We start from the raw sequence: 57,671 nt of genomic DNA, 5'->3' as shown, positions 1-57,671 counted from the left end.
CGGTATCTGTAGTACCTGCCGGAGACCATCTCGCTTATCAGGGTTCGACGACTAGCGATACCGCAAGTACGACTGGTGATATTCCGCGGATCATACTCGCGGTACCGGGCACGCACGAACACAAATAGTGGAGATATTGTTCGCAGGGTACTACAGATAGGGGAAATACTCGCTCTTCGATACAACTGATATACGAGATACTGTCATCGCCCCGATATAGGCAACCTAGAATGACGGGAGCTCAGACTGACGGGGAGCTCAGAATGACAGCTACCGCCCTTGTGGCCCCTTACTCTGGCACAATCTGTATCGGGGATATCGCCCCGATAAGATTCTTCCGCGTTGGCACAAGCCTGCTTAGCGTCACTCCATGGGATATACCCGGTACTGGGGTGAATCTCCGCATCTTCTTCGGCGCCATGGAAGCAAAATCCCCGGCATGAAACAGTTGGATACGGGCAGCGTTCCCTGCCCGATGCGCTCGTATATAATCTGGAGACACCCGGCGTTAACTCCATGCAGGAGGGGTCTCGTTGCAACCGTTTGCAACTTTGCTCGCACGCTGCCGCGCTGTGACCTCGTTGTTCGCGGTGGATTCAAATATCGTCATGCAAGTCACAAACGCATGGTCGTTTGCGTTCGATGGCACGCCCACATACCGGATTGATACGAGCCAGGAGCATTCGGTTCAAGGTCAGTGGCCGCAGCGATTGACCAGTGCCCGTCCTCGATTGTCGTGTTTGAGGGAACACCGGACATGGTCAACGAGGCTTTGCTGTTTTCGCCGACAAGGCAAGACAGCAAGAAGACGCTTATCTTCCCGGTAGGCGCCTACGCGAATCTCTCATTGATTGCCCGGATGTGTGGGACAGCATGCTGCTTGTTCCCTCCGAGCAACTGGTCACGCTCCCGGCGGAGCATCGTGCTGTGCAGCATTGCGTGAAAATCCCTCCCTCCGAACCGCTTAACTCCCTGCAGGTTGTGGACGAACTGAACGATTTGGGGTTCACGTTTGCCGATGCCGTTCCCCTCAAATCACTTGCACATCTCGCCGCATTCCGTGCCACCGCCAAGGGACTCTGCGGTGCGAACGTCTGGCTGCAGTATCAGTTGGCTGTGCGGACCAATGCAGCGCAGGATGCGAAACATGCGCAGGCGCTGAGCGGAAGGCTTGGGTCTGTTGACGCGGTTCAGGATTTGCTTGCGGCGTTGGACGGGCATCATCATGTCCGTTGACCTGCTTCGGGCGATGGCCGATGACCTGGGGATTGTGCCACTCCCCCACGAGGCTGAGCAATCGCGTTGGACGAGAACGCTGCAACCCAGCCTTCGGTTCCAGATCCAGGCGACGTGCATTGACGATGGATACGGCGGAACATACGACGTGACGCCACGACATGCCCGGGAACGCACCGAACATTGGTTGACGGGCGTCGAACAGTATGCACGTGGAATATTCACCATGTTGTCTGGCACCTGTGTTGCGGATGCCATGAACGTATTGCTGTGGTCCGGGGATCTTGTGGAAGAGAACGGACTGTACCGTTGTACACGTGCCAGATGACGTGTATTCAATCCGCGACTGCGTGCGGTCACCGGTTTTGTTGATGCCACAGATTTGCCCATCGGCATGGTAGTCAGCGGCATGGGGATTCTTCCGAATCATGACGATTCCGGAGTGGATTATCCCGCTGACAAGATTGAGATGAACTATCGGACTGGCGCGATAAGCCTGGCAACTGGGATGAACTCGGCCGACGGTACCGCTGGATTGCCATGGAAAAACGCGCAGCTGCACGACAATGGCAAACATATTGTGGTGCCCAATGATGCAATCGCTAAACTGTCACAACGGGAACGAGCCGTCTTGGATTACTGCGGTTGGAAGGTTGATGCCGGAATGGTGGTGAGATGGTGGTGCGGTGGTGGTGCGGTGAGGGTGAGAGGTAAGACGTAATAAAGCCAGAGACGGGTGTGATGAAAGAGGTTGTAATGAATTCTGGTGATAGTACTCGCCTAGGACTGCATGTTTATCGGTATGATCTTCAATGAAGTGCCGGGAAACGAATCCCGGCAATGGGATCAGGTGATTCTCGATGTCCTTGCGCAGCCGCCCTCAATGAAGTGCCGGGAAATGAATCCCGGCAATGAGCGTGAAAACTGTGGCGCAGAATGTCATCCCGACGCCCTCAATGAAGTGCCAGGAGATGAATCCCGGCAATGCGTTGGCGTAAGCCTCAAAACCCAAGGTGGTGACGCCCTCAATGAAGTGCCGGGAGATGAATCCCGGCAATACCGGCAGTGTTGCGTAAGATGCGGCAAGCCACTCCCTCAATGAAGTGCCGGGAGATGAATCCCGGCAACGCGCGAATGATTTCGCTTGGCGTCACGCTGCTAAGCCCTCAATGAAGTGCCGGGAGATGAATCCCGGCAACAGGTGCCGTCACCAGTATGGCGGGCTTGGGTATTTGCCCTCAATGAAGTGCCGGGAAATGAATCCCGGCAATTCCCCACGCTTGTGGGGATGATCCGATGACCAGTTACCCTCAATGAAGTGCCGGGAAATGAATCCCGGCAATCTCCGACTGTCTCATGTGGTCTGACGCCGCTCACCCCTCAATGAAGTGCCGGGAAATGAATCCCGGCAATGAGGATTGTGCTGGCCAGATCCGCAATGGATTCCTCCCCTCAATGAAGTGCCGGGAAATGAATCCCGGCAATCATTGCGATGGCTGAGGATGCGGGGGTGCAGGAGAACCCTCAATGAAGTGCCGGGAAATGAATCCCGGCAATGCCGGGATCAAGGTGTCCAACCGTGAGCCGGACGACCCTCAATGAAGTGCCGGGAAATGAATCCCGGCAATGTCCTCCACGTCCGGCAAGTCGATAGCGCCCAACTCCCTCAATGAAGTGCCGGGAAATGAATCCCGGCAATGTGGAATAATCGGTCTGTGGCGCAACCTCGGGAATCCCTCAATGAAGTGCCGGGAAATGAATCCCGACAATCACCGCCGACACCACCCGCACGCGCAACATCAACCACCCTCAATGAAGTGCCGGGAAATGAATCCCGACAATTGGCGCTTCAAGTCGCCCAGGCCGTCGGGGTCGCCCCCTCAATGAAGTGCCGGGAAATGAATCCCGACAATTGGCGCTTCAAGTCGCCCAGGCCGTCGGGGTCGCCCCCTCAATGAAGTGCCGGGAAATGAATCCCGACAATGAAACCGTTGTTGCCGAAACCGAACTGGTTGTTGTCCCCTCAATGAAGTGCCGGGAAATGAATCCCGACAATGCCTGTGTGTTTTACTGGTTGATGGTGCCGACCGTCGACCCTCAATGAAGTGCCGGGAAATGAATCCCGACAATCTGCAAGCGGCGCTCAATGACACCGCGAGCACGGTCACCCTCAATGAAGTGCCGGGAAATGAATCCCGACAATGCAAGCCGGTCTGCCGAAGCCCATACTTGCGTTGGCCCTCAATGAAGTGCCGGGAAATGAATCCCGACAATCCAGACGTCGCCGGTTGGGTCGCCATCGCCAGCGTTCCCTCAATGAAGTGCCGGGAAATGAATCCCGACAATGTTCCGCATCAAGGAGCGCCTCGCCCTGCAGGTCAACCCTCAATGAAGTGCCGGGAAATGAATCCCGACAATGCGGGAAACCCATTATTCAGCGACCGATAGCACAACCCCTCAATGAAGTGCCGGGAAATGAATCCCGACAATCGAGCCAACATTCGTCCATTCCGAGCCGGACCACACCCCTCAATGAAGTGCCGGGAAATGAATCCCGACAATTGGACCGCATCCAGACAGAATCCAAGACTCCGGACGACCCTCAATGAAGTGCCGGGAAATGAATCCCGACAATCGTGCAGTCGGCGTTGGCGACGGCGTGATACACGCCCCCTCAATGAAGTGCCGGGAAATGAATCCCGACAATGACATGCCAAGCGAGCGTTTTTCCCATTTTGTGAGCCCTCAATGAAGTGCCGGGAAATGAATCCCGACAATATGACGCCGACCGCCGAATACTCGACGATCAGGTACCCTCAATGAAGTGCCGGGAAATGAATCCCGACAATAGCCACAGTGTAACACGAACTATTAGCAAGGCGAACGCCGAAAGTTGCGAGCGCTCCGGCGCATCCATTCTTTCTCGTGAACAACATGAATCACGAACGCAGAAAAGGACATCGAAAATGGAGCGCTCGCACCAAGAAACCTCACTGCGAGCGCTCCTCGAGAAAATACCAGGCGATTCAGCTCTCGCTAGGAATAAATTGCCATCACTCTTCAATTTTCAAACAACGCGAGCATCCTGCTCAAGGTCAAAACGTGCTTTAGCGAAGCAACATGGACCGTTACAGCAATCAGGCCGCCCCAGAGCCCTTCCTTTCAAGGCAAAAGCAATCTCAGATGATTCAAATAACAGTAGGTATTTCCACGTCGCGAAGCGAACGCCTTCCTACAAATTCCATTGCATCATCTGCCTGTTCTACCCTCCCCAGGTTCACCACGAGCACGGAATCCTCCCTGCAGTCCATTTCGCTCTCCACTCTCTTTCTGATTTGGAGAAGACGGGCGGGACGAATTTCAAAATAAAACAAGCTGTATTGGATCCTCTCACCATAGCTTTGCAAATACTTCGCAATATGAGCACGACGTTTGTCATTGCACACATCATAGGCAAGCAGATACGCACGCTTTTCGTCGCTCATCATGTCACCTGACTCTCATCCCGTGATATTCGGACTGTGTACCATCCAAATAGCCAAGGATCATTCGCGCTTGAATCTCGACGACGCGGCGCCAACTCGCTTTATACCCGAAGACGGGATGGACGATTTGTGTCTCCATTCGCCGTTCATATGCACCGATCAAAGATTTGCGCGTACAGTCATCCATTCGCACCGAACCAAGGATCTCCGTAAATCCGGATGGCTTGACCTCTCCGTTATTCACCACCGTCTGTACCACCGAATCGGCGATAGGCGCTCTGAACTCCTCCATCAAATCAAGTGCCAGCGCAGGCTTGTTGCGCTTACTGCTGTGAATGAAGCCCGCATGAGGATCCAAGCCACAGGCAATGATTGCCTTCACACAATCGGCAAGCAGCAGTGCATAAGTATAATCCAGCATCGAATTAAGCGCGTCTGGAGCCGGCCTCCTCGCTCTGCCCTGCCATTGCCATTGTTCTCGTTTATCAGGCTTGATGAGTTGGGAGAATTGCGAAAAATACAAGGACGCCGCTTCGCCTTCCAATCCCAGCACATCTTGCCACAGATTCACGTTCTTGACTGTTTTCTCCAGCTCTTTCAGCCTTGGCAGCACCTCGTTGGTGTTGTCCGAACGTCGCAGCAAAATTCGCTGGTTGTGAATTTTTGTTGCGATGAATTCCCTGGCCAGACCAAGACGGCCTGTTTCTGAAGCCACATGCTGCCGCACTCGGACCTGGCCATTAGGCCCGTAGGAGGATTGAGCCCAACCGTAGAACCTACCGGTACCGCTGCACCACAGTATTGGGACGTTTCTCCACAGCAGTTCACGTATCAAGGCACTTGACAAATCACAATTGCCATGCACCTCAAGTGCGGAGATTGTTTCGATGGGGATGGAGGCAATCTCCTCCCCCGCTTTGCTCGCGATCATCCGACCTGAGTGGATATACAGCTTTGCGCCGGGTGTAGCAATGTGCGTCACCTGACAATCGGGAGATTTGACAACGATCCGACGATTCACTGGTTCTGACTTGCGTTCATCGGGAAGGCAAATACCAACGTGAGAGCAATACATGCATCGTGGGCTGTCTTCGAATGGTTCCGGCGCCACGTCAGAATTGGCGAGCGCCCGCGTTCCCTTTATTGCACATTCTGCATCATGAAAATCATCGGACGTCAGTTCCACATCTACACGCCGATGGTGGGAAGTAAAGAAAATCTGCGTTCCCACGATTTTGTATCCCATCTCTTGCAAACACATCGCTTGCAAGGCGAGCTGGATGCGCATCGCGTCAGTCACTCGCATCTCTCGCTTGACAGGCGTAGCTTTGTATTCACGGATAATGGCGCCATCCTCCGTGAGCTGGACCGCGTCAAGACGACCGGATAGATTCCACTGATTCGCTCGAATATCGATCGCATGGAAAAGACCCGCATCATCAACCCCTGTGAAGCGATCAGCAACGGCATGATCATTGGTTCCCTGCTGGATCTGCGCGGATTCCACTCGTTCACCTTGCATTTCAAGCCATGCTCGTCTCGGGCAGAACACAAAATCCGCGATGAGACTGATAGGCAGCGGGTCATCATCCATGATTCTCTTCTCTCTCTTCTAGGCCTTTCATAGGTAGGTCATGCATAGGCATGACCCACCTTCTTCAGGCTCTTTGCAATGAGTTACCGGCTCGTCCCTCGAACCGGAGTGAACGTGCCGCGTTCCAGCCAACGTTCTGGAGCGCTTTTATTGTCTGAGACAAATTGTCGAAATATCGCACAGGCAATCACGTTGCGCTCAGCCAGCCAATCATCATGCACAGTGAACTCAGAATCACCCTCAGCCAGCACTACAGATGCGCCTGCCTGCAGCAGCGCAGCACTGCGAGCAACCGAGCGGAATCGCGAGAGGGTCCATTCTCCCGTGAAAACCGGAAGCACTGCGTAGGATCCCTTCCTCGAAATCTGGAACATCGCAGCAGTGGAGTCCCTCGAATCAGAAACGCTGGGGATAACCGGAAACGCAGACACTCCAATCAACGCACACCAAGCACGAACGTTATCAGTAAGGGAGGGAGCATGCAATCCGGTGGCGGTTCGACTGTCGGATTTGTTCTTGCCGCACTCGTCCGTTTCGACTTCACCGCTGATTCCAGCCCAGATCCTTTCCGAGGAAAAGTCGGAGGCGATTTGCGCCAGCTTCCGCAAGCGCCCTGATATAAACTCTTGCCCCCTGTTCCGCGCAACCATCTCCCATCGGGAGGCACCATAATCCGCTTGAAGTGCGTGGGATGATCCACTCACACGTCCAGACCAGTACGAAGGCTGACCCAAAGCGCCGAAATACCGGCATTCCCCCATTGAATCCAACGCGTCAATGGCGTTCTGGCGATCATGTTGCAATGCTCTCCAGCCAGAAGGCTCCACGATATTGCTCAGTCTTGGCGACATCGTTGCATGTGGAGTGCCTCCGTCGTATTCGCCGTCGGATGTCATGGCGAGAAGGTCATTATATTTCGCCACATGTGAGTGCACGCATGCAGTCACATCATCAAGCTCCATCGGAGAGGAGAACATCACGGTCGCACTCGTGCCCGACCCCTCCCACCGCAAAGCGCAATAGGTGCCGGGCATCTCTTCCTCAACAATCGAGGCGAGCCCGACGAGGAACAAATGCGAGAACGCATCATGCACATCTACCGGAACAGTGATACTCATCTTAACGTCCCTCCATGGAAACAGTGATGTCCGCAGCTCGAAGCAATGCTTCCAGATAGGCAGAGCCCCAGAAGCCGAAGGTCTCATTCGTGATCTGGATCAGGGTCTCCCATTCACCCTCATCGAACAACCGCTTCGACCAGGCAATTACCGCAGGGTCGGCATCGGCTGCATTGGGAATCAGGAATTTCTCAGTATGGGCGAAGCTCGACCTGCCGTGTCCATGAGATGTGCCGATAAGCCGCGCACTGAGCAAACGCTGAGAATTCTCAGGATTCAATTCCACGAAACCGTCATCGGGCTCGCCGAATTCGATTGCAAGGTACTCCGCAACTGAACGCTGTTCGTGCCTCCAGCCTCGCAACTGCGCTTCCGTGCGATAACGGATTTCAAACTGCCGACCGGAGAATCTGCTTTTTGCCCAATATTCCTCAGATTCGCCACGGGAACGACCATGTCGGAGCAGCGTCTGGAAGCGAGAATCCTTCTTGCCTTCATCGTGATACAGCCCCGCTTCTTGCTCGATGCCCGCGAAAACATCTGGCAAGCCAACCTGCAATGCCAGGCATTTTGCGCGAAGCGAGACGTGACCTTCATGACCTTCTGGACCTTGCAACCGCACAGTCTTATTTTGAACGGCGATTTCCTGGATCTGGAATGTCTGAGACAACACTTCGGAATCCGACAAGACGACCCATAGCATGGATCCTTCGTCGTCTGAGAAGACGCCATCAAGACGCAACCGCTTACCATCAGCCGACACATCGGAATCAAGATGCAAACTCGTCGCGTGAAGAATATCAGCGAGTACATCCTTCTCTTCCAATCCAGCGTCCGCAGTTTCGTTCTCCGTCTGCACCGCAGTCTCGAAATACTCCTGCACCTCTCTGGCGACACTGCTGTTTCCGTCCAGTTTCACAACGTATTCCGCTGAATCGGTGGAATTGAGCACATCGACTTCTGTGTCTTTGAACTCAGACGAGGGGTCGAACACATGGGCTTGCGAATCGAACAATGGCACATCATCATCGACGATAACGATTGTTCCAGGGGCAAAGGCGGCTCTGAAGGAATCGGAATCCTTTACGCAAACCGTCCTGCTCCCCTCATCGCGCTGTGCATTAAACAGGAACGCACGGCGTTGAGTCTGAGCAGAAGAGTCGTTGTCATCAAGATACGCCGCTATGCTGTCCTTCTTGGCAAACAGCTGGGACAAGGAACGAACCGGGAATTGTTCGAGCGTAGTCGGCGGAGCAGCTTCCAGAACCATGCAGGCGGCATCCGCATCCACAGGTAGATGACGGACTACGACACTCGCATTGGTCTCGGTGTCATCATCCAAATCATCACGGAGCCACAGGTTAATGTCAGACGGCTGTTGTTGCAGCCTTTCCATCGCCACATCAGCGCCAAGATCTTCATCGGTGTGAGACAGATTCTCAACATCAGTGATTTCCAGCCGCTGCAGCAGCAGACGCCTGCTTGATTCAGACGGCGGAGCCGTGGTGTCCGATAGAACCGCCCATGCGCTGATGTCATAAACCTCTGATGATGAATCATCAGATGATCCAATCAACGGCAACGTCCTCAGCCACTCACCGCACTTGGACAAATCCTCGGGAAGGTAGGGAGAGGCTTCCTTTGCCCGGGTTTTCTCATCAACACCAGGATCGAGGCCAAAGACATAGACATGACCTGATGGTCGCTTTCCCTGGCGATTAACTCGTCCGGCGCGCTGCACTAGTGCAGCAGCAGGAGCAAGTTCCGTCACAAGTGCATAGAAGTCTGCGTCCACACCGACTTCCAGCGTCTGGGTTCCGATGATGCAACACGGTGTCTGCGGATTGTCGAAGGCATCAGTATCGAAGCATTCCTTAAGTTTGGCGGAAACCCGTTGTTTCTCAAAACCGCGCATCGGACCAAGGTAGCTTTCAACCGGCCGGCCGATCCCCGCATGCTTCAGATGCTGCCGAAGCAGTTTGCCAACTGTCACTGCATCAGAAACACGGTTGACGACGCAGCCGATGATCCCCCTTTCCGCCTCATCGCTATGTTGTGCCTTCTGAATGAGCGAACAACATCTCTCGGCAATTTTCGTCAACATCTCGGCACGAGACGAAGAAGTATAATCCACAATCGTAGGCTTGGGGTTGGTCAGACGTCGTGCCAGCGCTCTATCAATTTCGAAATCCGAAGCTTCTACGCCGATGACAGTTGAGTCTTCTGCAACTTCTGCCTGAGTTGCCGTAGTGGAGACCACTTGCAACGCCGGCACGAATTGCGAAATCGGGCTTTTCGCGAAATGCTCAAGACGTGACACTTGACGTGCGGTTTCAACGAGCTGACGACTCAAGTGGGCTTCATCAGCAATAAGCACAGTGTCGTATGCGAACAATCCGGCTTCCAACGGACGCATCATCCTGCTGGTGCCGTATCCACGGAACAGCAAACGACTGCCGAACATGTCCGGCGTAGCACACACGATTGCGCAGGTTTGCGGGAAATACCTCCAGTTACGGTCAACTCCGCTTGATCCCATACCGCCACGGAGTTCCACAACATTCAGCATCGAATATTGCATTCCATGCTTTTCGAGACTGGAATCTTCAGCGAAAATCTGCGAGGAAGACCTAGCAAGCAAGCCTTTACGAGCGAGGAGCAAAATCTCTTTCGTCTCCTCGTCTTCGCATGAATCCGCTTCCTCGACGATTCGGCGGTGCAAGGCAAGCGCTTCTTCATACTGATCATCGACCAAAGACCGCCTGTTGACCGTCAGCACCAAACGCCTCGGGATGCGGGACAGGCCGGAATCAATCCATGAAAAATCATGATCCCCGCATTGCGCCAATCCTGCCAACGCATTGAGAAAAACGTGGATATCGATGACGCTCGTCTTGCCAGACGCCGTTGGCGCAGCAATCCGCTCCGGCCAACGATGAGTATCTTCGACATACAGCATCAGGCTAATCTGCCACTGGTAAGGCTGGCGCGACTGCCCTGTGGAATCATCACGATGGACAGCGGCAATGAATTTATGGAATGCACCTACGAACTTTTCTTTATCTGTCAGCTCAGCCATATCGGCTCCTCCTTTCCAGTCACCTGGTTACGAGCAATGAGATCGCGGGGAACATCCACGGGCACCAAAAGGCCTCCTCCTAGATGGCGCGTCTGCCCTATTGCCGCCGCGCAGCATTCATTCGAGAAATCCTCACTAAATTGGATGAGGGCATTGCAACCACGCAGTACATTCGATTCCTGCACGTGATGCGCATAATCCTCCATATGTGTGCGGAACGTGGGCCTCGCATCGATAATCTGCACAGGCGAAGAATCATCAAGAACAGCATCAGCTGCCGACCAATAACCCTGTTCCTTCGCCCAATGCCCGGTTCGTTCAGATTGAGTGCCGAACGAATCCCGCCACACATGGGCGATTGACAAAGCGACCGACTCCCGCACACGCCATTTGCGAGTACCTTGTGGATCGGTAAAGGCTCGTGTCTCAGCCATCGCGAACGGCACAGGCTTCCAATAACGGACACGGTCATCCGCGGGTTCTTGCCACATTGTTGAGTCGGCAAGAATATCCGCCTTCCTGAATACCAAGGTCTCTAGGTCATGCCCACAATAGAGCGAGCTGCCCTGCGATCGCTGACAGATGTCACAGAGTTCAGCAAAATCTTCTGTAGACATCTCCCGCGGTATCAATATCAGGAACGCCGGCACATTGTGGCGAACCGATGGGAGGAGTTTCGACAAGAACTCTTGCCCCAGGGAATCAGACAGCACATGTATCGCCACATTATTGGCGGGTTGCGCAATGCCCGGAATCTTCATGTACCGACCGGTCAATGTGGCAGGCGCACCGAAGCCCCACTTCCTGATAAGAAAACGATGCATCGCAACGGCCCATCGAACCGTTTGAGACTGACGAGGCTGCCACTCGACCGGCGAGGAAATCACACGGACAGGCATCAGAATCGCTCGGTCCCACGGAGGCGTCACGGTCGCCGCATCGTGCATGTCCAATCCCTCGCCGCGGTATGCGGCAGAGCCGATGAACCGCCCTTCAGGAATTTCGGCAAGAAGGTTGGTCTCCTTCACAGTGAGCTCGTTTACCTTCCTCTTGCTTACCTTCTTCGAGTTCAGTTCTTTGTAATTACCACACAGTTCTTCAAGGCGTCCGCGAATCGGGCAATTGATGAAGATATGCGAGTTCAATGCTCCCAAGTCTGTTGCATCATCCCTGACGAAGGTACGGGAACGCTGTTCAGGCGTCTCTGTATTGGTCTCGCACACTTGTGCAACGACGTGGACCTTGGAACATGACTCCCCAAGATAAGGAATCTCTTCGCACAGATTTTCAAGACACCCTGCGACTCGCTCGGACGGAGGGTCCAGCCAAATCCATTCCAGCGCATCATCAGGCCGATAACGATATGCGCTCATGGCAGGAGAACTCGCCATCTTCACTTTGTCGTTTTCTTGAAATCCCTTGTCACGGTATGCGATTGCGCCATACCCATCGCTGGGGATTGCAAAAGGTAGTCTCATCTTGTCTGGAGGATTTCCTTCGAGCCAGTGAAGGGATTCAGAAATCTCCTCACTCTCGGGGCAATCCTTGCCTGTGTAGCCAAAATTCAGGCACGCCACTGATAGCAAGGCCTTGAACAACCTGTCGGGAGTGGGATAGCGCTCAGGCTCCCCGCTGGAATCACGCCCCTGATACAGCCCCATCAGGAAGCGGGCGGATATGACAAACGACATTTTCACTCGCCTGCCACTTCATCAGACCCCGAGGCGAACAGAGTCGAATTGCCCTGCACCTGGAATGCTTGACCATCCCATTCAATGCCCGCGACACGATGAGCCTGCTCATACGCCTGCTGCAGCAAATCCTCGGCGGACTCGACAGTGAGGGGCTCCAGCTCCTCTTTCTTGCCGAAACGCTCGTCAAGCTCAGTTGCGGGTTCGGAGTCCTCGTCCAAAATGCAGTTCGCACGGAGATTCAGCTCTGCGTTGGATCCCGCCATTGCGCGCAGCAATGCTGCGGCAATCAACGCTCGAATAGCGACATCACTTTCGCGGCTGCCACCGAAACGGAAGGATCGCAGAATTGCAAAGCTCAACACGTGAATGCGCACGATCTTGCTCGTCGCCACGCCATCGAGGGCATCCTTGCTCACAGTGGGAGGAATAGCGCCCACGATGATGGTGGAACCCTTACCGTCTTTCTTGAAGTTATTAGCGGTTTTGTCGCTCAGATCGAGGCTGTCGCGCACGATTTCGTCTCGTGCCGCCTTGTTGAAAGTCACACTTGCGGCAACAGGGTCGACGCGTGCACCGGAACGATGCACTTCATTGGCGTAGTAATCGCTTTGATCTGCAAGGACCCCGAAAATTTCACCGACGAACACGGATGGGATGCGAAGCTGATTCTTATTCCTCGTCGAATCCCAACCGCCGAAGAGCACGGTGTCCGGGGAGAGTTCAAACAGCGGACGCAGATTGTCCAGGCTTGAATTACGGGCTTCCATGTAACGGTCTTTATCTTCTACATCGCCGATACGCACATGTGCGTCAAACGCGCGATGGGGAAGCTCGGTGTCGAAGAACTCCGACTTACCTACCGCCTCAGGATAGTTCACCACAATGTGCGGAAGCTTGCCAAGCACACCCGCCTTGTCACGCAGCGCGCCCGTAATGACCGATTCCAGACGATTCGCCTGTGAATTCTTGCTGTCAACAAGGACCGTCTTCTTCGGTTCGCCATCAACGAATCGAGTTTCGAACACATAGGTGGGGCCCGCATACTTTGCCGGGGAGATAATGGCATCCTCTCCACCTGCAGGCACCAGCACGGTGCGTTCAGTCAAAGAGTTCGGTCCTCCAACAGTAGCGGCGGCATTCAGATCATCGAGAGTAAGCTTACGCATTATTGCTTCCCTTCCAATTAGTTTGCAGGCATGCACCCGTTGCATGCCTTGTGTTCTTTGTCAGGTTTCTCTGACGAAAAATATGATAACACGCTTTTCTTACTTGTATTTCTTATTGCAAAACCTACGATTGCCCCGAATCGTATGCGATTGAACAAAAAGCCAGGTATTGCAAAGTATTAGCCGAGTATCATTCAGCATCAAGACGGCGTGTCATCCCGCCGCTTCTTCTCATGGAATGATTGTCAGCAACAAAATAAGCCCCATCCCCCACGGCACACGTATATGCCCAAGACAAATGCTTTCCCCCTATATTCGCTCATCAAACAACATTGTCAGATTCACAGACATGCGGTAATTATATGATTCTTGCTAGCATAAAGCAAAACCGCATCCACTTTCGTGAATGCGGTTCACCGAAGTGCCGTCACCGGCATATTTCAATTCTGGATTCTTGCAAGCAAGAAATACAATCCTCAATGAAGCATCTGCGAGTACATACCTAGATGCCAATAACGCCCAGGCTTTCACAGCAAACGACCCAATAAATAGTATATCCATGATCATTGGCGGCAAGACCGCGATCCACCCCGCTGAACAACTCGTCACACCGCGAAACGGCGCGGATGCTATTCCTGACTTTATTATGATGTGACAGGCCCATACCGCGATGAGCGGCACGACGACAACTTCAGTCAGCCGCACCGCGCAACCTTACACTCACATCATGTTTCCGCACGCAGCCACCCTACTCCCCCAACACCTCCGCCGTGTCCACCACGAGCGTTACCGGCCCGTCGTTGACCAACGACACTCGCATGTGTGCGCCGAATCGGCCCTCTTTGACGGTGAGTCCTTGCGCCCGCAACGCTTCATTGAAGGCGAGCCACACTCGTTTGGCGTGTTCAGGTTCGCCGGCTGCGATGAAGCTCGGCCTGTTGCCTTTGCGGATGTTGCCGTACAACGTGAACTGCGAAATAGAGAGGATTTCGCCGTTATGCTGCGTAATCGACTCGTTCATGCGCCCGTCGGCATCCTCGAACACCCGCAGTCTGGCGATTTTGCCCGCCAGCCAGTCGATTTCCCTCTGTCCGTCCGTATCCGCGACCCCGACAAGCAGCACATAGCCTGTGCTGATGGTTTGCTTCTCGAACGTCGGGTCGACGCTGTTCGTAGCGGGGTCGATCACGTCCACGCTGGCTTCGCTTACGCGCTGTAACACGATTCTCATACCGTCACTCTATCGCAGGATGATGGCGGAAGATTGCACAAGCACTTCCTAGGCATCCGCCGCTCGGTTTCACGGATTCCGTCGTGCGCTGCCACACGGTTGCAAATTGCGCAATCATGGCAGGATAATCATGACGGAAATCGCACGGGCGCTGTCCCATATGACGTTCCGTCTTCGATTCCGAGTTCACACATAATCAGCCGCCATCGTCCTCGTATATCACCGACACCTTCGGCTTGCAGCCGATTTGAATCGCACAACAATATGTCGTATACTGAAAAGTCCGGTCCATTCCGGGGTTTGATAATTCAAAAAGGGGCTGATCGGTTTCGACGGTGACCTGTTCGTCGCAGGGAAGCGTGCCGAGAACGCGGAGTCCACTCGTGATGCCCTCCGCGAAACAATAAGTGCTAAATCTAACCGCACTGAGTTTGCTCTCGCTGCCTGAGCTTCGCGCCAGGATTAACCAGTGAGCAGTCGCTCCGTTCACTCCCCCTCGTCTTCGGGGAGATGTTGAGCGTCGTTTAGGAGACTTGCTCCGGCCATCGCACCGCAGGGTGGCTGGGGGACTTTTTCTGCGGATATGCTCGCCATCAGTTGTCTGCGACATCGATGGGGGCAGAAAAACTGCCGCACGGCCAGCAGACTACGCACGTAGAAGACTGAGGGTACGGTCACCGGACCGGGGTTCAATTCCCCGCAGCTCCACTGAACAACAAACGCCATTCCGCAAGGGGTGGCGTTTTTTGTTTACCGTGAACGGTGATTGGTCAACTGCGTGGTCATAAATGCCGCCCTACTCTCCCCTGTCTACAGCCGGCGTTACCTATGGAATCATCCGATTTCAACCCGCCGGCCGCATGCCATTACGCCACTCGACCTGCGGCTACCGCGAGGAGAGAGCAACCATGGCACAGGCTGACGAGACGCGGCATACCGCGACTGACGTGACCGGTACCAACACCGCTGCAAACAATGCGATTCCCGCAACCACCGGCGCACGCTCGACCACAGGAAATCTCAAAGGGGACCTGACCCGCGGGCCGCTGATCCCCACCATGCTGCGCTTTTCGATTCCCTACCTCATCACCTGCTTCCTGCAAAGCTGCTATGAGCTGGTCGACCTGCTGATTGTCGGCAGATTCAACGGCGCAGATTCCGTGTCCGCCGTATCCACGGGCAGCCAGATGACGCACTTGGTGACCGTCACCATCGTCGGCTTGACCACGGGCATCACCGTGACCATCAGCCACGCGATCGGCGCCAAGCGCATGGACAAGGTGCAACGCCAAATCGGGCAATCCATCCGACTGTTCGCCCTCGTCGCCATCATCGCCGCCGTCATCCTCGTCGCATGCGCCGACCCGCTGCTGCGCCTCCTCTCAACACCGCCGGAAGCCTTCAGCCAAGCACACGATTACGTGACCATATGCTTCCTCGGCACTCCCTTCATCGTCGCATACAACGTGATCAGCGCGATATTCCGCGGATTCGGCGACTCCCGACACCCGATGTATTTCGTTGCCCTCGCCGGACTGCTCAACGTGGAACTCGACCTCGCGTTTATTGGCGGCGCACACATGCAAGCGGCAGGCGCCGCGCTCGCCACGGTCATCTCTCAAGCGTTCTCGGTGGCGGCCGCCCTCACCTATCTCAAGTTCGCGAACACCGGCATTCACGTGCGCAAAGCCGACCTCGTCTACGACTGGGCCGGCACACGGCAGATCCTGGCTATCGGCACGCCAATCGCGCTGCAGAAGCTGTGCATCCAGGTCTCGTTCATCGTGATCACCGCCATCGCCAACGGGCGCGGCCTGGAAATCTCCGCCGCTGTCGGCATCGTCGAGAAAATCATCTCCTTCCTCTTCCTCGTCCCCTCGGCAATGCTGTCCACCGTGTCGGTGGTCGCCGGGCAGAACGCCGGCGCACGGCAACATTCGCGCAGCAAGACGGCGCTGCGATACGGCATCACCATGTGCATGATATACGGCACATTCATGTGCCTCGCCAGCCAATGTGGGGTGCCGACATGGTGCGTGTCTTCTCCCCGGATGACGAGGCGGTGGTCAAGTACGGCGCGCAATACCTGAGCAGTTATTCCATCGACTGTATCCTCGCGGGCGTGCATTTCTGCTTCAGCGGGTTCTTCAGCGCCTACGGCAAATCCCTGTACACGTTCGCTCACAATATTGCGTCGGTGCTGCTCGTACGCATCCCCGGGGCGTATGCGGCATCCTTGCTGTGGCCGGACAACCTGTTCCCCATGGGATGCGCCGCACCGCTCGGCTCACTGCTGTCGATCCTCATCTGCTCGGCGCTGTACTACCTGCGGTTCAGCAAGCGGCACCCGGCGGCGATTGTCGACGAGCAGTGACAGATGACCGCTTACGCGCCATGTGAACCGGCTCTAGCCGCATCATCCCGGCGATTGTGCGAGCCAATCCTCACACAACCCCGCACTGCCTCACACAACCGCACACCGACACACCGGTGCCCCGAAGGGGCCGTCGTCCCCACGCCTGCACACCAGCTCACGAAGCAGCCAACAGGCTACTTAATCATCGGCCGCAGCGGCGCCGAGACGTCCACTGAATGCTTGTCCCCAATCACATTCGGGTCGTTGATGATTTTATCGACCACGGCTTTCTTGAGTTTCATCTGCGAGGCATTCCCCCAGATGATTGTGTAGTTGCCATTGTCCAGCTCGGTGGTGACGGAATCCTGCGTCTGCGCGGTGACTTTGCTCACCCGCGCCCGCATCGCGTCGGACAGTGAATCCACGACTTTCACCGCAGTCACCACGGACCGGCTCTTCAGGCTTTTGGCTACATCATTCACTTCGATGACCGGAATGCCGTCGGTCGAAGCGTTTTTCACTGAATTCAGCACCCGCCCTTTGCCGTCGACCGCGGTCAGCGAACCGTCGGGCGTTTTCAGCATGGCGGCCGGTTCCTGCGCGCTGATGGCGACCTGCATGCCGTGAGGGTATTGTTTCGTCGCCGTCGCCTTGCTGACACCAGGAATGGCAGCAAGCTGCGTTTCGATGTCATTGGTCGACACCAGAAGCAAAGATTTCCCTGCCTGAGCCGAGGCGATGGACTCCACTTTGCTGCCACTGACCCATTCGTTGGCCCCGGACACGGTAATTTGCGCGGAGTCAAGCCGCAGCAACGGCGAGAAGAACAGCGCCCACACGACGCCCACGACAGCGGCTATGGACACCATGGTGATTGCCACGCGTTTGACGACCATCAGCGTGTTGACATGCCGACGTTCCTTGACGCGCGCATTGAAATCCACGACTTTTGGCCGCGCGGCGACACCCAACGGCCCGGTGCTTTCTCTCAGCGTTTTGGCGACCAAGTCCTCACTTTGCAACGCTCTGGCATCCACGAATCCAGTCGCTCTGGACGCACCAGTTCCGGATACACCAGTACCGGACGTACCAGTGCCAGACACACCGCCGACGGAGACTCTCCTTCCGCGTCGCGTTGGACTTACAAGATCAGAACCACTCCCCTGTTCGCCGCCATCCGCGGATTTGTTCAGCCTGTTGCGCTTCGCCGAACTCGCCACACGGCCTTGTTTCGTGGTCCTGCCCTTCTTGGAGGCAGCATCCGAATCCGCGTTCTTGCGCCTGTTTCGGGACACAATCGCGCGCAACGACCGCTTGCGGCGGCTCGCGGCAGGCTCCGCGGCATTGCTTGCATTACTGGATTTGCCGGCATCGCCTGCATTGTCCGATGACGATGGACGTCGTTCAGGCACGGTAGCGCGTCCGGATACTACAGAACGACCCGACGACCCGCGGTCTGAGGCGGCACGGCCGGAAGCCGCTCTGCGAGACACTGGCTTGGATGAGTTCGCATCCCTGGCACCGCCGTATGACATACCAGGGATGGTCGGACCCGGCACACTCCGGGATTGCTTTGCGACGCGCGGAAAAGTACCGCTCGACGATATCCGGGCATCTCGTGACACGTTGTCTGACGGCATCTTGTTTCCTGATGCGACGTTTCCTGATGCTATACTCCTCGCTGCCGCGTTCCCGGTCACCCTTCTCGATGCAGCGGTATCGGCTCCGGATCCAGCACGCCCAGCGCCGGGTTGAACACGACCTGCGACAGAACGCGGTTCGCGCCCGGTGTGTTGCCGCCCGTCATGCGATGACCCGCCGACAGACCCGCTTCGTGCCACGCGTCCTGGCATATCAATCCCCGCAGTTCTCGCGGTGCGCCTCGAGCGCGTGCAACAGCACCGGTCCCATGGCGGTGATATCGCCCGCCCCCACGGTGAAGACCACATCGCCGTGATGCGCGCGCATCGCCATCATCAGCGCCGCGGTATGCATGTCGTCGACCGCACGGATCCAGTCCGCCGGCTCATGGTCAATCCCCTTGGCGGCATCGACGATGGTCTGCGCGGTAATATCCGGGAAATCCTCCTGCTTTTCTCGTGCCGGGTAAATACCGGTCACAATCACATCATCGGCGAGCGCCAACGCCTCAGCGAACTCGCGTGCGAAGAACTTGGTACGCGAGAACAGATGTGGCTGGAACAGTACGCGGATGACGGCATCCGGGTAACGCCGACGCGCCGCGTTGAGCAGAGCGGTGATTTCGGTGGGGTGATGCGCGTAATCGTCCACGACGGTGACTTGCTTCTCACATCCGCGCACTTGGAAGCGGCGGGATGCGCCGAGGAAGCTTCCCGCGGCTTGCGCGGCGGCATCGGGGTCCATGCCCAGCAGCGTGGCGGCGATGATTGCGGCGGTCGCGTTGCGGGCGTTATGGATGCCTGGAATCTTGAGGCTGACTGGAATGGCGTGCGCTTCTCCGGTGAGCGCGGCGGGCATGTCGATGGTGAACCGTTCCTCACCGTCGCCGGCCTGCTCGCTTTCTGAGGTGATGGTGACGATGGCGGCGCCTGCGGCCTGGGCTACAGCATCGAGCACCATCTGCGCACTGTGCGTGGTGTAGATGACCGTGCGGTGCATGACCGAATCATCAAGGCCGCGCAGCACGTCGAGCGCACCCGGGTCGTCGGCGGTCATGACGATATGCCCTCGTGCGTGCGATGCGTAGGCGACGAAGGCCTCACAATAGCGCTCTGGCGTGCCGTAATGGTCAAGATGATCCGCTTCGGCATTGGTAATAATGGCGATGGCGGGCTGGTATTTGGCGAAACTGCCGTCAGACTCGTCGGCTTCTGCGACGAGGATGCGCCCGGTGCCGGCATGTCCGCCGTCAAGGGTCTGGCCGTCGGGGCCTTGGATGGTGCCGCCGATCGCGTAACTGGGATCAGCCAGGTCACCGGTGCCTGCGTGCACGAGGATATGAGACAGCAGCGAACTGGTGGTGGTTTTGCCGTGTGCACCGGCTACGGCGACCGCATCATGATGGTTCATGAGCAGTGCGAGGATATCGCTGCGATGCACGATATGCGAGCCTTGGGCCGCCGCGGCGACGATCTCTGGATTGTCCGGCTTGATGGCGCTGGAATACACCACGGTTGACGCGCCACGCACATTGTCCGCCCGCTGGCCGATCGCAACCTGAATGCCGAGGGCTTCGAGCCGTTCGGTTTTCGCGTTGCGCTCCCTGTCCGAGCCGGTGACGTTCACGCCCTGCTCATGCAGCATTTCAGCGAGGACACTCATGCCCGCTCCCCCAATGCCGATGAAATGGGTTGTTCCCAAATCGTTGACGTGCTGGTCTTCAGTGAAGGCCGCAACAGTCGGGTCAAGCACGATAGGCTCTGTATTCATGATGGAAGGCACCGCTTTCTCTTGGTTGCTGTCCCTATTATGGCATGATTATGCGTGATGATGGTGTGGCGGCCTGTACACTGTCGGTGTCCCGGACCTACCTGCGCGCCGCTGCAAGGCTGAGGATGTGCCGGGCCATGATGTCGGCCGCGTCACGTATGCCATACTGCCAGGCGTGGTCGCCGAGCTCGTGCAAACGTTGCGGATCATCCAGCAGTCCGGCGATATGGTCGCGCACCCATGCAGCGGTGAAATCGCTGTCATTGACCATCATGCCGCCGTCCGCGTCGACAACCGGCTGCGCGTTGAAGCGCTGCTCGCCGTTGCCGATCGGCAACGGAACGTAGATTGCGGGCAGTCCAAGCGCGGTCAGTTCGCACACCGTGCCGGCCCCCGCCCGGCAAATCACCAAATCAGCGCATGCGAAGGCCAAATCGATGCGTTCCAAGTATTGCGCGACATGATAATCGCCCTGCCCGGCGTGGGCCGGATCAAGGTCGTTCAAGGCGTCCGCCCCGGCCTTGGCTGTCACGTCAGCTTCGACCTGCGCGATTTTGCCTTTACCGGTCAAATGGATGACCTGCGCACGCTTCAACAGGTCGGCTGCCGCACCGGCGACCGCCGTGTTGAGGCTCAACGCGCCAAGCGAACCACCGGTGATCACGACGACCGGACGACCGGGGTCAATGCCCAGCTGTGCGGCAGCCTGCGCACGCACCGCAGGATAGTCGGTTCTGATGCGAGCAGCGAGCTGCGCGATGGCGGGGCGCAACGGCAGGCCGACCCGCTCAATCGTGGTTCCTTTGCCAGGCTTCAAGCCGGTGTTTTCGTATGCCGTGCCGATAAAGGACGCCCATTTGGCGCCGAGCTTGTTGGCCATGCCCGCTCGGGCGTTTTGTTCGTGGATCACCACGGGGATGCCCATCGCGTGGGCGACAGAATACACGGGCGCGGAGGCGTACCCGCCGAAACCGACGACTACCTGCGCTTTTCGGCGCTCCAGAATCGCACGCACTTTGCGCTTTTCGCGGCTCCACCGCCACGGGAAGGTGAGCGCGTCCTTGTTCGGGCGGCGCGGGAACGGGACTTTTTCCACCGTATCCAGCTCGTAGCCGGCCTGCGGGACGAGATCATGCTCAAGTCCGACCGCCGTGCCGATGACACTCAGTCCGGCATCGGGTTCAATCCGCCGGATGGCGTCCGCGACGGACAACAGCGGGTTCACATGTCCGGCGGTACCGCCGCCGGCCAATACGATATTCGTCATGCTTTCAGCTCACCTCGTGGGTTGCCTTATGGTCCTGTACAGTACTGGTTTCGATGCCGCGGATACCACACGCGGCCATCCTCACTACTCTACCGCTCAGCTTGCCCGCCGCAACAGGCTCGCTTGTCGAAGCCGGGCAAATTAAGCTCCCGCATCCGCACACAGGCGCTGGGCATGGTCGCACCATTAGGAATTGAGCGGGTTGGTCGCCGAAGCAATCTGCGTCTCCTGGCGCATCATGCTGATGGCCACACCTGCTGCTGTCAGACACATGATCAATGACGAGCCGCCCGCCGACACGAACGGCATCGGCACACCCATCACCGGCAACAGGCCGATAACGACCATGATGTTGATAATCGCCTGGCCGACGATCCACACCGCGATGGAAACCAACGCAATCGAAGTGTACCGGTCCTTGGATTGCAGGGCGATGCATGCGAGGCACCATCCGATCAGCACGAACATGATGATGATAACGATTGCGCCGACAAAGCCAAGTTCTTCGCCGATGATCGCAAAAATAAAATCGTTGTGAGCTTCCGGCAAGTAGTTCCATTTCTCGCGGGAGTTGCCCAGCCCGACTCCGGCGAAACCACCTGATGCGAGCGCGTATTTCGCGTGGATGCTCTGATAGCAGGTGCCTTGCATTTGTGTGGTATCGCACGAGGTGTACGCCGAAAGCACGCGAGCGAGACGGTTCGGGCTTTGTATGACCAGCACTCCGGCGAGTACTGCGACCACGGCGCCCATGATGCCGAACCACGATTTCGGCATGCCGCCGAGCAGCAGTGCGATCAAGCCGATGATGAGAATGACCATATCGGTGCCCATATCGCGGCCGAGCATAACAAGCGCGCAGCAGATGATCAGCATGATGATTGGCACGACGTACGGCCGGTGATCTTTATCGGTGCTGCGTTGTTGGGCGATAACCACGCCGAGCGGCATCCACAGGCATACTGCGAGTTTCATGAACTCGGCTGGCTGCATGGTGAATATGCCGAGGTTGACCCATCCGGTGTTGCCCTGATAGTTGACGCCCAGCGGTGACATGGTCAGCAGCTGAAATCCCCATGCAATGATGAGAATCACGCCGGAACACCTGCGGTAGGCGAGAGCTTTCAAGCGTGACGCGCCGAAGCAGAGCACCAGACCGATCAGACAGAATTTGCCTTGGGTCAACGCCTGCGACCACGGGCTTTTCCCGCTGGAGATATTGCTGATAACCGAGCTGGAGAAGACCATGACCGTGCCAAGGAAGGTGAGGAACATGACCGCGCCGATAAAGCAGTGGTAGCACCATAGGGGGCTTTTGAGCATACGGATGCCGTGGGCGTCGCCGGTGGTGCTTGGGTCGATGACCGGCTTGCATGCCGCGGTGGTTTTTTCCACCGCCATAATGCGCTTGGGAAGCACACTGTCTTTGACTTGTTCCCACAAGCGGTGACGCGTCTGTGGGTCTTTAGCGCTTTTGGACTTAGGTGTCCCGGACGGGATGGCCCGCCGATTGCGCGCTGTCACTGCCGTCTTACCGCGGTATGGCTCGGCGCTGGCACTGTCTGCCGGCTTGCGAGACGGCCGCCGGGACGCCCGCTGGGCGGGTTGCGACCCGGTCGGGGCAAGAATGTCGAAATCCTCAGCGCCGCGGGCGTCATCCCGCCGCTGCCTGGGAAACACAGTGGACTGGGCTGTGCGCCCCTTATGTTCGCCGCGTCGCTTGGGGTCAGTGCTCGCCATGCGCATCAACCTGATGTTGTGCGGACCACTGTTGCGCCGAGCGGGCGAACTGGTCGCCGCGGTCCGCATACGAACGGAATTGGTCCATGGAAGCGCAGGCAGGCGCCATGAGCACGATGTCACCGGCCTTGGCATACGCCCCCGCAGCCTCGACGGCACGCTGCATGACCGTGGACGCGTCGGCAGGGTCGATGAGGGTGAGAGGAATATCAGGTGCTGAAGTCTTGAACGCGTCAATCATCGGCTCCTGGTCCACGCCGATAATCACGGCCGCCTTGATGGTTTTGGCCTGGTCGCGCACCAACTGCTCGAACCGGGCGCCTTTGGCAAGTCCGCCGGCAATCCACACCACGGATTTCGGGGCGAAGCTGGACAGAGAGGCATGCGCGGCATGCGCGTTCGTTGCCTTGGAATCGTCGACGAAGCGGATGTCGCCGCCCTCCACGTGAGCTGTCGCGACCCTCTGGATGCGATGCCCACCGGGAGCGAAGGACCGCAGCGCGTCCAAAGCCGTATTAAGGTCTGCTCCCGCTCCGAGCACCAGCGCGAGGGCAGTCAACGCGTCGGCGAGCAGATGCGGGTAGACCGTGCCATCCGGTTCACACAAATGACTGAATTCGGTGATTTTAGCCACTCGGTACGCGACACCCGGCACTGCTCCGGCGACACCGCTGCGGTCGACAATCCACCCCTCGTCCACGCCGATCTGCCCCTCTTCGGGCGCATGGAGGGTGAATCCAATCCTGTGGCAACCCGGCGCGGTCTGTGCGGCATGGGCCAAAGCGGTCACCCGAGCGTCGTCAGCATTGTAGACGAGCGCTTTGCGGGCCCGGTGGAAGACCTTGCTTTTATCCGCAGCATAGTTTTCGATGCCACCATGCCAGTCAAGATGGTCGTCGGCGATATTCGTGATGGCCGCGCACTCCAGCGCCAAGGAATCCGTGAAATGCAGCTGGAACGAGCTTAATTCGACGCACAACACGTCGTTGTCAGGATCGACTGCGGCATGCGAGACGGCTTTGCCGATGTTGCCGACCGCAGGCGCGGTGAGCCCGCACGCAGTGAGCATGGCCGACGTCATTTCGGTGGTTGAAGTTTTGCCGTTAGTACCGGTGATGCCGATCCACGGCGCCGGGCTGCCGGTACGGCGGGAATCGACCCGTAGCCTCCAGGCGAGCTCGACTTCGGAGTATACGGGGATGCCGCGGCGCTGCGCCTCAAGAATGAACGGGGTTCTCGGTGTGAACACCGGCGAGGTCATCACCAGATCGATACGGTCCCAATCGATATCGTCGAAGGAATGCAGATCGGCTTCGGGCTTGTGCTCGTCCACGCTGATCACCGACTTGGCACGCCCTTTGAGGACTTCGACCATACTGCGGCCGGATACACCAAGCCCCGCGACCAGGACCGTCTTGTCGGCGATCGATGCGCCGCCGTTACCTGTCTCGCCGCTCAATTCGTCGTTCATGTCATCTCTTTTCCGCGCTTGCGCGCAATCCGCAGGTTTTCGACACGACCCTAACGCCTTCCGGTTACGGGACGTAGGCTACAGCAACAATCCGGAACGGGTCACCCAATCGCCATAGAAGATCATGATGGCGACCAACGTGAACAGCAGTTCGATCATCCAGAAGCGGACGACGACCTTGCCCTCGCTCCAGCCGAGCAATTCGAAGTGATGGTGAATCGGGGCCATCTTGAACACGCGCTTGTGGGTGAGTTTGAAACAGCTGACTTGGATGACGTCGGACATGACCTCAATCACGAACAGACCACCCAGAATAATCGCAAGGAACTCCGTGTGCGTGGCGATTGACAGCGCGGAAAACAGGCCACCCAACGCAAGGGAGCCGGTGTCGCCCATGAAGATTGTGGCCGGATTGGAGTTGTACCACAGGAAACCGAAGCATGCGACCGCCGCGCATACGGCGATGATGGACAGGTCAAGCGGGTCGGATACCGCATATGCATACCCCTCATGACCGGCACCCTTGAGATGGTAGCACTCCCAGTAGGCGATAATCGCATACCCGGCGAAGGCAATCATCGATGAGCCGGATGCCAAGCCGTCCAGACCGTCGGTCAGGTTCACGGCGTTCGTCCACGCCGTCATGAGGAAGTTCACCCAGATGATGAACAGGATCATCGCACCGACTTTTCCGGCGGATTCAAAGTTCCAGAATGGCTTCTCGATGAAGCTCATACCGGCCTGCGCGCTCGGGAAACCTGATTTTGTGGGGATGATCAGCGCGAGCACCGCGTAGCAGGTCGCAAAGATGAACTGGCCGATGAATTTGGCGTGCACCGACAAACCGAGGTTCTGCTTCTTGCGGACCTTGGCGAAATCATCAATGAACCCGAGCAGGCCCATCGACACCATGGCGAACAGCACCAGCACCGCGGACCATGATGGCACCGAGCCGCCCGTGCAGAAGCGGTAGAACGCGGAAGCACCCCACCCGAGCACAATGGCAAGAACAATGATCAGCCCGCCCATGGTGGGGGTACCGCGTTTGACCTGATGCGATTTCGGGCCGTCCTGCCGGATGTACTGGCCGTAATGCAGCTTGTGCACGATGTTGATTAGCACTGGAGTGCCGAAGAACACGACCAGCAGCGAAACCACGATGCCGATGATTAGCGAAATCACTGTCTACTCCACTTCCTGCGCGACTCACAGAGCCTTATCGGACCAACGTTCAGCCAATGCGCTCAGCCCGGAAACATGCGACCCCTTGAGCAGCACCACCGTGTCCGGATGGTGCGCCGCGGCGGCCACAACAAGGCGATCGGCCTCGGCTGTGTCATGTACCCAGTGTATCGGGACGTCGGCACGGCCGGATGTTTCAAGGTACTCGCGGGCACCTTGGGACATGGCTTCGGCGAGCGCGTCGAAATGCTTGTCTGTGGCGCTGCCGACCGCAATCAGCTCATCGACGCCGTGGCTCAATGCATATTCGCCGATGCCGCGGTGCTGTTCGCGTTCGCTGTCCCCCAGCTCGAGCATCGCCCCGAGCACGCCGATGCGGTACGGTTGCACAGTCTCCTTGGCATGCCATGCGGCCAGACCGTCGAGGCCGGCCTTCATGGAATCCGGGTTCGCGTTGAAGGAGTCGTCAATCAGAGTGAACGAGACTTCCCCACGACGGACGGTGGACACGGCCATGCGATGCGCGCTGATGCGCCGCACGCTGCCGAGCACTTCAGCAACGCGTTCCAGCGGCATGCCACACCGGCGTGCGACCGTCGCGGCGGCGAGCGCGTTGACCACATTATGCCGACCTGTGATGCCCAGCGTCACCGGGGCGGTGCGCCCGTCTGCATCGACCAGAGTGAAGGACGGATGGCCCAAATCGTCAAGAGTCACGTCACGTGCGGTGATTTTCGGCGTGGAAGCGTCCTTCCGGACGTCCTCGATGCCGAACCACAGCACATCGGCTGGGGCGATGGCCTGCATCGCGGCCACATGCACGTCCCCCGCGTTGAGTACGGCGGTGCCATCGGGCACCAGGCCGCGCACGATTTCGCTTTTCGCCTGTGCAATGCGCTCCGGCGAACCGAATTCGCCGAGATGCGCCACGCCGACCTTGAGAACAACGGCGATGTCAGGCGGAGCAATCGTGGTCAGGTGCGCGATCTCCCCCACATGGTTCGCACCCATTTCAGCGACTAGGAACCGGGTGTTCCTGCCGACTTTGAGGGCGGTCAGCGGCAGACCGATCTCGTTATTGAACGATCCCACCGGCGCAATGGTCGGTCCCATGTCTTCCAGCAAAGCGTGCAGCAGGTCCTTGGTGGTGGTTTTGCCTACCGAACCAGTAATCCCCACGATGGTGAAATCGCCTTTCGCCTTGCGACGGGCCGCAAGGTTGTAGGCTGCGAGACGCCCCAACGCCTCGACGCAATCATGGACAAGGATCTGGGCGACCGGCGCGTCCACGACATGCTCGACGATGGCCGCCACAGCACCGTTTTGGGCCGCTTTTCCCACGAAATCATGGCCGTCCACATGCTCACCGGGAATCGCCACAAATACCGACCCGGCGCCCGCCTGACGCGAATCGCTGACCACTGCGGGTTCGAACGGCCCCTGCGGCACCTGCACCTGGCTGGGTACCACCAGCTTGCCGTCCACGGCGTCGGCGATCTGTTCAAGGGTCACCGGCATCATGCCCGTTTCCTGTGTCATCTTTCGTTCCTTCCTGCTCGTCTGCACAAGTTGTTCCCTGCCCATGTCTTTATTGTCCGTCTACGACACGCCGACTATGGCAATGCTGTCCAATCATCCGACCTCGAAAAACCATACATACTGCCACATATCGGTGCAGTGTCCATATCTCGCCACTGCCATTCACTGCATCTCGCTCGATACGCGCAATGCGTTGCGGATATTGGATTTGCGCACGCCGGCGGCCATAACCATCGCGATGGATAGGCTCAGTCTCGACGCATCGCCGACGCCGGCCGACCCATCAACCGCTTCAGCGGCGATTTCATCGGTTTCAGCGTCACGCTGATAAATCATCTGGTTGTTGCCTTCCAAGGACAGGCCGTAGCGCTGCGTCCAATCAGCCAATGTCGTCTTGAGCAAGGTGGGCGTCAACGCATCACAGCTGCCGGCGACATCAACACTGGTACCTTCGAGCGCGTGATCCGCAAGGGTACCCGGTTCAAGGGCAATGATGATTGCAGCTGCACCGTCTTCGGCGCATACCGCCATCGTGTGTTGAATATCGTAGATGTCAAGCGGATAGGACAGGTTGAGCTGCCGTTCCAGCGATGATGAGCCGGCGGCGTTGACCTGTCCGACGGGATTGCCAAGCATATGCAGGAATGTGGCGAGGCGGATGGCTGTAGCCTGCACCTCATCGCCGTCCTGACCGCCGACCGCGAATACCGCTAGTGCGCGGGACGGCTCCCCCGCGATTGAAGCCGCAAGGGCACCGATTTGTTCAGGCGTCGGCTGCGCAATGATCACCGGATATCCAGCCTGCCTGCCCACCTGCTCGCTCGTGTGGGGAACGATAGCAGCATACGCGCCGCGAGTATGAGCGATGTGCAAGGTCTCTGCATCCACATCCTGCAACGGGGTGAACAGCGCTCCAGGCATAATCGAATCGATATCGCTGCTGATTGAAGTGATGGTTACACTGCCAGCAAATTGGGGAACGAGCTCGAAACCGTAACGCGAGCAGATGTCACCCAGCGTCATCCGCCGTCCTACGGCCTCAGTCACCACGCTCATCACACGCCCCTTTCTGTTGGTATGCCCTGTTGTTTGCACGGTACTGTCGGGCAGACCGAATGCCGTACCATGCCGGTCACCACGTCACCGGGATAGCATCGGTACGCGGCGCGGATGCCGGCACCTGATACTTCTGCATAAGGAATTCACCGATGGTCTTGAAGATTGGACCAGCCGTCATACCACCATAGGTGCCCTCCGGGTCCTTGAGGATAACAGTGACCACGAACCGCGGATTGTCGGCGGGGAGCACACCTACCCAGTCGGCGATGATCGACGTGAGTGCCCCGTTGGAGCCGGCGACCTGCGCGGTGCCGGTTTTCGCCGCGATACGGTACCCGCTGATACCGGCCTGCGCCTGGTAGTATTCACCGACCGACTCCATGGCGTTGAGCATCTGGCTCGCCACGGATTCATCGATGACCCTAGTCGCTTCCCCGCGTTTCGGTGTTGTAGCCCGACCATCGGCGTCGGTCACGGATTTGATGATGTACTGCTGGTTTTTCACACCCTTATTGGCTATGGTCGCAATCGCGTTTGTGATCTGCAGGGCGTTGGTCGAGTAGCCTTGGCCGAACAGCACGGTGTTGCGGGTACGGCCGTCCCAGGTGCTCGCGCTGGTCAGCGAACCGCTGGACTCTCCCGGCAGATTCAATCCGCTGGCCTGACCGATGCCGAATTTCTTCAGGAACTCATAGCGTTCCTCGCTGGTGTACTGGTCGGCAGCCATGATCATGCCGACGTTCGAGGACTGTTGCAGAATGCCGGCGAGCGTCCAATTGGTCGTAGCATGCTCGTGCGAATCCTTGTATGCCTGACCGTCCACGGTGATGGTGCTCGGCACGCTGAATTGGTCGGTCATCTTGTGCAAGCCAAGCTGTAACATGCCCGCCATTGCGAACACCTTGCCGATCGAGCCAGGCTCGAAAGTCTGCGCGACGGCACGGGATGCGGTTTGCATTGCTTCGGTGCTGCCGGCCTCAATCTGGTCGGTATCATCAAGCGCAATGATCGCACCTGTCTGCACGTTCTGGACGACCGCGATACCCCACTGTGCGTGGTACTGGCTTACGCCGTCCGTCAGCGCCTTCTTGACATACCAATCCACATCGGAATCGACGGTGAGCTTGACATCCGAACCGTTGACGGCATCCTTCGAATCAACCAGCGTCCCCGGAATCACCTGGCCGCCGCCGCCACTCTGATACTTTTTGGAGCCGTTGGTGCCGGTCAGGGTCTTGTCCTCAAGCAATTCGATACCGCTAACGCCCTTGCCGCTGCCGTCCACACCACCGAGCAACGAGCCCAGCAGCGCACCGTTGGAATACTCTCGGATGCTGGACAGTTCCGTGGTCACGTACCCGCCGATATTGAGCTTGTCGATTTTTCGTTTGACTTCCGGGGACACATTCTTCTTCAGCACCACGTACCGCAGATTGCTGCTGAGCTTCGCTCCCAAAGTTTTCGCATCCACGTCAATCACGCTGGACAGCAGTCGCGCGACGGCCGCCGCACCGGTCGTTCCCACCGGTTTGCCGTTGATGGAATGGCAATAGCCCTTGTTGTTCGTCGTGCAATCGGTCGGCTTGAACGACTGTGCAAGCACCGGGTCGCCGATGACATTGTAGCGTTCGACACTCTGTGCGAGCACCGTGCCGTTCGTGTCCTCGATCTTGCCGCGGTTGGCCTGAACCGTCACCGTTTTCGTACGATTCTCCTCGGCGGCCACGGCAAGTCCCTTGTCATTGACCAGTTGCAGAACCGTCAACTTGCCGACGCAAGCCGCGGACAACACGGCGAATGCCACCAGAACCAGCAGGCAGCGCGTACCGAACTGTCCAAGCGCATCGAAGAAACGCCTGATTCTTCGCATGTCATTTGCTCCCGTCGCTAGGTTGGTAGCCGTTCAAATCAATAGTGACGGAATCCTGTTGCGGAACCATACCCATATCCTGGGCCTTCTGTGGCAAGGACGCCTGTAATGAGTCGAGTTTTGTCTGGTCCGTCTGGATGTCCTGCTGGAGTTTCTCGATCTGCTGCTCAGTCTGCTGCGATTCGAACGAGTTCTCCGCCATTTGGGTGCGCAAGGTCAACGACCCCACCGCAGTCGCGCCAAGGAACGCGAGAGCGATGCCCACCTGGATCACCGGAACAGTGTGCGAGCGCGTCCATTCGATGAAGCTGCGGAAACGATTCTGCGAGGACGCGACGTCGGCCTGCTCGCTTTTGACTACATGCAGCTCCGGGCGCGCGGCTGCCCGACGCGTCTCTTGTTGACGCTCGGGATGACTGGCCGGAGACGCCTGTGAGCGGATTCTACGGGCGGAAGCTGCCATCATCCCCTCCTCGATCCATGGTCATGCCGGGTGCCTTTCATGTGGATTGCACGGGTCGAATGGGTGAAATCGCCATGTGTGTCATTGCGACCATGGGCGTCAGTGCGGCCACGCGAGGCACGCCGGTCACGGCCACCACCTTCGACCGCCATCTGTTCGAAGCGTTCACGCCACCGTTGAGGCAGTTCACGATTCAGCTCGACGGCACGCAGCCGTACTGACGCAGATCGCGGATTTTCAGCGATCTGCTGATCGTCGGCCATGACAGCGCCTCGGGTCAGCGCGGTGAAGAACGGCTTCGCGTCATCGGGAATGACAGGCAGCCCCGCGGGCACGTCCGCTTCAAGACCGTGACGCATAAAGGATTTGACGGTCTTGTCCTCAAGCGAATGGTAGGACTCGACAACCAGTCTGCCGCCGACCGCCAGATGATTCGCGGCCTGTGGCAGGGTATGGGCGAGTTTGTCCAGTTCGCCGTTGACTTCGATGCGCAAGGCCTGGAACACGCGCTTCGCCGGATTGCCGGCCGGGCGGTGCGCCTTGGGAACCACGCGGTCTACAAGGCGGTTGAGCTGGCCAGACGTCGTCAATGGCTTCTCCCCACGTTCCTGCACGATTGCATGGGCAATCTGCCGGGCGAACCGCTCCTCGCCATAGGTCTTGAAAATGTGGACCAGGTCGCCCTCGTCGTATTGCGCAAGCACCTGGGCTGCCGTGAGCTTCTGCGTCACGTCCATGCGCATGTCGAGCGGGGCGTCATGGGAGTAGGAAAAACCACGGTCCGTCTCATCAATCTGCAAGCTGGAAAGACCCAGATCCATAAACACAGCCTGCACGCTACGCACGCCGAGATTGTCAAGGACCCGGTCAAATTCGTCGAATGCCGCATGCACCGGGGTGAACCGGTCATCCAAACCTTCTTCATGCATCCGCTGTGTGGCAAGGGACAACGCCTCGCTGTCACGGTCGATGCCAATCAGGCGGGCCTCGGGGGCTGCTTTGAGGAACGCACACGCGTGCCCAGCCAGGCCCAAGGTGCAATCGACGACAATGCTGTCGGGACGTTCAAGCGCCGGAGCGACGAGTCCTACGCATTCCTCAAGCAAGACCGGCTGGTGGATTTGAGAGAAATCAGTCATCGCGTCATCACCATTCCACACTCGGCAGCACATCGTCGGCGATATCGGAGTACCCCTGCTCGTTGTCGGCGAGATACTGCTCCCAAGCCTTCTTATCCCAGATTTCTGCGCGCGTGCCCACGCCGATTACGACGATATCGCCGCCAAGCTTGGCGTAATCGCGCAACATTTGCGGCACCAGCACCCTGCCTTGCTTGTCAGGGGTCTGATCGACGGCACCGGAAAGCAGAACACGCAGATATTCGCGCGCGGCCTTGTTACCCAATGACGTGTGCTGGATCTGCATGGCGACACGGCGGAATTCGGCCTGCGGGAACAGGTACACGCAGCGTTCCTGACCACGGGCCATAATCAGGCCCGGGCCGAGCTGGGTGCGGAACTTCGCGGGGAGCGCCATACGGCCTTTCGCGTCGATTTTCGGGGTGTACGTGCCCAAAAGCATGACTTCGCCGCTGTCTGCGGGCATGGGTGCGGCAGGTGAAGCCGAGTTGAGGGCGGGGGCGGGGGCGGAGACGAAGACGGGGCTGGTGGCGGACTGCGGCAGGGCCGCCTGCGGCTGCGTTTGCATGGTGCCTAGCGACTGCTGCGGGTACACAGCTTGCGGCTGCTGGATCAACGGCTGGCCGGCCATGGTTTGAGGCATGGCGACGTATTGCTGGGACTGCTGCTGGGCATAGGAGGCCGGGAACTGGGCGGGCGGCATGGACTGCTGGGTCGCGGCATACTGCCGCGGTGCGGCCTGCTGCGGCTGTGGGACGGCTTGGGATGGCTGAGCCGTCTGGGACTGCTGCGGCATGCCAGCATAAGGGGTCATCGATTGATAGCCCTGAACTTGATATGCCGACGCAGACGACTGCTGGGCAGGCGGCATTTGCACGGCTGGCGATTGCGGCGCAGCAGTCTGCGGCTGGGGTTGCTGAAGGAAGGCGGGCGGGACTTGCGACGCGGGATAACCGTTGGAAACATTTGCTGCAGCCGCGTCTGCGGCACCATTAGCGACACCGTTGATAGCGCTGGCTGGGGTGGTGGGTTGAGGCCAGTCCGATGAAGGCTGTGGAGTCGCCGAGGTTTGGCCGAGTGGCGGAATTTGGCCGGAAGTCTGGGATTCGGAGGGGGTCACCGGCTTGTCATCATCGCGCTGTTCTGCCATTGGACCCACCTCCTTTTTGATCATGTTGTTTCGCGTCGCCACAGCTGACTCACCACTCTACCCCACAATTCACCAATTTTCCCCATCACGACACAAAAAACTCACGATATCGCACTCAAACCGTTGTCATCATTCGAAAACCGGTTCGACACAGGCGTTTCGCTCGAAAATCCGCCGATTCCCCGCTCGCCCCCATCGCGCTCAGATTGTCGCCCGACAAGCTTTTCCCACACCAATCCCATATCTATGGTGATGCAATCACCATTTTTCCTGCATATATTACGGATTGTGATAGGGATTGATGCTATTGTGGTGAACTATCCCTAAAAAATCGCCTGTATCGCCCATCTCTAAATGCAAGTCACCAGCCATGCGAAAGGAAATAATGCGGGTCGCACAGCAAGCGCATAACGCAGAGCGCGCCAACTGATCGCCTCAACCGCGCCGATGTCCCCACCGTGCGACCGCCAAGTCGCACGGCAGGCAGATAACCCACTAATTGAAACCAGCTAGGCGCTTCACCTCCCCACGGTGCGATTGCAGAGTCGCACGCCGGGCAGATACACCCACAATCTGTCCAGCAAAGCGTCCCAACTCGTCATCATGTGGGGATTCACTCACACAACGCAGCTCGACGCGCCCCCACGCGCCAGAGGCGGAGCCACGAAACGCAGCACCGGCGGCGGCACACCCCCATGTCGAAACCCGCACATCAGCAATCCGACGCACCCGACTGTTCGCCGCCCCACCAGCAACATCAAGCCCAGCTGAGAATCAGCGACAACAGGGGACAACGCAGGAACAACGCAGGAACAACGTAGAAGCCTCGCGCTACACTGGAATGCCTGAATTGCAGCACCCGAAATGCAGAAACGGAACAGCATGACGACATACTCCTCCCAGCTTCACGAGGAACAGCAGGCGGTCACCCGCGCCTACAATCGGCTTGACGCACTGCGTGACCAAGCCCGGCAGCGTCTGGCGAAAGTACGTGCCGCGGGGTCGCACGGCTCGCCGACCCAGCGCACCGAACGTGATTCCTTCGCCACCATGTACGAGGATCGGCTGATGCAGCTGCGCGCAGTCGAGGATCGTCTGGTGTTCGGTCGTCTTGACGACGTGCACGGCAAACGCCGGTACATCGGCAGGATCGGCCTGTCCAGCGCCGACCATGAACCTATTCTCACCGATTGGCGTGCCGAAGCCGCCCGACCGTTCTATGAGGCGACCCCGTCGCATCATGGCGATATCGTCATGCGACGCCATATCACACTTCATTTCCGCGAGGTCGTCGGGGTTGAGGACGAGGTGCTCGACGTACACGCCGATCAGGTCGGTAAAGCCTCCGACGCCGGCACACTGACCGGCGAGGGCGCGCTACTCGCGTCGCTCAACTCGAAGCGTACCGGCAAGATGACCGATATCGTCGCCACCATTCAGGCGGAACAGGATCGCATCATCCGCGCGCCGCTCGACCGTGTGGTCATTGTTCAGGGCGGACCGGGAACCGGCAAAACCGCTGTCGCGCTGCATCGCGCCGCATATCTGCTGTATACGCACCGTCGCAGACTCGCCAATTCCGGCGTCCTGGTCATCGGCCCGAGCACAAGCTTCCTGCATTACATCGATCAGGTGCTCCCCTCGCTCGGCGAGACCGGCGTGGTCAGCCGCACCATCGCCGACCTCATCCCCGGTGTCGTCGCGACACACGAGGATGACGCGAGAGCCGCCATGCTGAAAGGCGATTATCGCATGCGCCACGCGATCGAGCATGCAGTTGCTGCGCGTGAACGCGTTCCACAACGATTGCCTGTCGTTACGCTCAACGGTTTCAAAGTGCCCATGCTCCGTACGGATATTGAACAGGCGATCGCCGACGCGAAACGTACACGCCAGCCACACAACAAGGCGCGTGAAACCTTCGTGCGCAGCATGCTCAGCGCGTTGCGCAACCGGTACGTCGAGCAACTCGATTATCAGCCGAATCAGGCAGAACTGTCCGACATCGTCTCGCAGTTGCGCATGAACGACCAGATCCGAATTACCCTGAACAAAGCGTGGCTGCCGATGACCGGCGAATGGCTGATCGATCAGATGTTCGCCAAGCCGCACCAGCTGCGCGCATATGCCCCATGGCTGACGGACAACGATATCCGCATTCTTACCAGGCCGAAAGGCTCGCCGCTGACCCGTTCCGACATCCCTCTGCTCGACGAGGCGTTGGAGCTGCTCGGGCCCGACCCCCGCCAAGCCGCACGGCAGGCGACGCAGGACGCCAAGCGAGCCGAAGAGGAACAGTTCGCCCGCGATACGCTCGCACAGGCCGGCATCGGCACAGGTATCGTCACTTCGCAAATGCTGCTTGACAATATCAACGGCGGCGACGACGAACTCATCGCCCAGCATGCGGCAGCCGACCGAGAATGGACTTACGGGCATATCGTCGTCGATGAGGCGCAGGAACTGACCGCCATGGATTGGCGGATGCTCATCAGACGCTGTCCGTCGCGTTCGTTCACAATCGTCGGAGATGTCGCGCAAACCTCTGCACTCGGCGGCACACGCTCGTGGGCGAAAACCATGGATCGGCTGTTCGGGCCTGATCATTGGGATCTCAACGAATTGACCATCGATTACCGCAATCCGCAGGAAGTCTCCGACTTGGCCTCTGAGTTCGCTCAGCGAGAGGGCCTGTATGTCTCGACGGTCAAGGCCGTTCGGCATGTGGATGATTCCGTCCGGCGCGTTCTTGTGCACACCGATGCTGAGCTCAACGCAGATGTCGCCTCGCGCACACTCAGCCTGGTCAAGGAATTCATCAGCGATGACGGCACCGGACGCATCGCGGTCATCTGCTCCCCCGAGCGGCTTCCCGCCATGCAATCGACGGTCGACGACACGTTGCGCGATGGACTGCCTGAAGATCGCTACAAGCGACTTGCGGAGCAGAGCAGTTGGGATCGACAGGTCATGGTGTGCACCACCGAGGAAGTCAAAGGCTTGGAATTCGATGCGGTCATTGTCGTCGAGCCCGGAGAGATTGAACAGACCGCACCTTCACGACTTGTTGCCGCTGCGGATTTGTACGTGGCGATGACCCGTCCGACACAACGTCTGCTTATAGTGCGGACAGAGGATGACGAACATCAATTGATGATTTAAGGTAGTAGTATGCCCAAAGCATTGTTATTAGAGAATATTCATCCGTTCGCGGCGCAATCGCTGCGAGACCACGGTTTTGAAGTGGAAACGCTCACGGGCGCTCTGAGCGAGGATGAGCTCATCGACGCGCTCGAAGGTGTTGATCTGCTGGGCATTCGCTCCAAGACGAATGTCACTCGCAAGGTGATCGACGCCCGTCCCAACCTGACCGCGATCGGCTGCTTCTGCATCGGCACCAACCAGGTCGATCTCGACTACGCGGGCAAGCGCGGCATCGCCGTGTTCAACGCGCCGTATTCGAATACCCGTTCCGTGGTGGAACTGGTCATCTGCGATATCATCTGCCTGATGCGCCGCATCCCCGCGCACACGCACCATATGAAGCACGGTGTGTGGGACAAGTCCGCCAGTGGTTCCCACGAAGTGCGCGGCAAGACGCTTGGCATCATCGGCTATGGCAATATCGGCTCCCAGCTTTCGGTTCTCGCCGAGGCCATGGGCATGCGCGTCCTGTTCTATGATCTTGAGGAGAAGCTCGCGATGGGCAACGCCAAGCGCATGTCGAGTCTCAATGAGCTCCTTGAGCAGTCCGATGCCGTGACGCTGCATGTGGACGGGCGCAAGTCGAACACTGGCTTCTTCGGCGAGGAACAGTTCTCCCACATGAAGCAGGGCGCTATTTTCATCAACCTGTCTCGCGGTTTTGTTGCGGATTTGGACGCGCTCAAGCGCCATCTGGATTCCGGGCATATCTCCGGGGCGGCCGTTGACGTGTTCCCGGTCGAGCCTAAGAAGAGCGGCGATGCGTTCACCACGCCGCTGGCTGACGAGGACAATATGATCCTGACACCGCATATCGGCGGCTCCACGCTCGAAGCTCAGGAATCCATCGGCCATTTCGTGTCGCAGCGTCTGGAAGACTACTGGTTCAAGGGTTCCGCAGCGCTGTCCGTGAACTTCCCGCAGCTCAACCTCGGCAACAACCGCGGCGTCGCACGTATCGCGCATCTTCACGCCAATCTGCCTGGCGTGCTGGGCAAGATGAACCACATCCTCGGCGAGGAGAACATCAACATCTCTGCACAGTCCCTCGGCACCGAAGGTGAGTTGGGATATGTGGTCACCGATGTCGCCGAAGTCCCCGACCAAGCGACTATTGACGCGCTGAGCCATATCGAAGGCACGATTCGTATGCGCGTCCTCACCGACGGCAACACTGCAGAGGATACTGAACGCTGACACTCGTGACGCGTTTTATTGATGCGAGTGCGTTCGTAGGCGCGTTTCAGATAGCTGTATTCAGCTGATATCACAACCGGTCAGGTTCCTAGGGTGCCTGACCGGTTTCTTATGTGGGTCTGTGTCATCGCATGTCGACATGTCACATCTGATTGAGAACAGCGAGATGCGAGCCTTCCACGAAATCAACCATGTCAATCACCGACACATGGTCAGTGAACGCCGTTGAGTTCCTTAGCTTTGCTGGCGTTCAGCTCATCAATGGCATGCTGGAAGTCCTGCAGGTTTTCAAAGTTCTGATACACGCTGGCGAATCTCATGTACGCGACTTCATCCAAATCGCGTAACGGTTTGAGAATCGCTTTGCCCACCTCGTCGGATTTGACCGTTGCCAGGCCGCGGGACCGCAAATCTTCCTCAACCCGCTGACCGAGCATCTTGAGCTGATCCTCGTCAATCGGCCTACCCTGGCAGGCTTTGCGCACACCGTTGACCACCTTGTTGCGGTCGAACGGCTCCACATTGCCCGAACGTTTCTGTACCAGAAGCATTGTGGTTTCCACCGTAGTGAAACGCCTGCCGCATTTGAGGCATTCACGACGACGACGAATGGAATGACCGTCCTCGTTGATACGGGTGTCGACCACCTTGGTTTCAGGATTCTGGCAAAACGGGCAATGCATACCTCCAACCATAGTCGACAGCCCCAACTTGCCGTTCCCACTTGTAAACCAGTGGCCGGTATCAACGCGAACCAGCCGACCATCGTCAGTCAATGGGCACCACAATTGATTCCCCCGGTTTGAGACCAGTGGATTGCATGTTGTTGAGTCTGACGATTTCATCAACCTTCTGGTTCACGTCACCGCCAGCAGGAGTCACCTCCTGCGCATACTGCCACAAGGTATCCCCCGCCTGCACTTGATAGGTTACGGTTTGCACCGGGGTTGCCGATTCCGCAGTCCGCGGTTCTAGCATACTCCACCCGAACACCACCGCAATCGCCAGCAAGGCGACAATCAAACCTTTCGACAGCACAGACCGGCTGCTCGCTGCAGCGATCGCGGACGCTCGCGCAGTTCCACGTCGATGCAGCACACCAACCCCCTCGCCTGGGCGCGTATGGACAGCGCGATAGCCAACAGAACGCATCCCCATATACTCCTGAGCTCGCATACCTCTCCACCTTTCCCGTGCGTTATGCCTCATGCGCATGTCTAATCTGCAATACCAGCCATGCGCATGTGCCAGCTGCCTTGCAACCCGCGACGCCATACGGCTACGCTGCGATCACTCGCAATACGTTCGAACATATGTTCTATCGAACAGGTGTTCTAATTATGACACGGACATTCGAAGTTGACAAGTGGCGTGTCGAACATTTGTTTGATTTTTCCCGCGGGCTCGGTTATGCTAGTGGAGAACGAAAGGATTTGATGTGGGCACCATCGCATTCCCGTCTAGGCATGATGACGAGCACAGCCAGCAATCATTGGCGTTGAGCAACCGCCAGCGCCAAGTGCTGGACGCCATTCGCTCCCATGTCGCCAAACACGGCTATGCCCCGTCATTCCGGGAAATCGGTGATTTGGTGGGGTTGAAAAGCCCGTCGTCGGTCAAGCATCAGCTGCAGGTTCTTGCCGACCGCGGCTATATCCGCATCGGCGCCAAAAAAGGCCGTGCCATCGAGCTTGTCGAGGATCAGCCCACTACAACACCATCCGTTCCGCCCAAATCCATACATCAACAGGCAGCGCAGATTTTTCCCTTCCCCACGGCGGCAACATCCACGAACGATCAGGAATCCATTCTTGAGTCGCGCGACGTGCCCCTTGTGGGCAGGATTGCAGCAGGCACTCCGATTACCGCTCAGCAGCACATCGAAGATGTCATGAGGCTCCCGGAACGGCTCACCGGCACGGGTAATCTCTTCATGCTCGAAGTCCACGGGGATTCCATGGTGGACGCGGCCATCTGCGACGGCGATTTCGTGGTGGTACGCGAACAGCAAAACGCCGAAAACGGGGACATCGTCGCGGCACTGCTCGATGACGAAGCCACCGTAAAAACCTTCCGCAAGGAGCACGGTCACGTGTGGCTCATCCCTCACAACCCTGCATACTCCCCCATCGATGGCACCCATGCACAAATCATGGGCAAAGTAGTCACCGTTCTGCGCAAAATCTAAGTCTTGCCGGTGGTGTCGCACGTCGCAGTCATCTGTCGCGACGTCATGCAACACACCAGTCGCACAACAGGCAGATAACCGCCGAGCACACCGGCGCGGGATGACCAATCATCCCGGCGTACGACTCAATCCTCGCGCATTCCCTCAAATGGGCGCGTCACCATCAGCTCAATCAGCTGCGTCACCAACCCCAACACCATCACCGCTGTCACCCTCATCTTCCGGCGCATCATGCAGATGTTCCGCGCGAGTCGCCTCGCACCCGGCCGGCTCAAGCTGGAAGGTCGTATGCGGAATTGACACCGGGAAATGCTCGCGCAGACAGCTTTGCAACTGAGCCAGAATCTGCGCCCCCTGCGCCATCGACAGCCCCGGATCGACCACCACATGCGCCATCAGCACCGGCATACCGGTCGACACCGTACTCGCATGCAGGTCATGCACAGCCACCACATGCGGCACGCGCTCCATATGCGCGCGAACCTCATCGAGATCCAGCCCCTCCGGCGTCTCCTCCAACAGCACGCGCACCGCCTTACGCAGCAGCAGCACCGCACGCGGAATCATCATCAACGCGATGATGCCGCCCGCAATCGCATCAAAGCCGCCCCAACCCGTGCATTGCAGCACGATCGCAGAAACAATAACCGCAACCGACCCCAGGGCATCATTGACCACCTCGAGAAAGGCCGCGCGCATATTCATGTTGTCATCGCTGTTCCCGTGAAGAATGACAATCGAACCGATATTCGCTGCCAAACCCAATACGCCCATGAACAGCAGCAGCCCGACACTGCGCACACCGTCATCTGCTCCGCCGAACAGGCGCATCCCCGCCTCGACAAGCGCATAGACCCCGACGAACAGCAACACCAACGCACCGAGCGCCGCAGTGATGACCTCCAGCCGCGCCCACCCCCATGTCCGGGTGTTGCTGGGCTTGCGCCGCATCAGCATCGCCGTCACCGCCGAGGCGACCAGTACTGAAAGATCAGTGAGCATATGCCCGGCATCCACCAGCAACGCCAGCGATCCGGTCAATGCCGCGCTAATCACTTCGGCGATGAACACAGTCGATGTCAGCGCCAGCGACATGGTCAGCCTGCGCTGATGCTCCTTGCTACTTCCCGCTTTTCGGTAGGCTCCTTCACCGTGCGTCATCGCGTACTCTCCTTGGGTATTCCGCGGCCATACTTGCACATAGGCCGTGCGCCTTGCCGCCAGCGCCTTGCCGCCTGCGTATAGGCACTGCGCACTGCCACCTGCGCATTGTCGAAACCGCTTCTCATTACCATTCTCATCCATGCAGATACGACGAAACCCCGGCGTAACGGCCGGGGTTTCCTTGTTGTTCCGAGTGTACCGGGTATGGTGTCACGACATCAAGTCAGTCACGGCGCCATACGGCTCGCGAACGTATCAGAAGCCGAACTTCGCAGCGGTCTCGCGCAGCGTCTCCGCGGACTTCTTGAGCTCCTGGAGCTCATGGTCGGACAGCGGGGTGTTGATGCGGGAGTTCACGCCCTGACGGTTCAGCAGGGTCGGCACGGACATGCACACGTCGGAGATGCCGTGGAAGTCGGTGAGCATGGAGGACACCGGCAGGATGCGGTTGGTGTCGCGCAGCACAGCCTCGATGATATCCACGCCGGACATGGCGATCGCGTAGTTGGTCGCACCCTTGCCCTGGATGATCTTGTAGGCAGCGTTCTTGACTTCCTGATGGATTTCCTCGCGCTTGGCAGCGTCGAGCGGCTCATGGCCCGGCAGCGGCTGCCAATCGCACATCGGGACGCCACCGATGGTGGCGGAAGCCCACAGCGGGACTTCGGAATCGCCGTGTTCGCCGGCGATGTACGCGTGCACGTTCTTCACGTTCACGCCGGTCTGCTGCGCGATCAGGAAGCGCAGACGAGCGGAATCAAGGTTCGTGCCGGAACCGAACATCTGGTTGGCCGGCAGGCCGGACAGCTTCATGGACACGTGGGTGACGACATCCACCGGGTTCGTGATGAGCATATAAATCGCGTTCGGGGCGACCTTCACCACGTTCGGGATGATGGACTTCATGATGTTGATGGTCGCGCCTGCAAGATCGAGGCGGGACTGGCCCGGCTTCTGGCGAGCGCCCGCGGTGATGACGACCATGTCGGCGTCACGGCAGATCTCAACATCGTCGGAACCGTCGATGGAGACGGTCGGATAGAAGCTGGAGCCGTGCTGCATGTCGAGCACCTCGGCCTCGACACGCTCCTTGGCGATGTCCTCGAGAACGATTTCGCGCGCAACGCCACGCTGGGCGGCCGCGAAGGCAAGCGTTGAGCCGACAGCGCCGGCACCGATGATAGCGAGCTTCGTGGGCTTTACAGCTGAATTCACCATTTGCTACTTCTCCTTGGCAATGACCCGATTGTGACGGGCTTCATTCAGTAACATCTCCACTCTAGTGGCTCTCCGTGACGTTTGCGCAGGGAAAACGCCTTGACGTCGGGCCAAGGGAAGGAAAAATATGAGAGCGTTCACAATGAAGTGGTATCAAGTATTGCAGTCGTTCAGCGGTTATTCATCGACGGCGGCATCGACCACCTGGGCGGCAAGCTGGCTGTCAACCTGCGCTTCGATCATCATGCCATCCCCGCGGTACTCGATGGAGTCCATCTGACCGTATTCACGGATTTTCGAGACGAGAGACCCGGCTGTGTACGGCAGCAACGCGCTGACATGCACATCGGGTACCGGCAGAAGCGCCTCGACCGCCTCACGCAACGCGTCGATGCCTTCCCCGGTGAACGCGGATACGAGGTGTGCCTCGGGAGCGAGCGCCGCAAGACGCTCACGGGTCGCCTGATCCGCCCGGTCGATTTTGTTGAATACCAGGATGCGCGGGATGCTTTCGGTGCCGTTGATATCGGCGAGGATGGCATTGACCGCGTCGATCTGGGCGAACGGGTCCGGGTGTGAGGCGTCGACCACGTGCACGATGACATCGGCGTCGGCGACTTCCTCGAGCGTGGATTTGAATGCCTCGACCAGCTGCGTGGGCAGACGACGGACGAATCCGACGGTGTCCACGTAGGCGTATTGGCGGCCGTCCTTCGCGCTCGCGCGTCGCACCGCGGTGTCAAGCGTGGCGAACAGCGCGTTCTCCACCAGCTCTCGCGAGCCGGTCAGCCGGTTGGTCAATGATGATTTGCCGGCGTTGGTATACCCGACCACGGCGACCGTGGGCAGACCGAAGCGACGCCTCGACCCGCGCTTGACATCGCGCGCGGGGGCCATGTGAGCGATCTGTTTACGTAATTTGGCGATCCGGTTGCGGATGACACGGCGGTCCATTTCGATTTTCGTCTCGCCGGGGCCACGCGAGCCGATACCCGCGTCGGCGCCCGCCGCACGACCACCCGCCTGACGGGACAGCGACCCGCCCCAACCGCGCAATCGCGGCAGCATGTATTGCAATTGGGCGAGCTCGACTTGCGCCTTGCCTTCGCGGCTGGTCGCATGCTGGGCGAAGATGTCCAAAATCACGGCCGTGCGATCGACGACCTTGACTTTTGTCGCATCCTCCAAGGCTCGCCGCTGACTCGGCGGCAAGTCATCGTCGACGATGATGGTATCGGCTTCGTCACGCGCGACAACACCCGCGATTTCCTTGGCCTTGCCGGAACCCACATAAGTCGCAGAATCCGGGCGCAGACGGTGTTGCAAGAGGCCGTCGCACACCTGGGCGCCGGCGGTTTCGGCGAGTGCTGCGAGCTCGCGCAACGATTCCTCGGCCTGTGCCTGGGTGGTTTTCGCGCTCGACCACACGCCGACGAGCACCACGCGTTCGAGACGCACCTTGCGGTATTCGACTTCGGTGACATCCTGCAATTCGCCGAGACCGGCGACTCGTTTGAGTTCGTTGCGCGCCTCGCGTTCGCGCCACTCCTGGTCTTCGTGGGCGTAGGGGTGGGCCGCGGCATCGTCAAGCAGGACCTCGGAATGTTCGGACAGCACGTCCTCGTCTTGGGCAGGGGCGGATTGGCCTTTCCCGGATTGGACAGATTGGTTCACAGTACCGTCCGAATCATGCTCCGCCGTACCTTGGCTTCCTGCCTGTTGCGATGTCATACCAGCCGCACTCCCCTGATGTTCCTGGCTTGTCTGGCTGGCCTGGGTTTCCCGGTTGTCTTCAGCGTCGTCCGTACGTGCGAAAGCTGTCGTGGTGATGGCGGTTCCTTCTTCTCGCACCGCCGAATCGGCGGCACGACCGACGGTATCTTCCTAGTATCAACTATTGTCTTTATTATCAACATGTTGGACGACAACACCAAGCCGGTTCCGCCGTCAGCGACAGGCGAGCACGCCGGCGCGACCAACGGACGTTTGCAGGAAGAACACAAGGATATGGCAGTATCGAAAGCACATCATGGCGCCGAAGAGCGTGACACCAAACAGAAGAACGGCACACGCTCCGCGCAGAAACAGGGCACAGGCGACGAGCAGTATTTCACGGCGAACCCCCAATCGGCCGACGTCAGGCGCGAACGCAAGGTGACCTTGCGCGGCTACGATGCCACGGTCCAGACATCCAACGGCGTGTTCTCAGGCAATCGCGTCGATCTGGGTACGTCCGTGCTGCTGCGCCATGCGCCCATGCCGCCGCAGCAAGGCATCGGGCTCGATCTGGGGTGCGGCTGGGGGCCAATCGCACTCGCTTTGGGCTTCGAATCCCCCAACCTTGACATCTGGGCGATCGACATCAACGAACGCGCAGTCGATCTGACCGCGGAAAACGCGAAATCCAACGGTTTGGAGCATGTGCACGCCGTCACGTCCGACGCCGTGCCCGCCGACCTGACCTTCGACGTGATCTGGTCCAACCCGCCGATCCGCATCGGCAAAGACGCGTTGCACGAGCTGCTCATGGCCTGGCTGCCGCGACTCAACCCAGGCGGCGCCGCGTATCTGGTGGTGCAGAAGAACCTCGGCTCCGATTCACTCATCCCCTGGCTCGCCCAAGCGCTCGGCGACGGCTATTCGGTCAGCAAATACGCCAGTTCCAAGGGGTATCGCGTCATCGAGGTGCTGCGTCAGGCATGAAGTTCACATATCCAAAGGAACTGCCGATTTCCGCGGCGCATGACGAAATCATCGACGCGGTGAAACGCTCGCAGGTCGTCATCGTCTCCGGTCAAACCGGATCGGGCAAAACCACGCAGATCCCGAAAATGCTGCTGGAAATGGGCCGTGGCACGCATGGTCACCAGATTGTGCACACGCAGCCGCGCCGACTTGCCGCGCGAACAGTCGCCGAACGCATCGCCTTGGAAATGGGAACGAAACTCGGCGATGAAATCGGCTACCAGGTGCGGTTCACCGACGAGAGCTCCCCTAATACCAGACTGCGCGTGGTCACCGACGGCATCTTGCTCGCGCAGATTCAGCGCGACCCACAGCTGAGCCGCTACGACACCATCGTGATTGACGAGGCGCACGAACGCAGTCTCAACATCGACTTCCTGCTCGGCTATCTGACCGCGCTGCTGCCCAAACGCCATGATTTGAAGCTCGTGATCACTTCGGCGACCATCGATTCGGAGAAGTTCCGCGATCATTTCGAGCACGCGTTGCACACCAAGGTGCCGGTCATCGAAGTTTCCGGGCGCACCTATCCTGTGCAGATCGTCTACGAGCCCTTGGGATCACTGCCGGCTCTCATGAATCATGTGCCCGGCTTCCCCAATCCGCGCAATCCCGCAATCGGCGGGGACGACGGGCGCGGCGGCAACAATGGCAACAGCGACGATGACCAGACCGATGTGCCGACCGCCGTGGCGCGCGCCTGCGCCGAACTGGTCATCCGTTCCAGCCATGAGCACGGACCGCGGGACATCCTCGTCTTCGCATCCGGCGAGCGCGATATCCATGATTTCGAAAACGCCCTGCATCATCATTTCGGTCCGCGCACAGCGGATATGCGCCGCCCCGACGCGATCGAGATCATGCCGCTGTTCGCCAGGTTGTCCGCCAAGGAACAGCACAAGGTGTTCGAACCGCACACCCATCAACGCATTGTCATCGCTACGAATGTGGCGGAAACATCGCTGACCGTGCCGGGAATCCGCTATGTCGTCGATCCGGGCACCGCACGTATCTCACGGTATTCGAAAACGGCGAAAGTGCAGCGTCTGCCGATTGAACCGATTTCGCAGGCGAGCGCCGACCAGCGTTCCGGCCGATGCGGGCGTGTAGCCGACGGCATCGCGATTCGCCTGTATTCGAACGAGGATTACCAGACGCGGCCGCGGTTCACCGAGCCTGAAATCCTGCGTACGTCGCTGGGCGCGGTGGTGCTGCACATGCTGTCGGTCGGCGTGGCGCACACGGTCGATGACATCACGCATTTCGGCTTCATCGACCCGCCGGATGTGCGTTCCGTATCCGACGGATTCAACGAGCTGACCGAACTCAAGGCCGTCAGCCATAAACACGGCGAAGTCAAACTGACCCGCATCGGCCGACAACTGTCCCATATCCCAATCGACATCAGGCTCGGGCGCATGGTCATCGAAGCGGCCACCCGCACCACGCCGAACACGCTTGCCGCTGTGCTGGTCGTCGTCGCATTCCTCAGCTTGCAAGACCCAAGGGAGCGACCCGAAGACAAACGCGAGGAAGCTGACCGGATTCACAATCGGTATGCTGACCCGACCAGTGATTTCCTCACCGCGCTCAATATTTGGGACCGCGTGTTCCAAGTGGACGGCGAGCCAGGCAACAATGCGCTGCGTCGCATCTGCAAAGCCGAGTATTTCAGCTTCCTGCGCATGCGGCAGTGGAAAGACCTGGTCGCGCAACTGTCCCAGATGTGCCGCGAACTGAAATTCCGCGTGGGCGAGCCACAGCCGATCTCCCGGCCGGGGCTTGACATCCGCAATCTGCCGATGAACCAGCAGGCCGCGCACTCCATGTGCTGCACGTGGGACGCGCAAGGCATTCACCAATCAATGCTCGCCGGGCTGCTGTCCATGATGGGCATGCAGGTGGTGCGCGAGCCGAAAGCTTCGGATTTCGCCGGTCTCAAGGGGGCGGCCAAAGCCCGGGCGATGAAACGCGCGCAGAAAACCGCGAAAAACGACTATCAGGGCGCCCGCGGCACACGTTTCGCGCTGTTCCCCGCGTCCGCGGTCGCGAAAACCACTCCCCCGTGGGTGATGAGCACGGAACTGGTGGAAACCTCACGCCTGTGGGCGCGGTATTCCGCCGCAATCGACCCGGCATGGGCGGAACCTCTGGCCGGCTCGCTCACCCGCGTCACCTACGCCGAGCCGCATTGGTCCGGCTCACGCGGATCGGCGGTAGCGCAATCGAAAGTCCTGCTATATGGGCTGCCGATTGTGCAGGACCGTCCTGTGCAATGGGGGCGCATCAACCCGCCCGAAGCACGTGATTTCCTGCTGAGGCAAGGCTTGGTCGAAGGCGATATCCAGCAGCGCTTCCCATATGACGGCTTCATCGAACGCAACCGGGACATCCTTGAGGATGCCGCGCAGGATGCCGACCGCACCCGGCAAGTCGCCGACACGGTCAGCGATGAGGATCTGTTCGACTTCTACAATGCCGTCATCCCCGCGGATATCACGAGTGTCGCTGATCTGGCGAAATGGTGGAAGGGCGAACACGACAAGCAGCCGCACCTGCTGGATTTCGACCCGGAGAACGTCGAGCGGCTCCAGCAATCCGGCAGCGTCAGCATGGACGACTACCCGGAATACTGGCATACGCTCGGCACCGACGGCACGCCGATCGACCTGCGGCTGAGCTACAAGTACGAGCCGGGCGCCCCGGACGACGGTGTGACCGTGCACATCCCCATCAAGGAACTGTCACGGTTGACGCCTGAACAGTTCACATGGAACGTGCCCGGTCTGCTTGACGAACTGCTGCTCGGCATGATCAAATCCCTGCCGAAGGCGCTGCGCGTCCAGTTCGTGCCCGCCCCCGACACCGCGCGGGCAATCCGCGAGGCGATTGACGAACGATACCCGGATTTGCCCGGATCCGGGGAAATGGGGCATCCGAACCTGCCTGATGATGATCTGCAAGAAAGCGCGAGGGAAGGTTCGCCAGTTAGCTCACAGGTGGCCGGAGCCGGCGCATGGCCGGATATCATCCACGCGTTCACCGCGGCAGCGATTTCGACAGTCGGCGCGCAGATTCACCCGGAGGTCTATACCGACAAGCAAATCAGCAAACTCGCCCCCTACCTGAGGATGACCTTCAGCATCGAACAGCCACTGCCGCAAGCCAAATCCCAACATCGGCACGGCAATGGGCATAGGCATGGCGGACGGCAGGCCGTCAAAGTACTCGGTACCGGCAAATCCCTGGTCGGACTGCAACGGCAGTTCGCGCAGCTCGCCGCCGCATCCGCGCGCAAAGTCGTACAACGACAGGCGAAAGCCGCCGAGGCGCAAGGGAAAATCGTCCAACAGGCAAATCTGCTGCACAAAGCGGGGGCAACTACCAAACCGCGCGCCGACATTCTGTGGGCAGGCGCACTGGACTCCCTACGCCTGCCGTCGGAACGTATTTCCTCACGGTGGCTGGGTGCCGAAGCGCTCATGCTGGCAAGCGCGCCATACCGTTCCACCGCCGATCTGGTCGAGGATTTGCAGCTCGCCGCTGTCAAGCGACTGCTGCCGCGTGTGGACAAGCTGCCGGACGATGAGGCGCTCGCCCAAGCGGTCAGCGGGGTGTCGGAAGTGTTCGAGGATACCGTGTATGCGGTTGTACATGATGTGATTGCGATTCTCAAGCGGTACGCCGAAGTGGACAAGGCAGTGTCCGGCAAGGCCGACCTGCCGATGCTCTCGGTGCTGCAATCGGTGCGTGAGCATATCGCCACGCTCGTGTTCCCCGGGTTCATCGGGGCAGCTCCCCCGGATGCGTTGCCGAATATCGAACGGTATCTGCACGCTGATCTGATGCGGCTTGCCAAAGCAAAGACTGATAAGAATCGGGACGTGCGCTGGGCATGGCAGGCCGATGAAGCGCGCGGACTCGTGGACAAGGCGATGGAACGCGCAAAGGCCGAGCCGGCCGGACCGCGTCACGAGCAGCTGCTGGGCAAGGCGACCCAAGCCCGGTGGATGCTCGAGGAGTTCTACGTGTCCCTGTGGGCGCAGGAGCTGGGCACGGCGAAACCGGTGAGCATCCAGCGAATCCGCAAGGTGCTCGCGTAGGCAGGTTGCAGTGCTTAGTTGTGGCACTCACCAGTACGCTGCAGGAAGGTTCTGCAAGTTGTCGTGCGCTGTGTGCCCGGACATACGCAACACGCACCATCGCCAATCGTTGTCTTCGTGTGCGGCGGCATCCGGCATATCCCGTATGCTGCCGCATACGTAGGTTGTATATGCGGGTCAACGATTGGCATCGTTCAGCCGTCAATCTCTCCGATTCGACATGTTACGTATGGCACGACATACGCGACGCGCGGCATTGTCCCCCAAACGACTACCATCCACAGCCAACCTGCACATTCCGTATGCAACAATACACATGCAACAACAACCCGCCGTCCTCCACGACCGGACATCATGATATCCGGCAACGCATGTATGCGGCAACATACACGAGATGTCAACCCCCGTCCTCCACGCCCGGGCATCACGACATCCGTCAAGATACGCATGCCGCGACATACACGGTTTGTCGGTTCACCAACTCACGGGCCCAGGCATCGCTGCGTCCGGCAAGTTCTGTATTTCGTCACATGCATCATCTGAACAATCGCTGGCGTTGTGCGAGCCAATCCTCACACAACGCCATATGACCGGCCCGGCGATCTTGCCGTCGAAGCCGCCCTCCTACGAGCGCGGATTGCCAAACCAGCCGGTGTAGATGATCGAGAAGTTGCGGTTGCCGTACGCCGAGCAGGAGTCGCCCTCCCCCGCTCCGGCTGCGAGCGCCGCCGTGTTCGGCTGATAAGGCGTGTAGATGTACAGCAACGCGGTCGCCTTGTTCTCGATGTACACCTGGCTGCCCCCGCAACTGGCGTTCGGATTGTATTGGATGTAGTTCATGCTGCCGACATGGTATCCGTACGTATCCTCATGCTGCAAATAGTACTTGTAGCGTTTCGCCGACCCATACACTTGCCGGAAGAACCCAGCGTACTGCGGGTCGCAGCTCGCGTCGTCCGGGCAGCTCAAGCCCATCGCGGCTTTGAACTGGAAGGCGGTCGTACTGGTCGCGGTAACCAGATGCTGCTCCTTCTGCAGCACGGTGAGCAGCACTTTTGGACTGACTCCGCAGGCTTTCGCCGATTTGCTGATGATCGCGGCAGCGGTTTCGCCTTGCGCCCCTTGGTACGCCTCGCATTCGCTGCCGGCGGGCTCGTTCTCGCTATCAAACGTCATGACGCGCAGACATTGGCTTCCCGTGCATGATGCGCCTTCCTTATCGAGAAACGCTTGGATTTCCGCTTGGCTCATGGCATTGCCGTTGAAGAACTGTCCATCGGAGATGATGTTGCCGGGGTTGAATCCGTACTTTTCCGCGGTTTGATTCTGCCGGTATTGGGCGATGGCGATTTCCGTCCGCCATTGCACGACGCGAATCAGCCCCATGACCAGTGCCATCGCGCAGATAATCGCTACCATGGTTTCCAGCACAATCAGACACCGTTTGCCGGGATTCGCTTTCTTCCATGCCTTGCGATACCGGGTTTGCAATTGTCGTAGTGTTTTCGAGAACGATGAGGCTTTCCGACCACCGCCGCGCGGGGACGAGGCACGCGACGACGACCCCGTTGACGATGACCCACGCGAGGACGAAGCGCGTGACGACGCCCCTCGCGCATACTTGGCACGTCCCGCGGATTGTGCGCTGGAGCCGGCACGCCGTCCGGAACCACCGGTACGCCGTCCACAGTCGCGTCCTGCGGATGGTTTCACCGCATGTCCCGATTTCGGCTTGCTCGAAGATGTCGAGGCTTCCGCCTTCGTCTCCGTGTTCGTCGTGCTACCCAATGTCGTCGATGCTCCCGGCTTTATCGTTTCTGCTGATGCTGTTGATTCCATCGCATCCGTCGTATCCGCAGGTTCTGCCATCATATCTATGTCCTCCGATGACGCGGGGCACGATGCCTAACATTCCAATCCTCGCCGCATGTTGCTAAAAATCGGCTCTTCCGCACGATAGCGAACGTCGCCATCCCCGGTACCAGGGTCGTTGCGCCCTCATCATGCCGGGCGTTCAAGGTCATCGCTGTCATCACTGTCATTGTAAGGCGTGACCGGCCTGACAGGCTCAACTATCGCCGAACTGCTACGCTCCGAGCTCCGCGCGCGTCGGGTGTAGCCCGCTAACCGTCAAGGCGGCGAGCAGCGCGAACACCGCACCGAAGGGTCCAAGCCAAGTCAATCCAAACTCATCGTTGACGACACCGCCAACTGCTGACCCGAGCGCGATACCGATGTTGAACGACATGGAATTCAATGATGCCGCGAGATTCATCGATCCCGGATGGGCTCGGGCTGCGACGTCCATGTACAGCACCTGGGATGCGGAATTTTGCAGATACATAAACAGGCCCAGCACGATGAGCAGCAACGCCCCTGTGACCGGCAGAAGCTTTGCGAACGCGAGCAAACACAGCAGAACCGCCTGCATCAGGTAGATGGGCCGGATGCGAGCGAGAGGCGCCACACCGGTCCCACGATTGGCGAGCCTGCCACTGTACAGATTACTGCACAGACACGCCGCACCGAATACCATCAGGCCGATGCTGACAAAGCGCTGGGGAATCCCGATTTCGTCGCGCAGAATCGGGGTCAGATACGTATAGAACACATAGCTTGCCGCCGCCCCGAACAGCACCGCAAACACGCCCAGCCGGATACGACGATCGACAAACAAACGGAATTGCGGCAGAAAACCGATGGTCATCGGATGGCTGTTGCGCGGCAACACGAGGACCATGGCGAACATGAGCGCAACGGTCAGCACGACAATCAGCGCGAATGCGGCTCGCCATCCGAATGTTCCCGCGACCCACGTGCCCACAGGTACGCCGGCGACCGAGGCAATCGAGAAACCGGAGAACACCCATGCGATGAACCGGGTGCGATTCGCGGCGCTGGATACATCCGGCGCGTACGTCATGGATACGGCGACTGTGGTACCTGCCACGAGGGCAATCATGATGCGTGCGATGAGCAGAATCGGATAGTTCGGCGCGACCATGCACAGGATGTTGCCGACGAGGAAGACCGCGACCAACATCATATGCGTGGCGAAACGCGGGAAGCGCGCCGAAAGCGCCGAGCCGATCGGCGTGGCCGGGGCGTAGGCGACCGCGAACAAGGAGACGAGGTTGCCTACGGTGACTTCACTGATGTTCAATCCGCGTGCGATTTGCGGCAAGATACCAACCATGATGAATTCGCTGAGCCCCAGCATGAAACTCAGGGCGACCAGGGTGACGACCGCGGGCGTAAAGAACCGCTGGCGTCGGACGACGGTATCTCCACTGCCATGACTGTGAGGCTGACCGATCTGATGCCTTTGATCGCTCGTCGCGTTCTGCGTGTCTTGTGGCGTCAGCGCGCCCTGCGGTGTCTGCGTGTCTTGTGGAATGCCTGTCGTCGTGCTTTGCCTGTGTGTTTCGGCCATGCGTCGCGTTCCTCCTGTACGACCCGTCCGGCCGCCCATCCCAGTGAACCACCGGGTATGCCCGAGCACCGACCCTCTGGCGCGTCAGCCAGCCGACGACACCCGTCCACCGCTCTCTAACGCCAAACCCACAAACCGTCTACGCAAAACCGCCCACCAGCATAACCAGTTTGTACGGGAAATTGTGCAGGAGGCACGGCACACTACAGAACACACTACAAACACCACATAGATACGCCAAAGCCCCGCTGCGATTGACGCAAGCGGGGCTGACGGTACTGCATGCGCTGCCCGAAACGCCGATTAGGCAGCGCGGACAGCCGGGGTTACAGGCGCTGCAAGTACTTGCCGAGCTCGTACGGCGTCACCTGACGGCGGTACTCCTCCCATTCCTGATGCTTGTTGCGCAGGAAGTATTCGAAGGCGTGCTCGCCCAAGACACCGGCCACAAAATCGGACTTCTCCATAATCTTCAGCGCCTCGTCGAGCGATTCCGGCAACGGCTGGATGCCCATCGCCTTGCGCTCAGCATCGGTGAGCTCCCACACGTCGTCGCTGGTCGGCTCACCCAAGGTCATCTGCTGTTCGATGCCGTCAAGACCGGCCGCAAGCAGCACGGAGAACGCGAGATACGGGTTGACCGCCGGGTCGAGCGCGCGGAATTCCATACGCGCGGAATTGCCCTTGCCTGGCTTGTACTGTGGGATGCGCAGCAGCGCGGACCGGTTGTTGTGTCCCCAGCAGATGTAGCTCGGCGCTTCCGCCCCACCCCACAGACGCTTGTACGAGTTGACGTACTGGTCGGTGACCGCGCAAATCTCCGCCGCATGGTACAGGATGCCAGCGGCGAACTGGCGCGCGATAAGCGACATGTTGAACTCCTGGCCTGCCTCGTAGAAGGCGTTGGAATCGCCCTCGAACAGGCTCAGATGCGTGTGCATACCGGAACCCGGCTGGTCGGCGAGCGGCTTGGGCATAAAGCTCGCGTGAATGCCACGCTCGAGGGAAATCTCTTTGACCACGGTGCGGAAAGTCATGATGTTGTCCGCGGTGGTCAACGCGTCGGCATACCGCAGGTCGATCTCGTTCTGGCCTGGACCGGCCTCATGATGCGAGTATTCAACGGAAATGCCCATCTGCTCGAGCATGTTGACGGTCGCGCGGCGGAAATCCATCCCTGGGCTGCGCGGCACGTGGTCGAAGTACCCGCCTTCGTCGATGGGTGTAGGGGCCTTGGACCAATCCTCCTGGTTTTCGAACAGGTAGAACTCAATTTCCGGGTGCACGTAGAAGGTGAAGCCCTTCTCTTTGGCTTTGGCGAGCGCCTGCTTGAGCACGTGCCGCGGATCGCCGAGCGACGGTTCGCCGTCCGGGGTGAGGATGTCGCAGAACATGCGTGCGGTGCCTTGCGGGCCGCCACGCCACGGCAGAATCTGGAAGGTGGACGGATCAGGTTTGACGATCATGTCGTCCTCGGAAACACGCGTCATGCCTTCAATCGACGAACCGTCGAAGCCAAGCCCTTCCTCGAACGCCGCTTCGAGTTCGGCGGGAGCGATGGCCACTGATTTCAGTGTTCCCAATACATCCGTAAACCAAAGTCGGATGAAGCGCACGTCTCGTTCTTCAACCGTGCGCAGGGCGAACTCTTGCTGTTTATCCATAGTCCTCATCGTCCCATCGAAATATTACGGACATGCTACACGGTTGCGATATTCCCGTGAGCATGCCGCGTTTTGCGTTGTGTTTCGTGTGTTGACCCGCTGATTTCGCAGGTCTTCGTTGACCTTGGCGGATTCCTGTTGCGAAGCGCACGACCGTGTCGGCCGGCGGTCGAGGCTGATTGATTCGGCTGCCCCGACCGCCGACTACCGTCAACGCGCCACTTCGAGCGCTTCTTCGAGGGTGAACGCACGCGCGTATAGCGATTTGCCGAGAATCGCCGCATCCACGCCGAGCGGCGCGAGCTCCTTGATGGCGCGCAGGTCGTCGAGGCTGCTGATGCCGCCGGATGCAGTGACATGCGCGTCGGTGCGCTCGGCGACCTCACGAAGCAGGGTCAGGTTCGGCCCGCTCATCATGCCGTCGCGTGCCACATCGGTGACGACGTAACGCGAGCATCCGACGGAGTCGAGGAACTTCATGGTTTCGAACAGGTCACCGCCCTCTTTGACCCAGCCGCGCGCGGCGAGCGTATGCCCTCGCACGTCGAGGCCGACGGCAACCCGATCGCCGTACTTCTTGATGACCGAAGCGGTCCAATCGGGGTTCTCGAGCGCTGCGGTGCCGATGTTCACGCGCGCGGCACCGGCGTCAAGCGCTGCTTTCAAGCTGTCGTCGTCACGTACACCGCCGCTCATCTCGATATTGACTTTCTCGCCCAGCTCCTTGACGATCGCGCTGAGCTGGTCACGGTTGTTCCCGGTGCCGAATGCGGCATCAAGGTCAACGAGGTGAATCCACTGCGCACCGGATTCCACCCAGGTACGGGCGGCTTCGAGCGGACTGCCGTAATCGGTTTCCGAGCCGGATTCGCCTTGGCGCAGACGGACCGCCTTGCCATCGCGCACGTCTACTGCCGGGAGAAGGGTGAGTGCCATATTGCCCTCGATTCTGCGGGTGTCCCGCTGTCAGTGCCGGAATACCGGCTGTTTCGGATGATGTTTCGTATGCATTGCGCGGATGCTGTGTCCGGGTGTGTTCCTCTGACAGTCGCAAAATGCGGCGGCCTGTGTCGCGGCAATGGCCAGCGCTGGCCTGCGATATCTTGCGATGGTCTGTCACAGTGTGAACCGCCACTGCTTAGACTGCCACTGCCCGAATCGCTTAGAAGGTCGAAACCCAGTTGCGCAACAGCTGTGCGCCCGCTTCGGCGGATTTCTCCGGGTGGAACTGGGTGGCGAACAGCGGTCCGCGCTCATAGGCCGCCACAAACCTGCTGCGCCCATACGTGCACCACGTCACCTTCTGCTCTTCCCCACCGAAATCAATGTCCTCGGTGCCGTTTTCCACAGGCTGAGCGTCCATCGCCGCGTAGGAATGCACGAAGTAGAACCGCTCCCCAGTCAGTCCGCGCAACAGCACGGAGCCTTGCGGCGCCTCGATGGTGTCCCATCCCATATGGGGGACCACATCGGCGTCCAGCAGGTTCACATCCCCGTGAATCAAGCCCAAGCCGTCCGCCGGCTTGCCGAGCTCATTGCCATGGTCGAACATGATCTGTTCGCCGACGCACACGCCGAGCACCGGACGCCCGGCGCGCAAACGATCGTAGACGACGCGGTCACCGCCGACCTTGCGCAGACTATCCACGCAAGCACCGAACGCCCCGACGCCGGGGACGACAAGACCGTCGGCCTCAATAGCCTGACGATGGTCCGACGTGAGGGTCACATCAAGACCGAGATTGGCGAGTGCGCGCACCATGGAGCGCACATTGCCGAAACCGTAGTCAAAGACCACTACCGATGTCATCGTTGTCCTTCCTTTCGTCGGGGGCCTGCATGTGTGCGGCCCGCCGTCCGGTGTTCGTGGACGTTTCCACGGTACTGCGGGATTGTTACCGTGTTCCCGTCTCGCGTACGCCTTGGATGCGGCGTTACGAGATGGATGAATTGCCGCGCCCGAATCTGGTATGCTTCGCGAGCACCGCCAAAGCCCCATCATGATCGAGATCGGCGGAATCGAAGCTTTTGCGGTCGGAGAGGATATCCTCAAGCGGGGTAATGCCGAGCATCAGATCCTCAACGAACGGAGCCGCGGAGGCGAATAGAATCGGCGGCGCGAACTGCTCCCCCGCCTGACCTTGCAGGAACAGCGTGGCTTCGAGCTTGTCCGCGCGGTTGACCGTGAGAATCGCCGGCATGCCGGACACCACGGTTGTCAAATCCTTGGCTGCTGCTTCCGGACTGTCACCGTCAAGGTTGTGCAGGACGGCGACGGCGCCTTGCGGGTCGTCGATGCAGACGGCGCTGATATCGCTGAGCTGGCAGAATGCGGCAAGCAGCTCAGCCGAGGTCAGACGGGTGATGATAGCCGCCGCCTTGGCCTTGTTGCCGAGCAACCCCTGCAACTCGTCGTCGAAGCTTGCTTCGATGGATTGCTGGGTTTCCGGCTGATCCGAGGACTCTCCGGTACCGTCGCCGGCAAACAGCGTGTCGTCCTGGCCGAGGCCTGAATCCGGACCTTGGGAATCCTGGTTCTGGGATGCCTGCGACTGGTCAAATTCTCGCTCGAAATCAGCCATCGCGGCATCAAGGTCAGCGTCGTTGAAATGCAGACCGTCATCGTTGCCAGAGTTGCCAGAGTTCCCGGAATCACCGAAATTCCCGGATTCGTCGGCACCGCCGGACAGACCGGAATCGTCGCGATCGCCGGGGGTCGTCATATCGTCGGCCATCACAGGGCTCCCTTGGTGCTGGGGATGCCGTCGACGCGCGGATCGGGCTCGATGGCGAACCGCAGCGCGCGGGCAACCGCCTTGAATTCGGCTTCCGCGATATGATGCGGGTCACGGCCGGCGAGCAGTTGCAGGTGCAAGCAGATGCCGGCGTGCAACGCGATGGATTCCATGACGTGGCGAACGAGCGAGCCGGTGAAATGTCCGCCGATCATGCAGTATTCGAAGCCTTCCGGCTCTCCGGAGCACACCACGTACGGACGGCCGGAGATGTCGATAACGGCCTTGGCGAGCGCCTCGTCCAGCGGAACAGTGGCATCGGCGAACCTGCGGATGCCACGCTTGTCGCCGAGCGCCTGACGCAGGGCCTCTCCGAAGACGATTGCGGTGTCTTCGACCGTGTGATGCACGTCGATGTCGGTGTCGCCGCTCGCCTTGATGTTCAGGTCGATAAGCGAATGCTTGCCGAGCGCGGTCATCATATGGTTGTAGAAGGGCACCGACGTGTCGATCTGGGTTTTGCCCGTGCCATCAAGGTTCAGCGACAGGTCGATGGTCGACTCGCTGGTCTTACGCACGATGTGGGCTGTACGTGCCATGTTTCCTCCTCAGTTCCGGCCTGCGGAAACAGACCGGATGTACGGCTTTCCGTCATGCTCGTTGGCTTGTTGACTCGCTGGCTCGCTGGCTCGCGGGCTTGATTACGAAAACCGTACCGATAGGCTTGTTGTCTTCGCGATGTTCGCGCTATTGGGCTTCCACGATGCGCA

Annotated in this window: 43 protein-coding genes, 1 other RNA gene and 1 CRISPR repeat array (1 of these 45 cut by a window edge); of the genes, 12 read left to right on the top strand and 32 right to left on the bottom strand. The window is 58.9% G+C overall.

The genetic code is table 11. The features are described from left to right. Nucleotides 1-873: 873 nt before the first annotated feature. A complete protein-coding gene (locus tag ACZ41G_RS02515; protein ID WP_464145765.1) occupies nt 874-1,236 on the top strand; it encodes a hypothetical protein in 363 nt (120 codons plus the stop codon). A 382-nt stretch (nt 1,237-1,618) separates the two neighbouring features. After that, a complete protein-coding gene (locus ACZ41G_RS02510; RefSeq protein ID WP_464145763.1) occupies nt 1,619-1,957 on the top strand; it encodes a hypothetical protein in 339 nt (112 codons plus the stop codon). Nucleotides 1,958-2,042: 85 nt separating this feature from the next. Beyond that, a CRISPR array of direct repeats spans nt 2,043-4,085; the repeat unit is 36 nt; unit sequence CCCTCAATGAAGTGCCGGGAAATGAATCCCGACAAT. Between the two features lie 339 nt (nt 4,086-4,424). Here the strand turns inward: ACZ41G_RS02510 and cas2 are convergent. From cas2 to cas7g, 6 genes are all read right to left on the bottom strand, one after another. After that, nucleotides 4,425-4,724: a CRISPR-associated endonuclease Cas2 gene (gene cas2, locus ACZ41G_RS02505; RefSeq protein ID WP_464145761.1), complete on the bottom strand. Its 300-nt coding sequence runs from the start codon at nt 4,722-4,724 to the stop codon at nt 4,425-4,427. Nucleotide 4,725: 1 nt separating this feature from the next. After that, nucleotides 4,726-6,315: a CRISPR-associated endonuclease Cas1 gene (gene cas1 / locus ACZ41G_RS02500; RefSeq protein ID WP_464145759.1), complete on the bottom strand. Its 1,590-nt coding sequence runs from the start codon at nt 6,313-6,315 to the stop codon at nt 4,726-4,728. A gap of 83 nt (nt 6,316-6,398) precedes the next feature. Next, nucleotides 6,399-7,433, bottom strand: coding sequence for a hypothetical protein (locus tag ACZ41G_RS02495; protein ID WP_464145757.1), 1,035 nt, complete (start codon nt 7,431-7,433; stop codon nt 6,399-6,401). Between the two features lies 1 nt (nt 7,434). Continuing rightward, on the bottom strand, nt 7,435-10,512 hold the full coding sequence (gene cas3g / locus ACZ41G_RS02490) for a type I-G CRISPR-associated helicase/endonuclease Cas3g (protein WP_464145755.1): 3,078 nt from the start codon (nt 10,510-10,512) through the stop codon (nt 7,435-7,437). Continuing rightward, nucleotides 10,500-12,203 (bottom strand): type I-G CRISPR-associated protein Csb2, encoded by a 1,704-nt coding sequence (gene csb2 / locus ACZ41G_RS02485; protein ID WP_464145753.1) that lies wholly within the window; start codon nt 12,201-12,203, stop codon nt 10,500-10,502. Before csb2 ends, cas3g begins: the two co-directional genes overlap by 13 nt. Nucleotides 12,204-12,205: 2 nt before the next feature. After that, nucleotides 12,206-13,372 carry a type I-G CRISPR-associated RAMP protein Csb1/Cas7g gene (gene cas7g, locus ACZ41G_RS02480; RefSeq protein WP_464145751.1) on the bottom strand — a complete coding sequence of 389 codons (1,167 nt, stop codon included), beginning with the start codon at nt 13,370-13,372 and terminating at the stop codon, nt 12,206-12,208. A gap of 406 nt (nt 13,373-13,778) precedes the next feature. Here cas7g and ACZ41G_RS02475 point away from each other — a divergent pair, with 406 nt between their 5' ends. Continuing rightward, complete coding sequence (locus ACZ41G_RS02475) at nt 13,779-14,027, top strand: hypothetical protein (protein WP_464145749.1); 249 nt, start codon at nt 13,779-13,781, stop codon at nt 14,025-14,027. A 93-nt stretch (nt 14,028-14,120) separates the two neighbouring features. On the opposite strand, the gene dtd is transcribed toward ACZ41G_RS02475, so the two are convergent. Next, on the bottom strand, nt 14,121-14,603 hold the full coding sequence (gene dtd / locus ACZ41G_RS02470; protein WP_464145747.1) for a D-aminoacyl-tRNA deacylase: 483 nt from the start codon (nt 14,601-14,603) through the stop codon (nt 14,121-14,123). 315 nt (nt 14,604-14,918) lie between these two features. Between dtd and ssrA the strand changes: the two genes are divergently transcribed. The 3 genes from ssrA to ACZ41G_RS02455 all read left to right on the top strand — a co-directional run bounded on the left by ssrA (nt 14,919) and on the right by ACZ41G_RS02455 (nt 16,977). Beyond that, nucleotides 14,919-15,314: a transfer-messenger RNA gene (gene ssrA / locus ACZ41G_RS02465) on the top strand. A gap of 197 nt (nt 15,315-15,511) precedes the next feature. Next, complete coding sequence (locus ACZ41G_RS02460; protein ID WP_464145745.1) at nt 15,512-16,693, top strand: MATE family efflux transporter; 1,182 nt, start codon at nt 15,512-15,514, stop codon at nt 16,691-16,693. After that, nucleotides 16,633-16,977 (top strand): MATE family efflux transporter, encoded by a 345-nt coding sequence (locus ACZ41G_RS02455; RefSeq protein WP_464145744.1) that lies wholly within the window; start codon nt 16,633-16,635, stop codon nt 16,975-16,977. The genes ACZ41G_RS02460 and ACZ41G_RS02455 overlap by 61 nt, the downstream gene beginning before the upstream one ends. 176 nt (nt 16,978-17,153) lie before the next feature. Here the strand turns inward: ACZ41G_RS02455 and ACZ41G_RS02450 are convergent, their stop codons facing one another. From ACZ41G_RS02450 to mraZ, 12 genes are all read right to left on the bottom strand, one after another. Then, the gene (locus ACZ41G_RS02450; protein WP_464145742.1) at nt 17,154-18,371 is read right to left on the bottom strand and encodes a cell division protein FtsQ/DivIB; all 1,218 of its coding nucleotides are present in this window, start codon (nt 18,369-18,371) and stop codon (nt 17,154-17,156) included. Between the two features lie 442 nt (nt 18,372-18,813). Then, on the bottom strand, nt 18,814-20,370 hold the full coding sequence (gene murC / locus ACZ41G_RS02445) for a UDP-N-acetylmuramate--L-alanine ligase (protein ID WP_464145740.1): 1,557 nt from the start codon (nt 20,368-20,370) through the stop codon (nt 18,814-18,816). A 97-nt stretch (nt 20,371-20,467) separates the two neighbouring features. After that, on the bottom strand, nt 20,468-21,637 hold the full coding sequence (locus ACZ41G_RS02440) for a UDP-N-acetylglucosamine--N-acetylmuramyl-(pentapeptide) pyrophosphoryl-undecaprenol N-acetylglucosamine transferase (RefSeq protein ID WP_464145738.1): 1,170 nt from the start codon (nt 21,635-21,637) through the stop codon (nt 20,468-20,470). Nucleotides 21,638-21,823: 186 nt separating this feature from the next. Next, entirely contained in the window at nt 21,824-22,960 is a 1,137-nt protein-coding gene (locus ACZ41G_RS02435) for a peptidoglycan glycosyltransferase FtsW (protein ID WP_169741104.1), read from the bottom strand. 403 nt (nt 22,961-23,363) lie between these two features. Beyond that, nucleotides 23,364-24,848 (bottom strand): UDP-N-acetylmuramoyl-L-alanine--D-glutamate ligase, encoded by a 1,485-nt coding sequence (murD, locus tag ACZ41G_RS02430; protein WP_464145736.1) that lies wholly within the window; start codon nt 24,846-24,848, stop codon nt 23,364-23,366. A 78-nt stretch (nt 24,849-24,926) separates the two neighbouring features. Further along, entirely contained in the window at nt 24,927-26,030 is a 1,104-nt protein-coding gene (gene mraY, locus ACZ41G_RS02425; protein ID WP_033505088.1) for a phospho-N-acetylmuramoyl-pentapeptide-transferase, read from the bottom strand. 24 nt (nt 26,031-26,054) lie between these two features. Beyond that, on the bottom strand, nt 26,055-27,551 hold the full coding sequence (locus ACZ41G_RS02420; RefSeq protein WP_033505143.1) for a UDP-N-acetylmuramoyl-tripeptide--D-alanyl-D-alanine ligase: 1,497 nt from the start codon (nt 27,549-27,551) through the stop codon (nt 26,055-26,057). Between the two features lie 180 nt (nt 27,552-27,731). After that, on the bottom strand, nt 27,732-28,625 hold the full coding sequence (locus ACZ41G_RS02415) for a hypothetical protein (protein ID WP_033505087.1): 894 nt from the start codon (nt 28,623-28,625) through the stop codon (nt 27,732-27,734). A 76-nt stretch (nt 28,626-28,701) separates the two neighbouring features. Then, nucleotides 28,702-30,498 carry a peptidoglycan D,D-transpeptidase FtsI family protein gene (locus ACZ41G_RS02410; RefSeq protein ID WP_464145733.1) on the bottom strand — a complete coding sequence of 599 codons (1,797 nt, stop codon included), beginning with the start codon at nt 30,496-30,498 and terminating at the stop codon, nt 28,702-28,704. Nucleotide 30,499: 1 nt separating this feature from the next. Next, the gene (gene ftsL / locus ACZ41G_RS02405; RefSeq protein WP_033505141.1) at nt 30,500-30,961 is read right to left on the bottom strand and encodes a cell division protein FtsL; all 462 of its coding nucleotides are present in this window, start codon (nt 30,959-30,961) and stop codon (nt 30,500-30,502) included. After that, complete coding sequence (gene rsmH / locus ACZ41G_RS02400; protein ID WP_464145731.1) at nt 30,961-32,100, bottom strand: 16S rRNA (cytosine(1402)-N(4))-methyltransferase RsmH; 1,140 nt, start codon at nt 32,098-32,100, stop codon at nt 30,961-30,963. The genes ftsL and rsmH overlap by 1 nt, the downstream gene beginning before the upstream one ends. Nucleotides 32,101-32,107: 7 nt before the next feature. Beyond that, nucleotides 32,108-32,803 (bottom strand): division/cell wall cluster transcriptional repressor MraZ, encoded by a 696-nt coding sequence (gene mraZ, locus ACZ41G_RS02395; protein WP_464146192.1) that lies wholly within the window; start codon nt 32,801-32,803, stop codon nt 32,108-32,110. Nucleotides 32,804-34,132: 1,329 nt separating this feature from the next. On the opposite strand from mraZ, the gene ACZ41G_RS02390 reads away from it, so the two are divergent. Continuing rightward, entirely contained in the window at nt 34,133-36,412 is a 2,280-nt protein-coding gene (locus tag ACZ41G_RS02390) for a HelD family protein (RefSeq protein ID WP_441481609.1), read from the top strand. Between the two features lie 9 nt (nt 36,413-36,421). Beyond that, on the top strand, nt 36,422-37,651 hold the full coding sequence (gene serA, locus ACZ41G_RS02385; RefSeq protein ID WP_412171242.1) for a phosphoglycerate dehydrogenase: 1,230 nt from the start codon (nt 36,422-36,424) through the stop codon (nt 37,649-37,651). 212 nt (nt 37,652-37,863) lie between these two features. Here the strand turns inward: serA and nrdR are convergent, their stop codons facing one another. Both nrdR and ACZ41G_RS02375 read right to left on the bottom strand, forming a co-directional pair. Continuing rightward, nucleotides 37,864-38,334, bottom strand: a complete 471-nt coding sequence (gene nrdR, locus ACZ41G_RS02380; RefSeq protein WP_015450129.1) for a transcriptional regulator NrdR — start codon at nt 38,332-38,334, stop codon at nt 37,864-37,866. Nucleotides 38,335-38,419: 85 nt separating this feature from the next. Further along, complete coding sequence (locus ACZ41G_RS02375) at nt 38,420-38,689, bottom strand: LysM peptidoglycan-binding domain-containing protein (RefSeq protein ID WP_464145728.1); 270 nt, start codon at nt 38,687-38,689, stop codon at nt 38,420-38,422. Nucleotides 38,690-39,089: 400 nt separating this feature from the next. On the opposite strand from ACZ41G_RS02375, the gene lexA reads away from it, so the two are divergent. Beyond that, nucleotides 39,090-39,839, top strand: a complete 750-nt coding sequence (lexA, locus tag ACZ41G_RS02370) for a transcriptional repressor LexA (RefSeq protein WP_033505082.1) — start codon at nt 39,090-39,092, stop codon at nt 39,837-39,839. A 168-nt stretch (nt 39,840-40,007) separates the two neighbouring features. Here lexA and ACZ41G_RS02365 read toward each other — a convergent pair whose 3' ends face one another. The 3 genes from ACZ41G_RS02365 to hflX all read right to left on the bottom strand — a co-directional run bounded on the left by ACZ41G_RS02365 (nt 40,008) and on the right by hflX (nt 43,952). Continuing rightward, a complete protein-coding gene (locus tag ACZ41G_RS02365) occupies nt 40,008-41,000 on the bottom strand; it encodes a cation diffusion facilitator family transporter (protein ID WP_464145725.1) in 993 nt (330 codons plus the stop codon). A 258-nt stretch (nt 41,001-41,258) separates the two neighbouring features. Further along, the gene (locus ACZ41G_RS02360; RefSeq protein WP_029575654.1) at nt 41,259-42,221 is read right to left on the bottom strand and encodes an L-lactate dehydrogenase; all 963 of its coding nucleotides are present in this window, start codon (nt 42,219-42,221) and stop codon (nt 41,259-41,261) included. Between the two features lie 177 nt (nt 42,222-42,398). Continuing rightward, nucleotides 42,399-43,952 (bottom strand): GTPase HflX, encoded by a 1,554-nt coding sequence (gene hflX, locus ACZ41G_RS02355; RefSeq protein ID WP_464146190.1) that lies wholly within the window; start codon nt 43,950-43,952, stop codon nt 42,399-42,401. A 276-nt stretch (nt 43,953-44,228) separates the two neighbouring features. Between hflX and ACZ41G_RS02350 the strand changes: the two genes are divergently transcribed. Together ACZ41G_RS02350 and ACZ41G_RS02345 are read left to right on the top strand one after the other, a co-directional pair. Further along, on the top strand, nt 44,229-44,924 hold the full coding sequence (locus ACZ41G_RS02350) for a class I SAM-dependent methyltransferase (protein ID WP_464146188.1): 696 nt from the start codon (nt 44,229-44,231) through the stop codon (nt 44,922-44,924). Next, nucleotides 44,921-49,069, top strand: coding sequence for a DUF3418 domain-containing protein (locus ACZ41G_RS02345; RefSeq protein WP_464145723.1), 4,149 nt, complete (start codon nt 44,921-44,923; stop codon nt 49,067-49,069). Before ACZ41G_RS02350 ends, ACZ41G_RS02345 begins: the two co-directional genes overlap by 4 nt. Before the next feature lie 624 nt (nt 49,070-49,693). Here the strand turns inward: ACZ41G_RS02345 and ACZ41G_RS02340 are convergent. Then, nucleotides 49,694-50,488 (bottom strand): hemagglutinin, encoded by a 795-nt coding sequence (locus ACZ41G_RS02340; protein WP_464145721.1) that lies wholly within the window; start codon nt 50,486-50,488, stop codon nt 49,694-49,696. Here ACZ41G_RS02340 and ACZ41G_RS02335 point away from each other — a divergent pair. Next, nucleotides 50,487-50,978, top strand: coding sequence for a hypothetical protein (locus tag ACZ41G_RS02335; protein ID WP_464145719.1), 492 nt, complete (start codon nt 50,487-50,489; stop codon nt 50,976-50,978). The genes ACZ41G_RS02340 and ACZ41G_RS02335 overlap by 2 nt on opposite strands. A 177-nt stretch (nt 50,979-51,155) precedes the next feature. Here ACZ41G_RS02335 and ACZ41G_RS02330 read toward each other — a convergent pair whose 3' ends face one another. From ACZ41G_RS02330 to ACZ41G_RS02300, 7 genes are all read right to left on the bottom strand, one after another. Next, nucleotides 51,156-52,289 carry an MFS transporter gene (locus ACZ41G_RS02330; RefSeq protein WP_464146186.1) on the bottom strand — a complete coding sequence of 378 codons (1,134 nt, stop codon included), beginning with the start codon at nt 52,287-52,289 and terminating at the stop codon, nt 51,156-51,158. Nucleotides 52,290-52,828: 539 nt separating this feature from the next. Beyond that, the gene (glnA, locus tag ACZ41G_RS02325) at nt 52,829-54,166 is read right to left on the bottom strand and encodes a type I glutamate--ammonia ligase (protein WP_015450119.1); all 1,338 of its coding nucleotides are present in this window, start codon (nt 54,164-54,166) and stop codon (nt 52,829-52,831) included. 210 nt (nt 54,167-54,376) lie between these two features. Further along, on the bottom strand, nt 54,377-55,102 hold the full coding sequence (gene priA / locus ACZ41G_RS02320; RefSeq protein ID WP_015450118.1) for a bifunctional 1-(5-phosphoribosyl)-5-((5-phosphoribosylamino)methylideneamino)imidazole-4-carboxamide isomerase/phosphoribosylanthranilate isomerase PriA: 726 nt from the start codon (nt 55,100-55,102) through the stop codon (nt 54,377-54,379). A 226-nt stretch (nt 55,103-55,328) separates the two neighbouring features. Continuing rightward, nucleotides 55,329-55,976, bottom strand: coding sequence for an imidazole glycerol phosphate synthase subunit HisH (gene hisH, locus ACZ41G_RS02315; protein WP_464145716.1), 648 nt, complete (start codon nt 55,974-55,976; stop codon nt 55,329-55,331). A gap of 124 nt (nt 55,977-56,100) precedes the next feature. Continuing rightward, nucleotides 56,101-56,901: a hypothetical protein gene (locus tag ACZ41G_RS02310; RefSeq protein WP_321046935.1), complete on the bottom strand. Its 801-nt coding sequence runs from the start codon at nt 56,899-56,901 to the stop codon at nt 56,101-56,103. Further along, a complete protein-coding gene (gene hisB / locus ACZ41G_RS02305) occupies nt 56,901-57,500 on the bottom strand; it encodes an imidazoleglycerol-phosphate dehydratase HisB (protein WP_015450115.1) in 600 nt (199 codons plus the stop codon). Before hisB ends, ACZ41G_RS02310 begins: the two co-directional genes overlap by 1 nt. A gap of 148 nt (nt 57,501-57,648) precedes the next feature. Then, on the bottom strand, nt 57,649-57,671 hold the 3' end of the coding sequence (locus ACZ41G_RS02300; RefSeq protein ID WP_412171236.1) for a histidinol-phosphate transaminase. Its footprint extends 1,144 nt past the window's final position; only the last 23 of its 1,167 coding nucleotides appear in the window; its start codon lies off the right edge, out of view — the gene reads right to left on this strand; the stop codon is at nt 57,649-57,651.

This window comes from Bifidobacterium porcinum (assembly GCF_055378475.1).
Note: the sequence above shows the minus strand (reverse complement) of the source record. Positions and strands in the feature narration are given on the sequence as shown.

Bases quoted from the DNA above. Each gene is read 5' to 3' on its own strand.
- ACZ41G_RS02365 (WP_464145725.1), bottom strand. From the start codon at position 41,000: ATGACGCACGGTGAAGGAGCCTACCGAAAAGCGGGAAGTAGCAAGGAG.
- hisB (WP_015450115.1), bottom strand. From the start codon at position 57,500: ATGGCACGTACAGCCCACATCGTGCGTAAGACCAGCGAGTCGACCATC.
- murD (WP_464145736.1), bottom strand. From the start codon at position 24,848: ATGAACGACGAATTGAGCGGCGAGACAGGTAACGGCGGCGCATCGATC.
- ACZ41G_RS02350 (WP_464146188.1), top strand. From the start codon at position 44,229: ATGGCAGTATCGAAAGCACATCATGGCGCCGAAGAGCGTGACACCAAA.
- cas7g (WP_464145751.1), bottom strand. From the start codon at position 13,372: ATGCGTAAGCTTACTCTCGATGATCTGAATGCCGCCGCTACTGTTGGA.
- ACZ41G_RS02345 (WP_464145723.1), top strand. From the start codon at position 44,921: ATGAAGTTCACATATCCAAAGGAACTGCCGATTTCCGCGGCGCATGAC.
- serA (WP_412171242.1), top strand. From the start codon at position 36,422: ATGCCCAAAGCATTGTTATTAGAGAATATTCATCCGTTCGCGGCGCAA.
- ACZ41G_RS02390 (WP_441481609.1), top strand. From the start codon at position 34,133: ATGACGACATACTCCTCCCAGCTTCACGAGGAACAGCAGGCGGTCACC.
- ACZ41G_RS02435 (WP_169741104.1), bottom strand. From the start codon at position 22,960: ATGCTCAAAAGCCCCCTATGGTGCTACCACTGCTTTATCGGCGCGGTC.
- ACZ41G_RS02460 (WP_464145745.1), top strand. From the start codon at position 15,512: ATGGCACAGGCTGACGAGACGCGGCATACCGCGACTGACGTGACCGGT.
- ACZ41G_RS02440 (WP_464145738.1), bottom strand. From the start codon at position 21,637: ATGACGAATATCGTATTGGCCGGCGGCGGTACCGCCGGACATGTGAAC.
- priA (WP_015450118.1), bottom strand. From the start codon at position 55,102: ATGGCACTCACCCTTCTCCCGGCAGTAGACGTGCGCGATGGCAAGGCG.
- ACZ41G_RS02360 (WP_029575654.1), bottom strand. From the start codon at position 42,221: ATGGTGAATTCAGCTGTAAAGCCCACGAAGCTCGCTATCATCGGTGCC.
- ACZ41G_RS02455 (WP_464145744.1), top strand. From the start codon at position 16,633: ATGGTGCGTGTCTTCTCCCCGGATGACGAGGCGGTGGTCAAGTACGGC.
- cas2 (WP_464145761.1), bottom strand. From the start codon at position 4,724: ATGATGAGCGACGAAAAGCGTGCGTATCTGCTTGCCTATGATGTGTGC.
- ACZ41G_RS02495 (WP_464145757.1), bottom strand. From the start codon at position 7,433: ATGAGTATCACTGTTCCGGTAGATGTGCATGATGCGTTCTCGCATTTG.
- ACZ41G_RS02340 (WP_464145721.1), bottom strand. From the start codon at position 50,488: ATGGTAGCGATTATCTGCGCGATGGCACTGGTCATGGGGCTGATTCGC.
- ACZ41G_RS02310 (WP_321046935.1), bottom strand. From the start codon at position 56,901: ATGGCCGACGATATGACGACCCCCGGCGATCGCGACGATTCCGGTCTG.
- rsmH (WP_464145731.1), bottom strand. From the start codon at position 32,100: ATGACTGATTTCTCTCAAATCCACCAGCCGGTCTTGCTTGAGGAATGC.
- csb2 (WP_464145753.1), bottom strand. From the start codon at position 12,203: ATGTCGTTTGTCATATCCGCCCGCTTCCTGATGGGGCTGTATCAGGGG.
- hisH (WP_464145716.1), bottom strand. From the start codon at position 55,976: ATGACATCGGTAGTGGTCTTTGACTACGGTTTCGGCAATGTGCGCTCC.
- ACZ41G_RS02515 (WP_464145765.1), top strand. From the start codon at position 874: ATGCTGCTTGTTCCCTCCGAGCAACTGGTCACGCTCCCGGCGGAGCAT.
- cas1 (WP_464145759.1), bottom strand. From the start codon at position 6,315: ATGGATGATGACCCGCTGCCTATCAGTCTCATCGCGGATTTTGTGTTC.
- mraZ (WP_464146192.1), bottom strand. From the start codon at position 32,803: ATGCCGCCCGCCCAGTTCCCGGCCTCCTATGCCCAGCAGCAGTCCCAG.
- ACZ41G_RS02410 (WP_464145733.1), bottom strand. From the start codon at position 30,498: ATGCGAAGAATCAGGCGTTTCTTCGATGCGCTTGGACAGTTCGGTACG.
- ACZ41G_RS02335 (WP_464145719.1), top strand. From the start codon at position 50,487: ATGGTTTCCAGCACAATCAGACACCGTTTGCCGGGATTCGCTTTCTTC.
- murC (WP_464145740.1), bottom strand. From the start codon at position 20,370: ATGAATACAGAGCCTATCGTGCTTGACCCGACTGTTGCGGCCTTCACT.
- dtd (WP_464145747.1), bottom strand. From the start codon at position 14,603: ATGAGAATCGTGTTACAGCGCGTAAGCGAAGCCAGCGTGGACGTGATC.
- ACZ41G_RS02420 (WP_033505143.1), bottom strand. From the start codon at position 27,551: ATGATGCCGGTGACCCTTGAACAGATCGCCGACGCCGTGGACGGCAAG.
- ACZ41G_RS02475 (WP_464145749.1), top strand. From the start codon at position 13,779: ATGCGGTTCACCGAAGTGCCGTCACCGGCATATTTCAATTCTGGATTC.
- glnA (WP_015450119.1), bottom strand. From the start codon at position 54,166: ATGGATAAACAGCAAGAGTTCGCCCTGCGCACGGTTGAAGAACGAGAC.
- cas3g (WP_464145755.1), bottom strand. From the start codon at position 10,512: ATGGCTGAGCTGACAGATAAAGAAAAGTTCGTAGGTGCATTCCATAAA.
- hflX (WP_464146190.1), bottom strand. From the start codon at position 43,952: ATGACATCGCAACAGGCAGGAAGCCAAGGTACGGCGGAGCATGATTCG.
- nrdR (WP_015450129.1), bottom strand. From the start codon at position 38,334: ATGCATTGCCCGTTTTGCCAGAATCCTGAAACCAAGGTGGTCGACACC.
- ACZ41G_RS02415 (WP_033505087.1), bottom strand. From the start codon at position 28,625: ATGAGCGTGGTGACTGAGGCCGTAGGACGGCGGATGACGCTGGGTGAC.
- ACZ41G_RS02330 (WP_464146186.1), bottom strand. From the start codon at position 52,289: ATGCTGGGGCTCAGCGAATTCATCATGGTTGGTATCTTGCCGCAAATC.
- ftsL (WP_033505141.1), bottom strand. From the start codon at position 30,961: ATGGCAGCTTCCGCCCGTAGAATCCGCTCACAGGCGTCTCCGGCCAGT.